The sequence below is a fragment of the Vibrio sp. J1-1 genome, from assembly GCF_021728395.1.
GTDB lineage: Bacteria > Pseudomonadota > Gammaproteobacteria > Enterobacterales > Vibrionaceae > Vibrio.
Genome location: NZ_JAKKCM010000004.1, coordinates 402,186 through 459,856 on the forward strand (window position 1 = coordinate 402,186; position 57,671 = coordinate 459,856).

General features: G+C 44.8%; 49 protein-coding genes (2 of these 49 cut by a window edge). 22 read left to right on the forward strand and 27 right to left on the reverse strand.

Annotated elements, in window-relative coordinates; genetic code table 11:
- Nucleotides 1-577 carry the 5' portion of a porin gene (locus L3V31_RS08980; RefSeq protein WP_237315732.1) on the reverse strand. It extends 422 nt beyond the left edge of the window, so the window shows 577 of its 999 coding nt (coding positions 1-577); its start codon is at nt 575-577; its stop codon lies off the left edge, out of view.
- 514 nt (nt 578-1,091) lie between these two features.
- On the opposite strand from L3V31_RS08980, the gene dinG reads away from it, so the two are divergent.
- From dinG to xthA, 5 genes are all read left to right on the forward strand, one after another.
- Nucleotides 1,092-3,167 carry an ATP-dependent DNA helicase DinG gene (dinG, locus tag L3V31_RS08985; RefSeq protein ID WP_237315733.1) on the forward strand — a complete coding sequence of 692 codons (2,076 nt, stop codon included), beginning with the start codon at nt 1,092-1,094 and terminating at the stop codon, nt 3,165-3,167.
- A gap of 14 nt (nt 3,168-3,181) precedes the next feature.
- On the forward strand, nt 3,182-3,967 hold the full coding sequence (locus tag L3V31_RS08990) for a TSUP family transporter (protein ID WP_237315734.1): 786 nt from the start codon (nt 3,182-3,184) through the stop codon (nt 3,965-3,967).
- The gene (locus tag L3V31_RS08995; protein ID WP_237315735.1) at nt 3,964-4,509 is read left to right on the forward strand and encodes a primosomal replication protein; all 546 of its coding nucleotides are present in this window, start codon (nt 3,964-3,966) and stop codon (nt 4,507-4,509) included. Before L3V31_RS08990 ends, L3V31_RS08995 begins: the two co-directional genes overlap by 4 nt.
- On the forward strand, nt 4,509-4,676 hold the full coding sequence (rsmS, locus tag L3V31_RS09000; RefSeq protein ID WP_237315736.1) for a pleiotropic regulatory protein RsmS: 168 nt from the start codon (nt 4,509-4,511) through the stop codon (nt 4,674-4,676). Before L3V31_RS08995 ends, rsmS begins: the two co-directional genes overlap by 1 nt.
- 115 nt (nt 4,677-4,791) lie before the next feature.
- Nucleotides 4,792-5,598, forward strand: coding sequence for an exodeoxyribonuclease III (gene xthA / locus L3V31_RS09005; RefSeq protein ID WP_237315737.1), 807 nt, complete (start codon nt 4,792-4,794; stop codon nt 5,596-5,598).
- A 67-nt stretch (nt 5,599-5,665) separates the two neighbouring features.
- Here xthA and L3V31_RS09010 read toward each other — a convergent pair whose 3' ends face one another.
- The 5 genes from L3V31_RS09010 to L3V31_RS09030 form a co-directional block, all read right to left on the reverse strand.
- A complete protein-coding gene (locus L3V31_RS09010) occupies nt 5,666-6,343 on the reverse strand; it encodes an ABC transporter permease (protein ID WP_237315738.1) in 678 nt (225 codons plus the stop codon).
- A gap of 3 nt (nt 6,344-6,346) precedes the next feature.
- On the reverse strand, nt 6,347-7,087 hold the full coding sequence (locus L3V31_RS09015; protein WP_237315739.1) for an ABC transporter permease: 741 nt from the start codon (nt 7,085-7,087) through the stop codon (nt 6,347-6,349).
- Nucleotides 7,088-7,168: 81 nt separating this feature from the next.
- On the reverse strand, nt 7,169-7,939 hold the full coding sequence (locus tag L3V31_RS09020; RefSeq protein ID WP_237315740.1) for an ABC transporter substrate-binding protein: 771 nt from the start codon (nt 7,937-7,939) through the stop codon (nt 7,169-7,171).
- A gap of 83 nt (nt 7,940-8,022) precedes the next feature.
- Nucleotides 8,023-8,793: an ABC transporter ATP-binding protein gene (locus L3V31_RS09025; protein ID WP_237315741.1), complete on the reverse strand. Its 771-nt coding sequence runs from the start codon at nt 8,791-8,793 to the stop codon at nt 8,023-8,025.
- A 231-nt stretch (nt 8,794-9,024) separates the two neighbouring features.
- Nucleotides 9,025-10,476 carry a flagellar sheath protein A gene (locus tag L3V31_RS09030; protein WP_237315742.1) on the reverse strand — a complete coding sequence of 484 codons (1,452 nt, stop codon included), beginning with the start codon at nt 10,474-10,476 and terminating at the stop codon, nt 9,025-9,027.
- A gap of 457 nt (nt 10,477-10,933) precedes the next feature.
- Between L3V31_RS09030 and L3V31_RS09035 the strand changes: the two genes are divergently transcribed.
- From L3V31_RS09035 to L3V31_RS09075, 9 genes are all read left to right on the forward strand, one after another.
- Nucleotides 10,934-12,481, forward strand: a complete 1,548-nt coding sequence (locus L3V31_RS09035) for a DUF3360 family protein (protein ID WP_237315743.1) — start codon at nt 10,934-10,936, stop codon at nt 12,479-12,481.
- A 304-nt stretch (nt 12,482-12,785) separates the two neighbouring features.
- The gene (gene pflB, locus L3V31_RS09040; RefSeq protein ID WP_237315744.1) at nt 12,786-15,062 is read left to right on the forward strand and encodes a formate C-acetyltransferase; all 2,277 of its coding nucleotides are present in this window, start codon (nt 12,786-12,788) and stop codon (nt 15,060-15,062) included.
- A gap of 152 nt (nt 15,063-15,214) precedes the next feature.
- Nucleotides 15,215-16,192 (forward strand): lipid A deacylase LpxR family protein, encoded by a 978-nt coding sequence (locus L3V31_RS09045; RefSeq protein WP_237315745.1) that lies wholly within the window; start codon nt 15,215-15,217, stop codon nt 16,190-16,192.
- 143 nt (nt 16,193-16,335) lie between these two features.
- Nucleotides 16,336-17,076: a pyruvate formate lyase 1-activating protein gene (pflA, locus tag L3V31_RS09050; protein WP_237315746.1), complete on the forward strand. Its 741-nt coding sequence runs from the start codon at nt 16,336-16,338 to the stop codon at nt 17,074-17,076.
- A gap of 160 nt (nt 17,077-17,236) precedes the next feature.
- Nucleotides 17,237-17,905, forward strand: coding sequence for an energy-coupling factor ABC transporter permease (locus tag L3V31_RS09055; RefSeq protein ID WP_237315747.1), 669 nt, complete (start codon nt 17,237-17,239; stop codon nt 17,903-17,905).
- Between the two features lie 155 nt (nt 17,906-18,060).
- Nucleotides 18,061-18,561 carry a YfbU family protein gene (locus L3V31_RS09060; RefSeq protein ID WP_237315748.1) on the forward strand — a complete coding sequence of 167 codons (501 nt, stop codon included), beginning with the start codon at nt 18,061-18,063 and terminating at the stop codon, nt 18,559-18,561.
- 488 nt (nt 18,562-19,049) lie between these two features.
- Nucleotides 19,050-20,984, forward strand: a complete 1,935-nt coding sequence (locus L3V31_RS09065; protein WP_237315749.1) for a PrkA family serine protein kinase — start codon at nt 19,050-19,052, stop codon at nt 20,982-20,984.
- A gap of 49 nt (nt 20,985-21,033) precedes the next feature.
- On the forward strand, nt 21,034-22,305 hold the full coding sequence (locus L3V31_RS09070) for a YeaH/YhbH family protein (RefSeq protein ID WP_237315750.1): 1,272 nt from the start codon (nt 21,034-21,036) through the stop codon (nt 22,303-22,305).
- A gap of 11 nt (nt 22,306-22,316) precedes the next feature.
- Nucleotides 22,317-23,876, forward strand: coding sequence for a SpoVR family protein (locus tag L3V31_RS09075; protein ID WP_237315751.1), 1,560 nt, complete (start codon nt 22,317-22,319; stop codon nt 23,874-23,876).
- 86 nt (nt 23,877-23,962) lie between these two features.
- Here L3V31_RS09075 and kdsB read toward each other — a convergent pair whose 3' ends face one another.
- Genes kdsB through L3V31_RS09100 form a run of 5 tightly spaced genes read right to left on the reverse strand, consistent with a single transcriptional unit; the run spans nt 23,963 to nt 29,930 of the window.
- Nucleotides 23,963-24,721 carry a 3-deoxy-manno-octulosonate cytidylyltransferase gene (gene kdsB / locus L3V31_RS09080; RefSeq protein WP_237315752.1) on the reverse strand — a complete coding sequence of 253 codons (759 nt, stop codon included), beginning with the start codon at nt 24,719-24,721 and terminating at the stop codon, nt 23,963-23,965.
- Nucleotides 24,721-24,900 carry a Trm112 family protein gene (locus L3V31_RS09085; RefSeq protein WP_014231290.1) on the reverse strand — a complete coding sequence of 60 codons (180 nt, stop codon included), beginning with the start codon at nt 24,898-24,900 and terminating at the stop codon, nt 24,721-24,723. The genes kdsB and L3V31_RS09085 overlap by 1 nt, the downstream gene beginning before the upstream one ends.
- Nucleotides 24,881-25,888, reverse strand: a complete 1,008-nt coding sequence (gene lpxK, locus L3V31_RS09090; RefSeq protein WP_237315753.1) for a tetraacyldisaccharide 4'-kinase — start codon at nt 25,886-25,888, stop codon at nt 24,881-24,883. The genes L3V31_RS09085 and lpxK overlap by 20 nt, the downstream gene beginning before the upstream one ends.
- 3 nt (nt 25,889-25,891) lie before the next feature.
- Complete coding sequence (msbA, locus tag L3V31_RS09095; RefSeq protein WP_237315754.1) at nt 25,892-27,640, reverse strand: lipid A ABC transporter ATP-binding protein/permease MsbA; 1,749 nt, start codon at nt 27,638-27,640, stop codon at nt 25,892-25,894.
- A 43-nt stretch (nt 27,641-27,683) separates the two neighbouring features.
- Nucleotides 27,684-29,930 (reverse strand): DNA internalization-related competence protein ComEC/Rec2, encoded by a 2,247-nt coding sequence (locus L3V31_RS09100; protein WP_237315755.1) that lies wholly within the window; start codon nt 29,928-29,930, stop codon nt 27,684-27,686.
- Nucleotides 29,931-29,938: 8 nt separating this feature from the next.
- On the opposite strand from L3V31_RS09100, the gene L3V31_RS09105 reads away from it, so the two are divergent.
- Nucleotides 29,939-30,448, forward strand: a complete 510-nt coding sequence (locus tag L3V31_RS09105) for a DUF2062 domain-containing protein (RefSeq protein ID WP_237315756.1) — start codon at nt 29,939-29,941, stop codon at nt 30,446-30,448.
- A 152-nt stretch (nt 30,449-30,600) separates the two neighbouring features.
- Here the strand turns inward: L3V31_RS09105 and lolE are convergent, their stop codons facing one another.
- The 3 genes from lolE to lolC are packed head-to-tail and all read right to left on the reverse strand — an operon-like array spanning nt 30,601 to nt 33,756.
- A complete protein-coding gene (gene lolE, locus L3V31_RS09110; protein ID WP_237315757.1) occupies nt 30,601-31,845 on the reverse strand; it encodes a lipoprotein-releasing ABC transporter permease subunit LolE in 1,245 nt (414 codons plus the stop codon).
- A gap of 2 nt (nt 31,846-31,847) precedes the next feature.
- Nucleotides 31,848-32,555: a lipoprotein-releasing ABC transporter ATP-binding protein LolD gene (gene lolD / locus L3V31_RS09115; protein WP_237315758.1), complete on the reverse strand. Its 708-nt coding sequence runs from the start codon at nt 32,553-32,555 to the stop codon at nt 31,848-31,850.
- Nucleotides 32,548-33,756 carry a lipoprotein-releasing ABC transporter permease subunit LolC gene (gene lolC, locus L3V31_RS09120; protein ID WP_237315759.1) on the reverse strand — a complete coding sequence of 403 codons (1,209 nt, stop codon included), beginning with the start codon at nt 33,754-33,756 and terminating at the stop codon, nt 32,548-32,550. The genes lolD and lolC overlap by 8 nt, the downstream gene beginning before the upstream one ends.
- 243 nt (nt 33,757-33,999) lie before the next feature.
- On the opposite strand from lolC, the gene L3V31_RS09125 reads away from it, so the two are divergent.
- From L3V31_RS09125 to L3V31_RS09140, 4 genes are all read left to right on the forward strand, one after another.
- The gene (locus L3V31_RS09125; protein ID WP_237315760.1) at nt 34,000-34,569 is read left to right on the forward strand and encodes a PilZ domain-containing protein; all 570 of its coding nucleotides are present in this window, start codon (nt 34,000-34,002) and stop codon (nt 34,567-34,569) included.
- 5 nt (nt 34,570-34,574) lie between these two features.
- The gene (mfd, locus tag L3V31_RS09130; RefSeq protein WP_237315761.1) at nt 34,575-38,036 is read left to right on the forward strand and encodes a transcription-repair coupling factor; all 3,462 of its coding nucleotides are present in this window, start codon (nt 34,575-34,577) and stop codon (nt 38,034-38,036) included.
- 7 nt (nt 38,037-38,043) lie between these two features.
- The gene (locus tag L3V31_RS09135) at nt 38,044-38,814 is read left to right on the forward strand and encodes a peptidoglycan binding protein CsiV (protein ID WP_237315762.1); all 771 of its coding nucleotides are present in this window, start codon (nt 38,044-38,046) and stop codon (nt 38,812-38,814) included.
- An 84-nt stretch (nt 38,815-38,898) separates the two neighbouring features.
- Complete coding sequence (locus tag L3V31_RS09140; RefSeq protein ID WP_237315763.1) at nt 38,899-39,447, forward strand: GNAT family protein; 549 nt, start codon at nt 38,899-38,901, stop codon at nt 39,445-39,447.
- 94 nt (nt 39,448-39,541) lie between these two features.
- On the opposite strand, the gene L3V31_RS09145 is transcribed toward L3V31_RS09140, so the two are convergent.
- The 7 genes from L3V31_RS09145 to hinT form a co-directional block, all read right to left on the reverse strand.
- Complete coding sequence (locus tag L3V31_RS09145) at nt 39,542-40,831, reverse strand: NAD(P)/FAD-dependent oxidoreductase (protein ID WP_237315764.1); 1,290 nt, start codon at nt 40,829-40,831, stop codon at nt 39,542-39,544.
- 558 nt (nt 40,832-41,389) lie between these two features.
- Complete coding sequence (gene ycfP, locus L3V31_RS09150) at nt 41,390-41,929, reverse strand: alpha/beta hydrolase YcfP (RefSeq protein WP_237315765.1); 540 nt, start codon at nt 41,927-41,929, stop codon at nt 41,390-41,392.
- A gap of 75 nt (nt 41,930-42,004) precedes the next feature.
- Nucleotides 42,005-42,886, reverse strand: coding sequence for a thiamine kinase (gene thiK / locus L3V31_RS09155; RefSeq protein ID WP_237315766.1), 882 nt, complete (start codon nt 42,884-42,886; stop codon nt 42,005-42,007).
- A gap of 24 nt (nt 42,887-42,910) precedes the next feature.
- The gene (gene lpoB / locus L3V31_RS09160) at nt 42,911-43,501 is read right to left on the reverse strand and encodes a penicillin-binding protein activator LpoB (RefSeq protein WP_237315767.1); all 591 of its coding nucleotides are present in this window, start codon (nt 43,499-43,501) and stop codon (nt 42,911-42,913) included.
- Between the two features lie 52 nt (nt 43,502-43,553).
- On the reverse strand, nt 43,554-43,946 hold the full coding sequence (locus tag L3V31_RS09165) for a YcfL family protein (RefSeq protein WP_237315768.1): 393 nt from the start codon (nt 43,944-43,946) through the stop codon (nt 43,554-43,556).
- Complete coding sequence (locus L3V31_RS09170) at nt 43,946-45,343, reverse strand: hypothetical protein (RefSeq protein WP_237315769.1); 1,398 nt, start codon at nt 45,341-45,343, stop codon at nt 43,946-43,948. Before L3V31_RS09170 ends, L3V31_RS09165 begins: the two co-directional genes overlap by 1 nt.
- 72 nt (nt 45,344-45,415) lie before the next feature.
- A complete protein-coding gene (hinT, locus tag L3V31_RS09175) occupies nt 45,416-45,766 on the reverse strand; it encodes a purine nucleoside phosphoramidase (RefSeq protein ID WP_020332840.1) in 351 nt (116 codons plus the stop codon).
- A gap of 319 nt (nt 45,767-46,085) precedes the next feature.
- On the opposite strand from hinT, the gene L3V31_RS09180 reads away from it, so the two are divergent.
- Together L3V31_RS09180 and L3V31_RS09185 are read left to right on the forward strand one after the other, a co-directional pair.
- Complete coding sequence (locus L3V31_RS09180) at nt 46,086-48,077, forward strand: methyl-accepting chemotaxis protein (RefSeq protein ID WP_237315770.1); 1,992 nt, start codon at nt 46,086-46,088, stop codon at nt 48,075-48,077.
- A 154-nt stretch (nt 48,078-48,231) separates the two neighbouring features.
- Nucleotides 48,232-49,392, forward strand: coding sequence for a DUF1887 family protein (locus L3V31_RS09185; protein WP_237315771.1), 1,161 nt, complete (start codon nt 48,232-48,234; stop codon nt 49,390-49,392).
- 115 nt (nt 49,393-49,507) lie between these two features.
- Here L3V31_RS09185 and udp read toward each other — a convergent pair whose 3' ends face one another.
- From udp to L3V31_RS09205, 4 genes are all read right to left on the reverse strand, one after another.
- On the reverse strand, nt 49,508-50,266 hold the full coding sequence (gene udp / locus L3V31_RS09190; RefSeq protein WP_014231269.1) for a uridine phosphorylase: 759 nt from the start codon (nt 50,264-50,266) through the stop codon (nt 49,508-49,510).
- 310 nt (nt 50,267-50,576) lie between these two features.
- On the reverse strand, nt 50,577-52,880 hold the full coding sequence (locus L3V31_RS09195) for a zinc/cadmium/mercury/lead-transporting ATPase (protein WP_237315772.1): 2,304 nt from the start codon (nt 52,878-52,880) through the stop codon (nt 50,577-50,579).
- Nucleotides 52,881-53,056: 176 nt separating this feature from the next.
- Nucleotides 53,057-53,476, reverse strand: coding sequence for a CBS domain-containing protein (locus L3V31_RS09200; RefSeq protein ID WP_237315773.1), 420 nt, complete (start codon nt 53,474-53,476; stop codon nt 53,057-53,059).
- Between the two features lie 344 nt (nt 53,477-53,820).
- On the reverse strand, nt 53,821-55,440 hold the full coding sequence (locus L3V31_RS09205; RefSeq protein ID WP_237315774.1) for an NAD(P)/FAD-dependent oxidoreductase: 1,620 nt from the start codon (nt 55,438-55,440) through the stop codon (nt 53,821-53,823).
- A 208-nt stretch (nt 55,441-55,648) separates the two neighbouring features.
- Between L3V31_RS09205 and fdxA the strand changes: the two genes are divergently transcribed.
- The gene (fdxA, locus tag L3V31_RS09210) at nt 55,649-55,972 is read left to right on the forward strand and encodes a ferredoxin FdxA (RefSeq protein WP_065299365.1); all 324 of its coding nucleotides are present in this window, start codon (nt 55,649-55,651) and stop codon (nt 55,970-55,972) included.
- 74 nt (nt 55,973-56,046) lie between these two features.
- Here the strand turns inward: fdxA and L3V31_RS09215 are convergent, their stop codons facing one another.
- Nucleotides 56,047-56,781 (reverse strand): RNA methyltransferase, encoded by a 735-nt coding sequence (locus tag L3V31_RS09215; protein WP_237315775.1) that lies wholly within the window; start codon nt 56,779-56,781, stop codon nt 56,047-56,049.
- Between the two features lie 329 nt (nt 56,782-57,110).
- Nucleotides 57,111-57,671, reverse strand: the 3' portion of a protein-coding gene (locus tag L3V31_RS09220) for a type 1 glutamine amidotransferase (RefSeq protein ID WP_237315776.1). 180 nt of this gene lie beyond the right edge of the window; the window shows 561 of its 741 coding nt (coding positions 181-741); the start codon falls outside the window, past its right edge; the stop codon is at nt 57,111-57,113.

Sequence of the window (57,671 nt, forward strand, 5' to 3'; positions counted from 1 at the left end):
AAGCTGCATCTTCATCTTCATCTGAAGATAGGTAAGAGTCAGCAATTAGCTTAAGACCACCAGTTGTGTACTTCATTGAAACTGCGTGACCAGCAGACTCAAGAGAGCTAACGAAGTCATCCATGTAACCGAAGCCTTCGTTAGTGTTATCGATTGTGATTGCGTCTAGAGAATCACCGAAGTCACCGATTTCACCTGCAGCGATACCAAAGTTTTCACCTACGCTGAAGCCGAAGTAAAGGTCATCAGTTTTCATTGACTGATCGTCATCCAACTTGCCTTCCCAGCCGTTAAAACCGTTACCGTTTTCGATTTCGAAAGAACCGAATGCAGTTACACTGTCGTTTAGCTTGTGTGTTGCATCGATCTGGATTTTAGCCCATAGGTCTACGTCAACATCAGCGTCATTATCCGTAGATACACCAGCTACAGTTGTTGTTGTTTCAGCGGCACTTAGGTAAGTATCGATTTCACCTTTTACGTTGAACGCTGTAGTGCCATCGTCGTAGATGTTGCCTGCAGCAAGTGCAGAAGTAGATACAGTTGCAACTGCTAATGCTAAAAGAGTCTTTTTCATAATTAATCCACTGCCTTTTCTTAGTTTGGGATATCCTTTCCGAATTCCCTTTTTTATTTTTTTGAGCGCTAGCGTTAACTGGTTGTTACGCAATGCTTTCCCAAAATCTGAGCCTAGAGTGCAAAAGATTGTTCTGCCTGTCAAATTTTATAAACTCAATTGTAAAAAAACAAAAAAGACCATACATTTCAATAACTTGATATTTTATATATATTTTTTTCGATTAACATCTAAACAATAAACTTGATTTTTTAGTGTTTTCCCAGCGTTCAACAACAAATACAAACACAATGCATTGCTTATTTTTTAAACCAAGATTCAGCATATAAATCTATTTTTATTGTTATTTTAGGTTTTCATATAAGAGGAGGAGTGAACTTAATTTCATTTAAATAAGGTTCAATCTTTTTTTGTGAAGGAGATCCATATTCGACACAAAAGCATTCCATTTTGTGAACTACTTTACAGCTAGTGATGTGTGCTACTATTCGCCTCCAACGCATTTGAGGCCCGTATGCTGACCAGTAACATTCAAAAATCGATTCGCACTAGCTATCAAAACCTGCAAGCTCAGCTTGATAACTTTGTTCCCAGAAGAGCTCAAAACTATCTCGTTGCTGAAATAGCAAAAACACTTTATGGCCAATATCATAAATCTAACCGCATGCTGGTCGCAGAAGCAGGAACTGGTATAGGTAAGTCACTCTCCTACCTAATGGCAGCCATTCCAGTCGCCGTTCACAACAATCGCAAAGTGGTGATATCTACTGCCACTGTTGCCCTACAAGAGCAGCTTATTAACAAGGATTTACCTTTATATCGCCGTTTAACGGATAAAGAGTTTTCTTTTATTCTGGCTAAAGGTAGACAACGCTACTGCTGCGCAGAAAAACTTGCTACAGCAAGCGGGGTCGATGGCGGCCAGTTGGCAATGTTTGAAAGCAAACCTAAGAAGAAAGACATTGATCTGTTGGAGACGATGTATCGCTCACTTGCTCAAGGAAAATGGGATGGCGACCGCGACTCTTGGCCAAAACCTATCGATGACCAGCTGTGGCAACTTATTATCAGTGACAAGCACAGTTGCAACAACAGCTTGCCAGGACATCGTGGGTGTCCTTTTCAAAAGGCCCGCTCAGAGTTGGATAAAAACGACGTCATCATTGCAAATCATTCATTAGTTATGGCTGATGCCGACTTAGGTGGTGGCGTGATTTTACCTGAGCCAGAAAACACGATTTATGTGTTCGACGAAGCGCATCACTTACCACATGTAGCCCGAGATCATGCATCTGCATCAGCGAGTTTGAAAGGTGCTGCAGCGTGGTTAGAAAAGCTCAATCAATCCATCAGTAAATTTTCATCATTAGCCGATGAAAAACGTGTTGCCCGCTTCCGTAACGATCTTCAGGAGTCGGTACAAACTTTGATACCTGAGCTTAGCCAGCTGGCAAAACAGTTTGCCCCTGCCCACTTTGACCAGGACATTTATCGCTTTGAACACGGAGAGTTACCGACCTGGTTGGAGAATCAATCAAAAGACCTAAAGCAAGCGAGTAAAAAAGCCAATCAAAGTGTAGCTAAAATCGCCGATCTTATTGCTGAGCGCGTAAAAGATGGGGAACTTTCGACCAGATTAGCCGAACCTGCTCTTGCGGAACTGGGGTTTTATATCCAGCGCTTGGAAAACCTCGCCCAAGTCTGGCACCTGATGGCTGAACCTACACGTGAAAAGGGCGCGCCTCTGGCGAGATGGTTACAAAAACACCCAGATCGCGAAGGAGACTTCATCGTCAGCGTCTCCCCGCTGGAAATCGGCTGGCAGCTTGATCAACAAATATGGAGCCGCTGTATTGGTGCAGTATTGGTATCGGCAACGATTAGAGCACTAAACTCGTTTCACTACTTTTGTCATCAAGCCGGCATTGATGGTAAACCAGAATCTGGGACTCAGTTTTTAGCCCTGGCTTCTCCATTTGATTATCAGAACCAGGCTGAGTTACTGATCCCTGCGATGAAGTATGAACCGCCTGCGCCGCAATTTACTGAATATCTCATCGAGATTTTGCCTAAATATTTAGAAGACAATAAAGCAAACCTAGTATTATTCTCTTCTTATTGGCAAATGAACCAAGTCGCTGAAGCATTGTCTACAGACTTTGTTAAACGAGGTTGGGCGTTGCAAGTACAAGGTGAAAGCTCTCGGCAAGAAATTCTAAAAAAACATAAAAAGCTAATAGAAACAAATAAAACCAGCGTTATATTTGGTACGGGAAGTTTTTCGGAAGGACTTGATTTACCCGGAGAGCTGCTTGAGAACTTAATCATTACCAAAATACCATTTGGTGTCCCGACTTCTCCTGTAGAACAGGCTCACTCCGAATACATCGAAAAGAAAGGCGGAAATCCATTTATGCAGATCACCGTGCCAGACGCCAGTAAAAAGCTGATCCAAGGCGTTGGTCGGTTACTGCGAAAAGAAAGGGATTCTGGTAGGGTAACTATTCTAGATAGACGCCTTGTAACAAAACGATATGGGCAAGCCCTAATCGATTCGCTGCCGCCATTTAAACGTAAAATAGAATATTAGAAGAAAAACCATTTATGGAAATGATTGAGCCAGGCATGTTGCTGGTGTTGGCGCTTGTCGCTTTTGTTGCTGGATTCATCGATGCCGTTGCTGGTGGCGGTGGTATGCTAACGGTCCCAACTTTATTATCTTTAGGGCTGCCTCCCCATATCGCTTTGGGGACAAACAAACTCGCCGCGACCTTTGCTTCTTCGACCGCAGCTTTCACCTACTACAAAAAGCGTTTATTCCGCCCAAGAAGCTGGGGAAGAGCCTTCATTGCGACTCTAATAGGTGCCACACTTGGTACGCTATTTGTCGACGCCATCAGTACTGAGTGGTTAGAAAAAGTATTGCCTCTTATCATTTTGGCAGCAGCGCTTTATACCGTTTTTCATAAAACGCCGAAAGCAACGCTTCAAAGTCCGATACCAGAGCCTTGTCCACGGCTGCATAAAAAGCAATACGCGCAAGGCTTTTCACTTGGCTTCTACGATGGGCTAGCAGGTCCAGGCACAGGTGCATTCTGGACGGTAAGCTCCATGGCACTCTATCGACTGAACATTTTACTCGCTTCTGGCCTTGCAAAAGCGATGAACTTTACCAGTAACTTTACTTCTCTCATTACTTTTGCGGTATTGGGACATATCAATTGGGTGCTAGGCTTAACGATGGGACTATGCTTAATGGCAGGTGCTTTTGTCGGCGCTCATTCCGCGATTCACTTTGGCGCTAAATTCATTCGCCCGGTATTCGTTACTGTCGTAAGTATACTTGCTATCAAATTGGCTTATGACGCCTGGTTCGTAGGTTTAACATGAACATCGATCAACTTTCAGCACATTTAGAGCAGATGGCAAAACAAGCTGCCATGCTTGATCGTCAAAGAGGCGAGCATCATGTCTCGCTTTTTGACGAACGTCTGTTTAGCTGTCGTTCTCGATTACTCACACCATGTGTCAAAGAAGCCAAGTCGACGCTGAGTGCTATTGTTCGAGAGCAAAACGAAGGGAAGTTGACCGCCCTGCGCGCTGAATACCTTACCGAACGTTTGGTCGCACAGATTTCTGCCATCCAGCGGGAAATCTCAACCACCAAAATCCGTAAAAACGAAATTAAACACAGCAGTCATTTTCGAAAGCCAATCAATGTGCTCTATCAAGAGCTTGCTCAGCATCAAGAGTGGGCACGTCGTCTGCGAGAAATGGTACTTGAAAAAGAAAGAGCCGTAGCAACCACTCCGAGTTTTATGCGCGCAGAAGCGCAGAAGGCCTTACTCGCGACAGAACAACGGCTGGAACGCTGCGAAGCCGCCTTAGTTAAGCTCGAAAACCAAATCACTCACAGGGAAAAACATCAGTAATGTCTGACCAACCAACCTCTTCTCTTGACGATGCTCCTGACGATGTAAAACTGGCCGTCGATCTTATTTACCTATTCGAATCAAACGGCATTGATCCTGAACTCGCGCTAAGAGCGTTGAAAATCGTACAAACAGATTTAGAGAACAAACTAAAAGAAAAACAGTAATTTTTCTTCCGACTTCGTTTTCAATCCTGTTTATGCAATATTTTGAGAATTATTTTCATCACGTTTTAGCAATGCTACCATGACTCAAAAATAAGCCCTTTGAGAAGGATAAAAAATGAAAGTAATCAGCTTTAACATCAATGGACTCCGTGCGAGACTGCACCAACTCCAGGCGCTCATAGATAAACACCAGCCAGATGTTATCGGGCTTCAAGAAATCAAAGTCCACGATGAAGTGTTTCCATTAGCAGATGTCGAAGCCATGGGTTACAAAGTGTATTTTCATGGTCAAAAGGCTCACTACGGTGTCGCGATGCTCTGTAAGCAAACACCTATCAGTGTTCAGAAAGGTTTTCCAACCGATAACGAAGAACATCAAAAGCGTATGATCATGGCGACTTTTGAAGATGAAAATGGTGAAAAGGTCACAGTACTCAATGGCTACTTCCCTCAAGGGGATAACATCAGTCACGAAACCAAGTTCCCTTATAAGCGCCAGTTCTATAAAGATCTGATGACCTACTTGAATGATCATCATAGTAACGATGAACAATTGATCGTCATGGGTGACATTAACATTAGCCCGATTGATGACGACATTGGTATTGGCGAACCAAACCGTAAACGCTGGCTAAAAACGGGCAAATGTTCGTTCCAACCAGAAGAGCGAGAATGGTTGAAAATTTTATTAGACTGGGGCTTTGAAGATACCTTCCGGAAACTTTACCCAGAAGTTAATGATCGCTTTTCGTGGTTTGACTATCGTTCTCGCGGTTTTGATGATAACCGTGGCCTACGGATTGATGTGATCTTAGCGACGCCTTCGCTGGCGCAGAAATGTATCGAATCAGGTATCGACTATGAACTACGTGGCATTGAAAAGCCATCTGACCACGCCCCTATCTGGTCAACGTTCAAGTAAGCCACTCTAACCTAAATAAAAAAGAGCGCATTAATGCGCTCTTTTTTATTTGATACTGCTATTGGTTTTAGCTTAGCGGTCGAGAATATGCCAATAAACGTTTCTCCGCATGTTTAAAGAACCACAGAATGATAAACGTCAGTGTCATATAGAATAAACCTGCTGTTAAGAATGACTCAAAAGGAGCGTAGTAACGTGAGTTAACCAAACGTGCGGCACCGGTTAGATCCATGATAGTCACAATGCCCGCTACCGCGCTACCGTGCAGCATGAAGATAACCTCATTGGAATATACTGGTAATGCTCTTCGTAATGCACTCGGCAAAATGATACGGCGGTAAGTCTTAAATTTACTCATCCCATACGCTTTAGCCGCTTCTACTTCACCCTTTGGTAGTCCATTGATTGCACCTCGAATAATCTCCGTAGTGTAAGCTGAAGTATTCAATACAAAAGCAACTAGGGCACAAAACCAAGCATTTTCCCAAAGGGTATCTTTTACCGGGAAGAATTGGTCCATACCGTAATAAATAAGATAAAGCTGTACCAGTAATGGTGTCCCACGGAAAAAGTAAATAAACGCCCATGAAGGCATGCTTAAAGCATAGTTTTTACTGTTTCTTGCAATAGCCATTGGGATGGACACACACAAACCAATGATAAGCGAAATACCTACCAGCCATGCTGTCGTCCAAAGCCCACTCAGGTAAATCGGTAAACTTTCAATAATCAGTGAAAAGTCCATAACTTACCTCGCATGAATACTGAACTTGCGTTCAACAAGTTTAAGCAAACCTGTAGAAACACTGGTAAAGAATAGAAAGATGATGGCGACAGCCATGTAGAACGTAAATGGCATTTTTGTCGAGCCAGCAGCCAAAGAGCTCACTCTCACCATATCATCCAGACCAATGATTGAAACCAGTGCTGTTGTTTTAAGCAGAACTAACCAGTTGTTACCGAAGCCTGGTAGAGCATGGCGAATCATCTGAGGTAAAAGGATTCTTCTGAACGATAAAACAGCATTCATACCATAAGCTTTCGCGGCCTCTAGTTCACCTCTGTCTACGGCCATAATCGCACCACGAAACGTTTCCGCCATATACGCGCCAAAGATAAAGCCGATGGTCAATACACCAGCAATAAATGGGCTCACGTCGATGTAATCTGGCAGGTATGACGTCCACTCATGGTTAGGGTCACTTGATGCAAACCACTCATTTAATGTTTCATTGATAGAGTAAAGGCTGTTATTCAACAGTATTTGTCCACCAAAGAAAATCAGCATCATCAGAACCAGGTCTGGGATACCACGAATAATGGTGGTGTAGAGGGTGGCAATAGCTCTTGCCCATTTATAAGGTGATAACTTAGCTAAAGCGCCAAGCATGCCCAATATCACTGCAAGTAGCAGAGAAAGCAGTGCAACTTCAATTGTTACTAAAGCTCCTGTAAAAATGGAAGCTTCGTATCCTTGTAAATCCAGCATAGGTGAGTTCCTAATCCCTAAACTCAAAAAATCGACCGTTGACTACTTCTAGGAACAGGCCAACGGTCGCTTAATTACGACTTATTCGCCGTACACATCGTATTTAAAGTATTTACCAGCAAGCTCTTGGTAAACACCTTTATCACGCAGTGACAGAATCGCGGCATCTAGTTTTTGCGTTAAATCTTTGTCTTGCTTACGAACAGCGATACCAAAGCCTTCACCAAACCATTTAGGATCAGTTAAAGATGGGCCAACAAACTCGTACGCGTCGCCACCAGCCTTATTAAGAACGCCTTCTTCTAGAGCAGAAGCATCACCTAGAACTGCAGCAACACGACCGTTAGCAAGATCGAGATAAGCCTCGTCAAATGAGCCGTAACGTACGATATCAACTTTGTCACCGTAGTTGTCTGTCAGGTATTTATCGTGCGTAGTTGCACGCTGTACCGCGATTTTCTTACCGTCTAGATTGTCAAAATCTAGATTAGCACCTTTCTTCGCGATAAATTTGTTTGGGATAAGTGCGTATTTACCGGTGAAGTCAACTTTCTTCTTACGCTCTTCTGTAATCGACATTGCAGCAATGATTGCATCGTATTTGCGCGCGAGAAGAGAAGGAATAATGCCGTCCCAGTCTTGAGCAACGATTTGACACTTCACTTGCATTTCTTCACAAAGTGCATTTGCCATATCTACGTCAAAGCCTTTTAAAGATCCGTCAGTTTCAGTCCAGCTAAATGGAGGATATGCACCTTCAACACCAAAGCGAACGGTTTTCCATTCTTTCGCTTGAACAGCGCCAGATACAGCCGTTGCAGCAAGTGTTGCTGCTAATAACCACTTTTTCATTTCCGTACTCCTGTGATTTCCATTTTATTTAGTTTTGTTTGTTGTGTTTACATAGGAGGCAAAAAGCTGCCTCCCAAAGACCTCTAATAAATCGATGAGATAAACTGCTGTAAGCGCGGTGAGTCTGGATTGGTAAATAGCTTGGCAGGATCACCCTGCTCTTCAACCAATCCTTGGTGAAGGAACATTACGTGGTTCGATACATCACGAGCAAACGCCATTTCGTGCGTCACCACCAACATCGTTCGACCTTCTTCTGCCAAATCTCTCATTACCCCTAACACTTCCCCAACTAACTCTGGGTCAAGCGCAGATGTTGGCTCATCAAACAACATTACTTCTGGATCAACGGCTAATGCGCGAGCAATGGCGGCACGTTGTTGCTGACCACCAGACAAGTGTCCTGGGTAATAATCCTTACGCTCGTACAGGCCTACTTTCTTAAGCAGTACCTCTGCGTTTTCAATAGCTTGAGCTTTAGGCACACCCAGTACGTGCACGGGTGCTTCAATGACATTTTCTAGAACGGTAAGATGAGACCACAGGTTAAAACCTTGGAATACCATCGCAAGGCGAGAGCGAATTCTCTGAACTTGCTTTTCATTTGCAGGTACAGATTCTCCAGCTCGGTTATTCTTCATTTGAATCAGCTCACCGTTAACCCAAATCTCACCAGCGGTTGGTGTCTCTAATAAGTTAACACATCTGAGAAAAGTACTCTTACCGGAACCGGAAGAGCCAATGATAGAGATAACATCCCCTTTGTGTGCGGACAGAGAAATTCCCTTAAGTACTTCATTTTGTCCAAATGTTTTGTGCAGGTCTTTTATATCTAGCGCTGGTACATCAGTCATGCGCTCTACTCCCTGTGTTTTTTCACTGCTGTAAGGGGCTCCGCCCTATCTATTTCGGAACAAACTAGCACCCCGGCCTGAAAGTTGCAACAAATTATTAACCTAAATAAATCGAATAGTTAGATAGGATAATCATGTTAATATGCAATATTTAGCACCATATGCTTTATTTTGTGAATATTATATATAAAAAAGCCCCTGCAGTGAGGGGCTAATAATATTATAAAAGTGTTAGTTAGTTCTCTCTAACAACAGTGTTTTTGTCTGAGCAAGACGGTTACTAATCGCTCTTACTTCTTGTTCATGCTTCACGATACCCAGCACATCTTCTGTCGTGTCTTTACCCTCACCATTCGCATATGCAGATAGGAAATCTGCCACTTTCACAGCACTGCTGTCTTCTGTGAAAATATAGCTTTGCGTGATTGAAGAGCTGTCTGAAATCACAAGGCTACTTTCGATATCAGACGGCACACTTGAATAATCAAGCTCAGGTACGATAACCCTATCATTGATCTGTGAGTAAACCGAGTGACGCACAACGTATGGTGTTGAGCCATCCCATGCACCTTGCTGGTAGCTTACCCGTTGAAGACCATTTTCATTACCCAAACCAATACTGTCACTCAAATAAACAGTACGGTTAGAAACACCTGGTTTGGTGTCTTGTGTATTGCTTACGGCAAAAAGTGATGCATCATCAACATCAATGGTCCAATCGTCGGCTACTGCATCCGTGTATTGCGCATTCCACCCAGAAGTCACAATGGTCCCATCTACACTGAATGTCCAAACATCGCCATTTAGTATATCGGGGTGATAAAACTCGCTAGTTCTCGACACTTCAGCTAAACGATATGAGAAGTTCTTATAAATAGTGTCAATATCAATGGTTGCGAAATCAATACCAGAACGGCTCACTGACGGTGTAGATGACGAACCTGCAAATAGCATTCGGCCATCAGTCCAGTCCTCAAAGCCATATTGATAAAGTGCTGAACGGGTTGCGGTTCGATACTGCGAAATCATCGTTTTTTCAGTGCTAACGGCAGACAATGTTTCACCTTTCGTGAAGCGTGATTCGTTTGCCGTGACGGTTTCATACTGAGAATCGAAGTAGAATGTTGAATATGGGTTACCAGCCGCGTCTTCTGCAACTTTGTAGTCCAGCCCCGTCTTACTTATCGTTTTATCGTTCCCACCCGTTAAACACGTCGTGTTGCTCACATTAGCTTGCGCGGACAGGTAAACATTGCGTAATGACGAATCAGACTCTAATAACTGTTTTGAAAACGTCAGTGCGTTAAGAATAGTGCCATTCGCTTCTTGAATCGTCACGCTGCCCTCATCTGGAATATCTTGCAGAGTAATCGTCAACTGATCATTGCTTGCCGTCACTAAATCTCCGACACGTTCTCCTGATGCGTCCGAATAGTAAGCGGTTAGTTGATTGTCAATCACACCACCTATTGCATGATAATTGAGTACTTGTTCTACGCCACTGGTGGTGAATCTGTCGTAAATCGTACAAGAGCCATTATTGCTTAACGCTTGAGTTTCAGGAGTCACAAAAGTGAACTTATAAAGCGTTTTTGGTGTGCCACCACCGCCACCGCCGCCTCCACAACCGACCATTAATCCCGAAATGATTGCCACTAACGGCACTATTTTAAGCTGTTTCATGTTTTCTTCCTAAACTGAGCGGCAATGATTAGCCAAAAAAGTTGTCTTTCCCGGTTTAAGCAAGATTAAAGCCAGCTTTATATGCACTTGATCAATAACTACATTTTACGTGCCACTAGTGTTATATCGTCTCGGTAATTTCTAGTTTTATGCAACTTGTGTAATGAAATTACGTCTTAATTGGCCCTATCATGCGCGGAACCGACACATTGTGTAGTTTTATTTCACATCAATTATTTAAAGTGATCTAAATCAATCACCCAAAATGGCTATCTTGTTAGACTCCAGCCACCATATGAGGAAAATTTTGTGCCTCAACACAACAAGTTATTAGCTATGCTTAGGCGCAAGGATAACGTGCAACAAATCTAATAATAGCTAGCATAGAGCGCACCGCTTAACGCGGAACAGCGCAACTTAGTTAAGAATTCATAACTTTAAAATATATGAGGAATCCATGTCAGACGCAGTGAATAAAGTGCACTCTGATTCAGATATCGAGACCAAAAGCTACCAAGAGCTTCATCGTCCATCATCTGAGTTCGACAGCCGTTCAGACTATCTAGACCACGAACTGCAAATCATGAAGCCACGTCGTTTTGGCTTAAACTTGCCGGGCCGTGATTTCCGTTTCGAGCTTGAAGATTTTGTTCCTGCTATTGCGGGTACGATCGGCATTATCGCGATGTATTCTGCGGTAATGATGTCTTGGGCCGAAGGTTTAACCCAAGCGTGGGACCATGTGCATTTGACAAAAGAGTTCGCGATCGAAGTCGCTCGTGTCGAAATGCTTATCCCTGCTCTTCTTTTCTGTATTTTAGCTTCTGGTGTCTTTAACCCTAAAGCAAACCTCGCCGGTAACCATGGTCCAATGATTCCATTGATTGGTACTATCGCTCTGGCAGGTGCTCACCCTCTTGCTCTTGCGATTCTTATCGGTATTTTTGGCCTTCTACTCTCATTTTTTAAAGGCGGCTCAAAACTCGTCAACCTCACTTCTGAAGGTACCGCTGGTGGTTTGCTTATTTTCTTAGGCTTAACGGGTACGATTAGCCAAATCAACTCTATCCAATCTTGGGCGACTGGGCTGGAATCTGCAGATATTGCCGCTGGCAGCATGGGTTACGTTGGTTTTATCGTTCTTGGCATTACGGTTGCGATCTATGCTTACCTAGCGAAAATCAACAAACGTTGGTTGGCAATTCCAGTGTGTGCATTCACTGGTCTTGCGATTGCGCTTGTTCTCGGTGCTGGCTTTGACATTGTATTCGAAACGAAAACAGGTCTGCCAAACCTTAACCCAGTTTACTGGTGGGGTAGCACAGAAGAAGGTTGGATGCTTGGTTTACCAAATGCAGAGCACTTCATCGCATCATTACCATTCGCGATTCTTGCTGTTGCGATGTGGTCACCAGACTTCCTTGGCCACCGTATCTTCCAAGAAATGAACTACCCACGTAAAACAGAGAAAGTACTGATGGACGTGGATGACACCATGACGATGTGTTCTTTCCGTCAAATGGTTGGTACTGCTGTAGGTGGTGGTAACATCACTTCATCTTGGGGTACTTACATGATCCCGGCAGCCATTGCTAAACGCCCAATTCCGGCAGGTGCAATTCTACTCGGCTCTCTATGTATTATTGTCGCAATTCTTGGTTTCCCAATGGATGTTGCAGTATGGCCACCAGTAATGCGCGTTGCTCTCCTAGTAGGTGTATCTCTTCCTCTTCTTGAAGCGGGTATGCAAATGGTTCGTGATACGAAAGATTCACAAGCAGCGGGCATCTGTATCTTTGCATCTATCGTCGCCAACCCAGTTCTGGCTTGGGCATTAACCATGTTCTTAGATAACAATGGCCTGATTGGTGATAAAGAACGTGCATCACGCTTGTCATTCATGGACAAAATTATTATTCCAGTCACAGTCTTCATTATCTGTCTAGTTGCTATGCTGGCAGTTGGTATGCTAGAAGATCAATATGGATTAAAAGCTTGGCTATAATGCTAAACGCTTAAAAAATGTTTGGGTAGCGCTTGTCGCTACCCCCTTTTTATCCAAAAAGTTGAGCATTTATTGATTTAGTTTAAGGTTTACAAAAAAATTTTAGTTTAACCTGCAATTGTTGTTTCAAAAGGTAGGCGTTTTAAGTAGTGACAATATTTATAGTTTTGTAACCCAAAGTTGCGACTTTAAGACTATAAATATTGTTATTCATAAGAGTGTACTGTTCCTCTATTTTATTGGGGATAGCTGGCTCAACGGCGAAGCAGTACGTATTTTTTTCTACTAAAAAGGTAGGTATGTCATGGCAGAGCAATTTGCTAAAGCTTGGGAAGGTTTTGCTGCAGGTGATTGGCAAAACGAAGTAAACGTTCGTGATTTCATTCAAAAGAACTACACTCCGTACGAAGGCGACGAATCTTTCCTAGTTTCTGAAGGTACTGAAGCGACTAACAAGCTTTGGGCTAAAGTAATGGAAGGTATCAAACAAGAGAACGCGACTCACGCTCCTGTTGATTTTGATACATCTGTTATCTCTACCATCACTGCTCACGATGCAGGCTACATCGAAAAAGATCTTGAAACTATCGTTGGTCTTCAAACTGACGCTCCTCTTAAGCGTGCAATCATCCCTAACGGTGGTATCCGTATGGTTGAAGGTTCTTGCAAAGCTTACGATCGTGAGTTAGACCCACAAGTTAAAAAAATCTACACAGAATACCGCAAAACTCACAACGCTGGCGTTTTCGACATCTACACTCCTGACATCCTTGCATGTCGTAAGTCTGGTGTACTAACTGGTCTTCCTGACGCATACGGCCGTGGCCGTATCATCGGTGACTACCGTCGTGTTGCACTATACGGTATCGACTTCCTAATGAAGGACAAACTGGCTCAGTTCACGTCTCTACAAGAGCGTTTCGAGAACGGCGAAGACCTTCACATGACTATGCAGCTTCGTGAAGAAATTGCTGAGCAACACCGCGCTCTTGGTCAAATCAAACAAATGGCTGCGAAATACGGTTTCGATATTTCTCGTCCTGCTGAAACTGCACAAGAAGCTATCCAATGGACTTACTTCGGCTACCTAGCGGCGGTTAAGTCTCAAAACGGTGCAGCAATGTCTCTAGGCCGTACTTCTACGTTCCTAGACGTATACATCGAGCGTGATATCGCTGCTGGTAAGATCACTGAAGATCAAGCTCAAGAAATGATCGACCACTTCGTAATGAAACTACGTATGGTTCGTTTCCTTCGTACTCCTGAATACGATGAGCTATTCTCTGGCGACCCAATCTGGGCAACAGAATCAATGGGTGGTATGGGTCTTGACGGTCGTACGCTAGTAACGCGTTCTAACTTCCGTTTCCTAAACAGCCTATACACTATGGGCCCTTCTCCAGAGCCAAACATCACTGTTCTTTGGTCTGAAGCGCTTCCTGATGGTTTCAAACGTTTCTGTGCAAAAGTATCTATCGATACTTCTTCTATCCAGTACGAAAACGACGACCTAATGCGTCCAGACATGGATTCAGACGATTACGCTATCGCTTGTTGTGTGTCTCCAATGGTTGTTGGTAAGCAAATGCAGTTCTTCGGTGCTCGTGCGAACCTTGCTAAAACCATGCTTTACACCATCAACGGCGGTATCGATGAGAAGCTGAAAATCCAAGTTGGTCCTAAGATGGACAAGATCGAAGGTGAGTACCTAGATTACAACGAGTTGTGGGAAAAAATGGACCACTTCATGGATTGGTTAGCTAAGCAATACGTGACTGCACTAAACAGCATCCACTTCATGCACGACAAGTACAGCTACGAAGCGTCTCTAATGGCTCTGCATGACCGTGACGTTAAACGCACTATGGCTTGTGGTATCGCTGGTCTATCTGTTGCAGCTGACTCACTATCAGCAATCAAGTTCGCAAAAGTTAAACCAATTCGTGACGAAGATGGTCTAGCAATCGACTTTGAAATCGAAGGCGATTACCCTAAATTCGGTAACAACGACCCTCGCGTAGATGACATCGCGTGTGAACTTGTTTCTGTATTTATGAACAAAATCCGTGAGCTTAAGACTTACCGTGATGCAGTTCCTACTCAGTCAATCCTTACTATCACTTCAAACGTGGTATACGGTAAGAAGACGGGTAACACGCCTGATGGTCGTCGTGCTGGTACTCCGTTTGCTCCAGGTGCGAACCCAATGCACGGTCGTGATGAGAAAGGTGCGGTAGCATCATTGACTTCAGTAGCGAAACTACCGTTTGCTGATGCTCAAGATGGTATTTCTTACACCTTCTCTATCGTGCCAAACGCACTAGGTAAAGAAGAAGGCAGCCAACGCGCTAACCTTGCTGGTCTGATGGACGGTTACTTCCACCACGAAGCTGGTATCGAAGGTGGCCAACACCTAAACGTAAACGTTCTTAACCGTGAAACACTAGAAGACGCAGTTAAACACCCAGAGAAGTACCCTCAGCTAACTATCCGTGTATCTGGATACGCTGTACGTTTCAACTCTCTGACTACAGAACAGCAAGCTGACGTTATCGCTCGTACATTCACTGAGTCACTATAAGACTGTCGCGAAATAACGTTTTAGTAATACAACAAGAGCCGGTGCTGTAAAGCATCGGCTTTTTTTCATTTTCGGCGCTAATCTTGGTGCTTTGCACAGGATTTTGCTGCCAAACTTACGTATGATGCAAAGAAAATGAGTAAAAGCATTATATGAAATTTTATAAACTTATCGCATTTGCCCTGCTATCACCTGCTGTTTTCGCATCCACCAAATCCACTGTCTCATTTGCTCTCGATAATGACGGTATCTTTGGTGTTGACCAAGATTATACCAACGGTATATTCCTCTCTTACGCGACCGGGCAACTAAGAAAAGAAAGTGAATGGAACTGGCTGAGTCTAAGTCACTCTTCATTCACGAGTGTCGATAAAATAGAACTGGTGTTTGGCCATAAAATGTGGACACCGAGCGATATAAAAGTCGATTATCCTCTGGCAAATGACCGCCCATACGCTGGTTATCTGCATACAGAACTCAACTACCTCTCACTAACTGCAGATAAAGCAGTGCGATATAACTTTACCATCGGCACCACTGGTGAAAGCTCACTGTCAGAAAAAGCACAATCACTGGTTCACAGCATTACGGGTTCCCCAGATCCACAAGGCTGGGATTACCAAATCGATGACTATCTAGCAGCCAGCGTTGGCTATCGCGCGTTCAATAAATTAATGCGCAGTGAAGGGAAAACCACTCAGTGGGAAATCACTAATGTAAATGATATTAATGCCGGTAATTTTCGCAGTGACATATCTCAGGGTGTGATGTTCCGTTGGGGAACAAACTTAGGGACTAACATAGGTGCGGCCAACATCAGCGTGGAAAGTCCATTTTCGGCAAGCATGCTGTCCAATCACTCCACCAGCTGGTTCTTGTTTAGCGGATTTGAAGGTCGTTACCGTTTCAATGACATCACTATCGAAGGCGATCGTTCCGGTATCCCGGGAACGTCAGAGCCGTACGACGTGACACTGGAACACTGGCAAGCAAGCGCCGTCGCAGGAGCTACTTGGTATAACCAAAACTATGGCGCAAGCATAACGTTTACGATTAAAACTCCAGAGTATGAAGAGTCTCAAACCGATATTTATGGTACGGGATCGCTTTCTGTCTTTGCCTTCTTTTAAATAAATAACTCAAATGGTCAATAAACAACTCATTGACCATTTGATTACCCGTAATCCCGCACCTTCTCTTCCTAGAAGACTGTTTTAACCCTGCTTTTTGTAATAAAATAACAGCATTCTTATATTAGTCATGAGAGCAAAAGATGTCAGCAACTGGTCGTATTCACTCGTTTGAGTCATGTGGTACCGTAGACGGACCTGGTATTCGTTTTATCGTCTTCTTGCAAGGTTGCTTGATGCGTTGTAAGTATTGTCATAACCGCGATACTTGGGATACCCATGGAGGTAAAGAGGTTACCGTAGAAGAAATCATTGCGGAGGCGAAATCTTACCGTCACTTCATGAATGCGTCTGGCGGTGGTATCACTTGTTCAGGCGGCGAGGCGATGCTTCAACCCGAGTTTGTTCGTGACTTTTTCCGAGCGGCGAAAGCGGAAGGTATTCATACCTGCCTTGATACCAATGGCTATGTTCGTAAGCACACAGATGTGATTGACGAAGTTCTCGATTCCACTGATCTCGTGATGCTAGACATCAAGCATATGAAAGATGAAGTTCATCAGGACTTAATCGGCGTGTCGAATCGACGCACCTTAGACTTTGCTCGCTACCTACAGAAAATTGGCCAGACGACATGGATTCGCTACGTTGTGGTTCCTGGTTACACAGATGATCCAGAAGCAGCACACATGCTTGGTGAGTTTATCAAAGATATGGACAACATCGAAAAAGTGGAACTGCTTCCTTATCACAAACTTGGTGCGCACAAGTGGGAAGCGTTGGGTTTTGAGTACCCACTTGAAGGTGTGAATCCGCCACCTAAAGAGACGATGGATGAAATCCAGTCGATACTTTCTCAGTACCACTCAAATGTAAAATACTAAGACTGAACTATTTTCTTCCACCAAAAATACCAGCTTTTCGCTGGTATTTTTTTATTTCGTGGCATCGAATACCTTATTTCAATCACTCGTATGTGTAAAATAGCGCCCAACTCAATTGTTTAACGTAGAAACAACAAAACGTCGCTGCAGGGAAGTAATCATGGACTGGTTTAACTTAGGCTCATTCGTTGTCATCATTTGGGTAATCATTGTCTTTTGCTTACCTGATTGGAAAAAGGTAGTTTGGCCTAAGATTGAGCAAGACAAGTCATTTCAGCACATTGTTTTCGCCACTCTTTTTTTACTAAGCATATTGTGGTCCGCGCAAGCGGGCGTGAAGGATGGGCTGAAAATACACTTTCTCGCTTTAACGACCTTAACCATGATGTATGGGTGGCGAATGGCGTTTTTAATCAGTATTCCTGCAATGGTTGCCAATCATTGGATACAAGGCGTTTCGCTCGTCTTGTTACCAAGCTCTCTGGTACTTTCTGCCCTGCTTCCCATTCTGATCAGTTATTTTGTATTCCTACTCAGTTACCATTATTTACCGCGTAACATATTTGTCTTCATTTTCGTCGCGGGATTCTTCAACGGGGCGATAACGGGTAGTTTGCATCTGCTGATCAATTCTTTCTATCACTTATCTGTCGGTCACTACGATTGGGAAACGATTCAACACAACTACTTTATTTTTGTCCCACTCCTAGCCTTTCCCGAGGGTTTACTGAATGGTATGTCTCTGGCGGTGCTGACTGTATTCAAACCGGAATGGTTGAGGGTATTTTCCGATAGAGATTACATATACAACCACTATCACAAAAAATAGCGTTACTTTGAAATATATGGAGCTGAAAGCTAGATGAATTGAGAAATTCTTGCCATTTTTTCATATTAAATATGTGTTGAGATCATGTTTCACTCCTGTCTGAGGCGTTAACCTAAGCACATTAAAAATGTATTAGATTATTTAGTGAGGTCATCATGGAAATGTCAAACGCTCAACGTTTGATTCTGTCAAACCAGTACAACCTAATGTCTCAACTCGATCCGAGTAATGCAGCAAAATACAAACGCTTACAAACAATCGTCGAGCGTGGGTATGAACTACAAATGTGCGAGTTAAACAAAGACTTTGGCCGTATTACTGAAGCAGAATGTCGCGAAATCATCGACATCATGGAAATGTATCATGCGATGCAAGAGTCTAACAACTTGCTCGACAGTGATGAGAAAAGCAAAGTCGACCAACGTCGTCTACAGTTCTTAGGATTCGATATCGCTTCGGAAGCTCAGCAAGTACATTACGTACGCTTTTTAGTTGACTCTGAAGGCCTTTACCCACAATTTGACAAAGCCGATCACCATTTCAATAGCCAAATGCCAATGCTAGAGAAATACCGTCGTATGCTGCAAACATGGCGTAACTGTCCTCGTCAATACCATCTATGTGCGAACGAGCTGGCACAAATCTTCAGTGCCTAGTTATACAAACCATTGAATAGGAGAGCCGCTGCTCTCCTTTTTATTTGCCCTACCGAAAATTATTTTTTACACATCAGAGCTATTTCCCCAATCGCTATCCAAGGTAAACGGTGAATCACTAACATTGGCCACCTGATGCCAAACATTTGATTTATCAATACTGAATACACCACACAATCCTGCCATTTATGCAAGAGTGATAAATATGCCACTTTTACAATAAATTCATAATTGTTAAGCAAAATTGCAAATCCCCGACTAGGCTTAAATAGAGAAAGGCTGTGATTGAATGATTCAAATCCACCGCTCACCGTTGTGATGATAAATCTGTACTTAAAGCAAAGTCTTTGGTGTCGCATTAACTTACGTCCTGTACAAACCAAATCAGATGTCAGTACGTATACATTCAGACAACCAAGAGCATGACAACAGGTGGGTAAGCCTTCATCAACGTTCGTCGGTAGACTGACTATTAAAGGGGAAACGACATGAGTATTTTCGACCACTATCAATCCAGATATGAAGCTTCAAAAGATGAAGAGATGTCGTTACAGGAGTTTCTGGCCCTGTGCAAGGATGACAAAAGCGCATACGCTAATGCAGCAGAACGACTACTGATGGCCATCGGTGAGCCAGAATTAATCGATACAGCCAAAGATCCAAGGCTAAGCCGGATCTTCTCAAACCGCGTCATATCGCGTTATTCAACATTTAAAGATTTCTATGGCATGGAAGATGCGATAGAACAGATCGTTTCATACCTAAAACATGCTGCACAAGGTTTGGAAGAACGCAAACAGATTCTTTACTTACTTGGTCCGGTTGGTGGTGGTAAATCATCACTTGCAGAAAAACTGAAAGCGCTGATGGAACAAATGCCAATTTATGTGCTTACTGCCAACGGTCATCGTAGTCCGGTCAATGACCATCCTTTCTGCCTCTTTAGAGCTTCCGAAGATGGCGAAATTCTGAAAAAAGAATACGGTATTGAACAGCGTTACCTCCGCTCAATTATGTCTCCTTGGGCAGCCAAACGTCTGCATGAGTTTGGTGGTGACATTACCAAATTTAAAGTCGTGAAAGTCCGCCCTTCTATCCTCGACCAAATCGGGGTAGCGAAAACTGAGCCAGGTGATGAAAACAACCAAGATATTTCATCACTAGTTGGTAAAGTGGACATTCGTAAACTTGAACACTTCTCTCAAGATGATCCAGATGCATACAGTTACTCTGGCGCACTCTGTAAAGCGAACCAAGGCTTGATGGAGTTTGTAGAGATGTTCAAAGCACCGATTAAAGTACTTCACCCGCTACTAACGGCAACTCAGGAAGGTAACTTTAACGGTACGGAAGGCCTCTCTGCGATTCCATTCGATGGCATGATCTTGGCGCACTCGAACGAATCAGAATGGCAAACTTTCCGTAACAACAAAAACAATGAAGCGTTCCTTGACCGTGTTTACATCGTGAAAGTACCGTATTGTCTGCGCGTTTCTGAAGAAGTTAAAATTTATCAAAAACTACTTGAGCACAGTGAACTGTCACAAGCACCATGTTCACCGAGTACACTAGAAACGTTGGCACAATTCAGCATTCTTTCACGGTTGAAAGAGCCAGAAAACTCTTCCATCTTCTCTAAAATGCGTGTTTACGACGGTGAAACCTTGAAAGACACCGATCCGAAGGCGAAAAGCTACCAGGAATATCGTGACTACGCAGGTGTTGATGAAGGCATGAGCGGTCTATCCACTCGTTTTGCGTTTAAGATCTTATCGCGCGTATTTAACTTTGACCAAACCGAAGTAGCCGCGAACCCGGTTCACCTGTTCTACGTCATTGAGCAACAAGTTGAACGTGAACAGTTCCCAACGGAAACGGCAGAAAAATACTTGGAGTTTTTGAAAGGATACCTCGTTCCTCGCTACGTCGAGTTTATTGGTAAAGAAATTCAGACTGCGTACCTAGAGTCATACTCTGAGTATGGTCAGAACATCTTTGACCGCTACGTTACTTATGCAGACTTCTGGATTCAGGATCAAGAGTACCGAGACCCAGAAACTGGCCAGCTATTTGACCGCGCTTCACTCAACTTAGAGCTAGAGAAGATCGAGAAAACAGCAGGTATTTCTAACCCTAAAGATTTCCGAAACGAAATCGTAAACTTTGTGCTTCGTGCGAAAGCCACTAACAATGGTCAGAACCCAGTTTGGACCAGCTACGAAAAATTGCGCACAGTTATCGAGAAGAAAATGTTCTCTAACACTGAAGAACTTCTTCCGGTTATCTCATTTAATGCGAAAACCTCTTCTGAAGATCAGAGGAAGCATGACGACTTTGTCGCTCGCATGATGGAAAAAGGCTATACCGAGAAACAGGTTAGGCTACTTTCTGAGTGGTACCTACGAGTACGTAAGTCATCCTAACCAAGTATTGAGTTAGGTCGCTTGTGTGAAACATGAAGAGGGCTATTTCATGGCGCAATTTATAGACCGAAGGCTCAATGGCAAGAACAAGAGCGCTGTTAACAGACAGCGCTTCTTGAAGCGCCATAGAGAGCAAATCAAAGAGTCGGTGGCAGACGCAGTGAATCGACGCTCGATCACGAATACGGAAACGGGCGAAGACGTATCTATACCGCACAAAGACATTACCGAGCCGATTTTTCATCAAGGTCAAGGTGGGCTACGTGAGCGTGTCCACCCAGGTAACGATCAGTTTATTACTGGTGACAAAATCGAGCGTCCAAAATCAGGAGGCCAAGGCAGTGGCTCTGGCGAGGGCAACGCAAGTCCTGACGGCGAAGGCCAGGATGAATTTGTATTCCAAATTTCGAAAGACGAATATCTAGATATTCTTTTTGAAGATCTAGAACTACCAAATTTAGAGAAAAACCAAATCGCGAAAATTACCGAGTGGAAAACACACCGTGCTGGCTTCAAAACCGCGGGTATCCCCTCCAACATCGCAGTTGTACGTTCACTCCAACAATCACTGGCCCGAAGAACGGCCATGACAGCAGGTAAAAAACGTCTTCTCAAAGAGCTTGAAGAAGAGCTTGCACGTATCAAAAATATGGAACCAGCTCAACCATTTGAAGAAAGCCGTTTGAAGAAGGAAATAATCGAACTCCGTAAGAAAATCGACAGCGTCCCATTTATTGATACGTTTGACTTACGTTTCAAAAACTACGAGAAACGCCCGGTTCCGTCCAGCCAAGCGGTCATGTTCTGCTTGATGGATGTGTCAGGCTCAATGGATCAAGCAACCAAAGATATCGCTAAACGATTCTATGTACTCCTTTATCTATTTTTAACTCGTACCTATGAAAATGTGGAAGTGGTGTTTGTTCGCCACCACACGCAGGCAAAAGAAGTGGATGAGCATGAGTTTTTCTACTCTCAGGAAACCGGTGGCACCATCGTATCCAGTGCTCTTAAACTCATGGATGAGATAATCAAAGCTCGTTACCCTACTGGACAGTGGAACATTTATGCTGCCCAAGCATCCGATGGCGATAACTGGGCTGATGACTCACCTCGATGCCGTGACTTGTTAGTGAATAAGTTACTGCCTAACTGTCAGTACTACTCATATATTGAGATCACACGTCGTTCTCACCAAACTTTGTGGCATGAGTATGAAAAACTCACTGAAGAATTTCCTAACTTTGCGATGAAAAACATACGCTCAGTGGAGGATATCTTCCCTGTCTTCCGTGAACTATTCCACAAAGAAACGGCGTAAGGAGGCTAGCGATGAGTACCGCAACGAAAAACCTCTCCGGAGAAGCTCCAAAAAAGCGCAGAGGCAAAATGCTGCCTGATGGTCCCGATTGGACCTTTGATATGCTGGAGCAATACCATAAAGAGATAAAACGTGTCGCTGAGCACTATCGCCTCGACACTTACCCAAACCAAATTGAGGTCATCACGTCAGAACAAATGATGGATGCATACTCAAGTATTGGTATGCCTATAAATTATAACCATTGGTCGTTCGGTAAGAAGTTCATTCAAACGGAGCAAAACTACAAACACGGCCAAATGGGTTTAGCTTATGAAATAGTCATTAATTCCAACCCTTGTATCGCATACCTAATGGAAGAGAACACGGTTACTATGCAGGCACTAGTTATGGCCCACGCCTGCTATGGCCATAACTCTTTCTTTAAAGGTAACTATCTGTTCCAGACATGGACAGACGCAAGTTCTATCATTGACTACTTGTTATTCGCAAAAAAATACCTAGCAGAGTGTGAAGAACGCTATGGTGTTCTGGAAGTCGAAAAACTTCTCGATTCTTGTCATGCGCTGATGAACTTCGGTGTTGACCGTTACAAACGACCAGAAAAAATCTCAATTACGGAAGAAAAAGCGCGCCAAGAAGAACGTGAGGCGTACCTGCAATCGCAAATTAATGATCTGTGGCGTACGGTACCAAGCGCGAAAACCAAAGAAGAGGACATCGTAGAGCACTTTCCAAGTGAACCACAGGAAAACTTACTGTATTTCTTTGAAAAACACGCACCATTACTTGAGCCATGGCAGCGTGAAGTTATCCGTATTGTGCGTAAGATAAGCCAATACTTCTACCCGCAAAAACAAACACAGGTTATGAACGAAGGTTGGGCAACATTCTGGCATTACACCATTCTTAATCATCTTTACGATGAAGGTTTAGTGTCTGATAAATTCATCCTAGAGTTCTTACACAGTCACACCAGTGTAGTAGCACAGCCCTCGTATAACAGCCCTTACTTTAGTGGCATTAATCCTTATGCGCTTGGATTTGCCATGTTCCGTGATATAAAACGCATTTGTGAAGAGCCAACCGATGAAGATAAAGAGTGGTTCCCTGATTTAGCGGGTACCGATTGGTTGGATGCGGTGCACTTTGCCATGCATAACTTCAAAGATGAGAGCTTTATCAGCCAGTACCTGTCACCTAAGCTGATACGTGACTTTAAGCTGTTCGCCATCAAAGATGACGACCATAAAAACTTCATAGAAATATCGGCAATTCATGATGAGAGCGGTTATCAAAGCATAAGAGAAAAACTCGCTGCGCAATATAACCTATCCAACCTTGAACCGAACATTCAGGTGTTTAATGTTGATGTCCGTGGTGACCGTTCACTAACGCTTCAATACGTTCCTCACAACCGCATCCCGCTAGATGACAGTTATGAAGAAGTATTGAAGCACGTGTACCGCATATGGGGCTTCGACGTTGTACTTCAAGAAGTTAAAGACACGGGTCATAGAGAAACGCTGGCGACGTGTCCCAAGCGTAACCAATTTGACACCAATATCTAATACCAATTCCATTAACCCCTAAGCAATAACCCCAAAGCAAAAGGCTCCAAAATTGGAGCCTTTTTATTTCATTGCGACGGTAAAAATCACTTAGCTTCTTTAGCAACTATCGCTCGAACAGCTTCCAGATCTTCTGGCGTATCAACCCCTGCTGCAGGCGCTTCTTTAGCGACAGCGACATGAATTTTTTCGCCATACCAAAGTACACGAAGCTGCTCAAGACATTCAATTTGCTCTAATGCGCTTGGCGCCCAGTTGATGTAGGTGTTAATAAAGCCTGCTCGGTACGCGTAAATACCAATATGGCGCATCAACGGATTCACAATGAGTTTATCTTGCTTAGCAAAATTATCACGATCCCATGGAATTGATGCCCGGCTAAAGTACATGGCGTAGCCACGTGAGTCTGCGACTACTTTTACCGCATTTGGGTTAAAGACTTCATCTTCCGAGTCAATTTCAACTGCCAACGTTGCCATTGGCGCATCACAAGCAGCCAAGTTATCAGCGACCTGGCGAATGATCGATGGTGGAATTAATGGCTCATCACCTTGTACATTAACAATGATATGCTCAGCCGGAATCGCCATTTTTTCAACCACTTCCGCCAAACGCTCAGTGCCTGACTCATGGTTTGGCGAAGTCATGCAGACTTTTCCGCCGAACTGCTCTACCGCTGCAGAAACACGTTCATCATCGGTCGCGATGATGACATCTTCTGCACCAGCTTGCATGGCTTGTTCGTAAACCCACTGCACCATTGGTTTACCACCAATATCAGCCAACGGTTTACCCGGTAAGCGACTAGAGGAATAACGAGCAGGAATAACGACAGTAAAAGACATTAACGCCCCTCGTCCATGCTCATGGTTCTTGCTTCCGGTTCAAGCAGAACAGGAATGCCCTCTTTAATTGGATAAGCAAGGCGATCCACTTTGCAGATCAACTCTTGATTATCTTTATCGTACGTCAGCTTACCTTTGCAAACAGGGCAAGCTACAATCTCAAGCAGACGATGATCCATAAGTCGCTTTAACCTCTTTTATTCTATTTAAAATTCGCTCTGCATCGCTTGTTTCAAACTGAGCAGATACAGGCAGATACCACCAATTATCTTGCGCGTATTCACGACACTTAACGGCATCTTTCTCTGTCATGATCACATTCGCTCCTTGCTGAGCCAATGCCTCTAATTCTTGCTGGTCAAAGTCTTGATGATCTGCAAACCCTTTGGTGACTTTGACGTCAGCATTCAATATGTTCAGTGTATTAAAAAATCGTGGTGGATGCCCAATACCTGCGAACGCAACCAGCTCCTTTAACTCTGAGACTTCAACTGGCTGTTTCGTCTTAAGGTTAATCGCCTTCTCCGGCGCCAGTGACATCGCAATTTCACCTTGGTCGGCCTGACCGCCATTCGTAATCACAAAATCGACTTCTTTCAGCCTTTCAACACCTTCTCGCAAAGGGCCTAAAGGTATTAGGCTTTCATTGCCAAAGCGTCGATTACCGTCAACGATCACCAACTCAATGTCTCTCGCTAATGCGTAATGTTGGAGACCATCATCAGTAATCACGATATCGACACCAGTCGCCAACAGCGCTTTAACCGCATTTGCTCGTACCGGATCGACGGCAACAGGAGCCCCAGTGCGATTATAAATAAGTTTAGGCTCATCACCGCAATGTTTCGCTGGAGTGTCGGCATCTAAAACGAGCGGATAGTGTGGGGCTTTCGCACCATAACCACGCGATACAACACCCGGCTTAAGGCCTAGCTTTTGTAATTGCTCCACTAGCCATACCACAACCGGCGTTTTGCCATTCCCACCAGCCGTGATATTACCAACCACAATAACTGGTACTGGGGCTTGATAAGCTTGCTTGTTACCCTTCAGGTACTGTTTACGCTTCGACTGACTGATTGCACCAAACAACAAACTCAGTGGCCACAACAGCGGCCACAAGAGGTATTTGAGTGGGTGGTTTTCAAACCAGATTTTTTCAATCACAGCTTAACCGCCAAACTGGATTCGGTGCAATTGAGCATACGCGCCGTCTTTTAAAATCAGATCAGCATGAGTACCACGCTCGACAATCGCGCCATCATCAACGACTAGGATTTCATCGGCTTTTTCAATCGTCGATAGTCGGTGAGCAATCACCAACACTGTTTTATCTTTTTGCAGCTCATCTAATGCAGCCTGAATCGCGCGCTCCGACTCGGTATCCAATGCCGAAGTCGCCTCATCCAAAATCAATACAGGTGCATCACGTAGCAGCGCGCGTGCAATAGCAATACGCTGACGCTGACCACCTGAAAGACTCGCGCCATTTTCGCCGATCATAGTATCGAGGCCGTTGTCCATTTTGCGGACAAACTCCATCGCATGTGCGAGCTCAGCCGCTCTCTCAATATCACTGCGCTGAAAATTATCTTCGGTCGCATAGGCGATGTTATTCGCAATCGTATCGTTGAATAAGTGAACATTCTGAGAAACCAAAGCGAATTGCTCACGCAGGTTTTTTAGTTCGTATTCGCGGATGTCGTGACCGTCCAGTTCAATCGCACCACTGTCCACATCGTAAAAACGATTGAACAAGTTTGCGATGGTACTCTTACCAGAGCCCGAACGACCGACCAGAGCGACGGTCTTGCCCCGAGGAATATCAAAGCTAACATGTTCAAGTGCTGGCTTCTCTGAACCTTCGTAGGTGAAGGTGATGTCTTTTACAGAAATATCACCATTCGCACGCTCGACCTTATGCTTACCCTCATTCTTCTCAGGTTCAAGATCGATAAGAGCAAACAAAGTTTGGCTCGCTGCCATTCCTCGTTGGAACTGAGAGGTCACGTTAGTCAACGCTTTAAGTGGGCGCATCAGGCCAAACATCGCCGAAAATACCACGGTAAACGTACCCGGAGTCAGTTGCTCTTTAATTGAGTCAATGCTTGCCAGAAACAGAACCGCGACAATAGCGACAGATGCAATCATCTGGATGATTGGGTTAGCAGCAGCCTGAGCTGTCACCAATTTCATGCTTTGCTGACGCATCTGGTTGCTCACTTTTTCGAATCGTTGACGTTCGATATCCTGACCACCGTAGCTCAATACCACTTTGTGTCCCTTCAGCATTTGTTCTGCTGAAGCTGTCACATTACCCATCATGGTTTGCATATTTTTAGAAATTTTTCTAAAGCGCTTAGATACAACGCCAATTCCCCATGCAACAACAGGCGCAACCGCAAAAAGAACCAGTGAAAGCTGCCAACTGTTGTAAAACATCAACGTCAACAGACCAATAATACTTGCCCCTTCCCGAACAATGCTAACTAAAGCACGGCTCGTTGCAGCTGAGACTTGCTCTGAATCGTAAGTAATACGAGACAACAGGTTGCCCGTCTTTTCTTTATCAAAGTAAGACACTGGCATATGCATAAAGTGGTTAAATACCAGGCGTCGTATTTGCATGACGACGTTGCCAGAAACCCAACTCAAGCAATAATCGGAAACAAACCCACTAGTGCCACGAATAAACATCATGACGAAAATTATCAACGGAAGAGTACGCAGGAAGTCAGACTCTGCGCTACCAAAACCTTCATCAAGTAAAGGTTTTAGTAAGGAGATCATATAGGTTTCTGAGACAGCATTAATGACTAATGCAATGATAGCAACGATAAGACCAGCTTTATAAAGGCGAATAAATTGCCACAGACGCTTAAACGTCTGCCAGGTCGTTTCATCAGTATTTATCGACATAGAAGTGCTTTATTTTCTTACATTAAGACTCTCATTCTAACCCCTAACGCAGCATCTGCCTATACCAAGGCTCAAATGTATCACTACGTTTGGTCGTAAAATCCCACTTATCTTTCGTTACTCGGATTGTAACTTGTCCTCTCTCACCGGTATCAAGCCACAAAGTCCCGGCTTTGAGGTACGAGGTCACTACCTTCTCGGCAGGCATTCCCCACTGATTATTTTCCGCCAGTGATGCTATCGCTAATCTCGGAGAGACTGCATGAATAAAAAGGGGGTTAGAGGAACTTTTGCTACCGTGATGAGGAACGAGCATCACGTCACTAGGTAACTTTTCTGGTTCTCGAAGAAGTATCCACTCACTGATGGACTCAATATCGCCCGTGAACAGCATGGAAAAACCAGAATTGTGGTCTGTGAGTCTAAAAACACACGAGTGAGGGTTGTATGCTCGCGTGACAATTTTGGGTGGCCAAAGCACTTCGATATCGAGTTGCTGCCACTGCCAATTATCACCGCTCACACAAGATTGATAACCATCAAAACCTTGGCTGCTGCGTTTATTGGTCGGATTGAGTTGCGTTTCAATCACGTGCCGTCCTCCTGCATGGTCATTATCCCAGTGACTAAGAACCAACGTATCAACCTCCCCAAATCCCCTACGATGTAGCACGGGTATAATTACCTGCTCCGCCACACTGCCCTCCGGCCAGGATTTCCCAGTGTCATAAAGCAGAGTTTTACCATCTTTTTCAATAAGAACAGCCAGCCCATGGCCAACATCGAGAACATCGACTCTCCAACTCGTACTTTTGCGCCCATTCAACCCGGTAACGATGATGGTCATAACGCATAGCACGAGCCAACCCTGCTTTAACAATAACCGCTTCAAAACCAAGCAACCACACAAAAGGAACAACATCCACGTCAGTTCTATCGACAGTGGCTGCCACGTACCTATGGCATACTGAAGAGACTCACTTAAAGGCCACAAAGAAAAATCCATCAATTGCCACACTAGTGGCGAGAATGCGGGTAGAAATAAAGAAATAGATAACGCGATAAACATTAAAGGAACGACGACAAACCCAAACCATGGGATAAAGGCAAGGTTATAAGCGATGGCCAATAGGCTGAAACCAGAAAAGAAATAACCACTGATAGGTATGACAAATAAACTCAAGGCAAGCTGAGTAACAAACAAGACTCGCCATTTTCCTAGCCAGCTACCGTGCTTAAACCGAACAAAATTAATGACTAAGAGCACCATACCTACAGAGAGATAAGACAGCCAGAAGCTCATACTAAAAGATGCGAAAGGCTGAATAAGCAACTGAAACGCAACCGCCAGTAGTAACACTCGCCAAGTGCTCCAGTGAACCAAAAAATAGTTTAGAACAATATAGATGACACAAACCGACGCGGCGCGAGTGGTGGGCAATGAAAAATCAGCGAGCCAGGCATAACACAACGCGACTATTAACCCTGTGATTGAAGGCACCGCTTGATAACGCGGGATAACGGAGCGAACACTTACACCGAGCAAAAACCCAAAGCTAAAAGCCATTCCGATGTGCAGCCCTGAGATAGAGACCAAATGCAATAATCCGCTGTCTCTCAGTCCTTTCCAATCATCTCCAGAAAGCCAACTTCTATCAGCAAATACCAGTGCACTGATTAGCGGAAAGTGCTCTAGATGGGAGATATCACCCTTTACCTGATTGATTATCGTTTGACGTACAGAGATTCTGTTACGAATAATCCAGTGAGCGTCGCTGGTCACAATGACTCTGGCTAAAATACCTTTCCCCATTGCCTGCTTTTCAGCGTCGAAACCAGCTTCATTACGTAGCCCAATAATGGGCTTTATCTGAGCCGTGGTCGTAAACTCACTGTTAACGGGGATAGGAAAGGAGGTGATAAAACGGACTTTAGGTTTAAGAAAAGGTAACAGACTTTGATCACCAACTTGTTTTATCGTCACGAGACCTTCATATCCATGACTTATTTGATTAAAAGAGCTGTCAACTTTACCAATTATGGTACTATTCTCCCCTACATTAAAAAGGGCTTGTCGCTGATACTCCAATACATTGCCGTGGATGATGACTACCATTAAGCCCAAAATTACGCCTATGCTAATTGAGCCACGACGTAATTTAATTATTGAACCAGTGGTAATTATTCCCAGCAGCAACCAGCGCCAATCCGGCATTGTCGGCCACCATACCGACGAGACAACGCTTGCGACAAATAACGCCAAGGTGCAACTTTTTTCTGAGAGAGTCATGCAGTCCTATGCCTAGAAAGCTGATAAAACGCTTCATGCCAGATCACGAGTTGATCAAACGTCAAAAAGCATTAAAAGTCTTCGGCAATGTCCTATATAACCCGAACCTTTGGTGTCTCAACCGTCGCTCTGCGTCTGGCGCGTTTGCCGTTGGCCTTTTTATGGCGTTTGTACCGCTTCCTAGCCAAATGATAATGGCGGCAGGTTTAGCCATTTTAATGGGTGTCAACTTACCGCTTTCTGTTGCTCTGGTTTGGATTAGTAACCCAATTACTATGCCGGTTTTGTTCTACTTCGCATACAAGATTGGCGCGTGGGCCATGCATGTTCCTCCACAACCCTTTCACTTTGAGTTATCTTGGGAATTTATCATGCAGCAAATGAATACCATCGGACCACCATTCTTGCTCGGATGTATGATAAGTGGCGTAGTCTCAGCTATCATCGGCTATTTTGGTATTCGCGGAGTATGGCGCTACTCAGTAGCTCGTAGCTGGAATAAACGTAAAATAAGATAAGTCGTCGGCGTAAAAAATTCAGCACTCCGATTAGCTGATGAGGGTCAGATATCGCTCAACCTGAAAAGCAATGTCACGCGAGTATGACAACCTGATAGTAAATACACAAAAGGACCGAATTCGGTCCTTTTTGTTTTTTGCCTACTTTATATTTACTTAGCACTCAAAACCGCAGCTGGATTTAACTTGGCAGCACGAGAAGCTGGGTACCAAGTCGCTAGTAAGCTGAGGACAATCGCCGTAATCGATACCAAAGCAACATCCGGCCAATGCAGTTGTGATGGTAAGAAATCAACAAAATAAATGTCACCCGATAAGAAGTGATGTCCAATCAAGTGCTCTAGTCCAGTGATAAGCGGCGTCAGGTTTAACGCAACTAAAACACCAATAACGCTGCCTACCAAACTGCCCAATACGCCAGAGAATACGCCTTGCCAAACAAATATTCGCTTAATCAGACTGTCTTTTGCGCCCATGGTTCTAAGAATGGCAATTTCTGCCGCTCGGTCTTTAACCGCCATCATTAAGGTCGAGACGATGTTGAAACAGGCCACGCCTATCACCAGCACCATCACCAGATACATGATAGTCCGTACTAACTGGATATCACGGTAAAGAAACCCAAACTGCTGCCGCCAGCTTCTCAGATACACGTACACATCGATAAGGCCACCCACATCGCGCACAATTTCCGGTGCATTGAGGACATCGTTTGTTTTCAGAGAAACACCAGTAACACCATCCCCTAATCGCGCATATTGCTGCGCATCCGCTAATGGCACTAACGCAAGAGAGTGATCAATCTGACCATTCAAGGTTAAGAAACCGATAACCTGTACACGCACACGCTTTGGTGCTTGAACCTTAGTCCCCGTGCCAGTTTGCGGAATCATCAAAGTCACATAGTCACCAACTTCGACATTCAGCTCAGTCGCGACACCCCGGCCTAAAATTACCTGCTGCTGACCCGCGTAGAAATTCTGCCACGCTTGCGGGTCGATAAAGTCAGACATGTTGGAAACGGCTTGTTCAAATGAAGGTTCCACCCCGCGAACTTCAACCGCTTTGAGTTTACTGCCCTTCTCTGTTAACCCAGTGAAACGAACATAGGGCGCAGCTGCAACCACATTTTTATGCTTCAGCGCTTGGTTAATGGTTTTGGTGTAGTTCTGTAACGGGCCATCGACCCCCTCTAACTCACCATGTGGAATCACCGACAAAACACGCGACTGTAACTCCCGCTCAAAACCATTCATAGCAGAAAGGCCAATAATGATGACCGCAACGCCAACCGCAATACCAATGGTCGAAGAGAGAGAGATAAATGACACCATCTTATTGCGTTTTTTCGCGCGACTAAAACGACCACCGATCATCAATGCTAAAGATGAAAACAAAATTATCCCTCCGCCAAAGACGCTTGAGCCGTCAAACGATTCACCAGCAAGCCATCTTGCATGTGCATTTGACGATCCATCTTTGCAGCCAGTTCTTTATCGTGTGTCACGACCAGAAAGGCAATGTTCGATTCTTGGTTTAGCTCACGCATCAAATCATAGATAGCAAGCGCCGTGTTATGATCCAGGTTACCAGTCGGCTCATCGGCCAGCACCAAGTCAGGCTTGTTGACCAATGCTCGCGCAATCGCTACACGTTGACGCTCACCACCAGATAACTCTGAAGGTCGGTGCTCAATACGATGACCTAACCCCACTTTCTCTAGTAGCGCCTGCGCTGCGGCTTTCGCTTCCGGGGCTTTGGTTCCGCCAATCAAGAGCGGCATCGCCACGTTTTCCAACGCAGTGAAGTCTGCTAACAGGTGATGGAACTGGTACACAAAACCGAGGTGCTTATTACGCAATGCAGCTTGCTTATTTGAACCCAGTGCCGACAGGTTTTGGCCTAAGAAGTCCACCTCGCCGTGCGTCGCATCATCAAGCGCACCGAGAATATGTAGCAAAGTGCTTTTCCCAGAACCTGATGAACCGACAATAGAAACCAGCTCACCTTTCTCAATATCAAAGCTAACACCTTTAAGCACTTCCGTATCTAGTGAACCTTCTCGGTATACTTTACGAATATCACGACATTCTAATAGCTTATTCATAGCGAAGTGCCTCAGCAGGTTTAACAGAAGATGCTCGGTAAGAAGGGTAAACAGTCGCGGCCAGGCTCAGAGCAATTGCCAATACCACCACTAACAGAATCTGAAACGAGTCAATTAAAATTGGCAGATGCCCGCCAAAAGAGAACAACGCGACACCAGCCGCCTCAAGAATCGCATTTAAGTTGAGTGATAACGTCACGCCAGCCAAACCACCCACAATAGCGCCAATCACACCACTGCTTGCACCTTGGACCATAAAGATAGCCATCACTTGCGTTTGCGTCATACCTTGAGTTTTAAGAATGGCAACTTCGGATTGTTTTTCCATCACCACCATGATCAGCGCTGAGATAATATTAAACGCTGCAACACCAACGATCAGCCCCAGCATTAAGCCCATCATGTTCTTTTCCATTTTCACCGCCTGGAAAAGTTCACCACGTTGTGCACGCCAGTCACTCCACTGCCATCCCTTAGGCATTGGCTTATCAGCGAAATCCGTTACCATAAAAGGGTCTGAGAAAAAGACGCGCCAGCCAGAAACCGTATCCCGCGGTAAACGCATCAACTTGGCTGCATCTGTCATATTGACGATCATAAGCTGCCCGTCAACATCGGAACCGGTATTAAAAATGCCAGCAACCGTAAAGTTACGCTGGCTGGGAATACGGCCAATCGGTGTAAATTGCGTCGCGTTTGTCACCATCAAGCGAACTTTGTCGCCGATAGAAACTTTCAGAGAACGGGCAAGACTATGCCCCAAAAATACTTGGTACTCTCCAGCGTCTAGAGAAGACAGTCGACCTGCGATTAAGTGATTAGCAATTGGATCGCCCTTTTTAGGCTCAATCCCAATCAAATACCCCGCTGTCAGTTGTGCGGAGCTTTGAATGACGGCTTCACCACGAACGACAGGTTCAGGCTTCGCGACTTTAGAAATATTTTGGATAAACTCTGGTGCCGTTTCAGTCAATGGTGTATTGCCATCGCTTTGAGAAATCACTGCATGAGGAAGCACACCAAGAATACGTTCTTTAAGCTGCGCTTCGAAACCATTCATTACCGACAGAACGGTCACCAACGCCATCACACCGATAGTGATGCCTGCGGTCGACATATAGGAAACAAATCGGCTAAACCTATCTCCAGAGCGCCCCCGAAGATATCTAAAACCAATAAATAATGAGATAGGATGATACATATAAGACAAACCAACCGGCTGTTTTGATATACTTTGACGGCTATCTTACCTTACTCTTCTGGTGAAAAAGACAAGATAATCGCTAAATTTGTCAACGACATGCAATAAGTCCGCATTTAAAGCAAAAAGTTCAAGCCAAAAAACCAGTAAACTTGATAAGTTCATTCAGTTAGCGATAATCAGTGCCTTACTCTCTGTTTTGCAAATCAATCAGAGAGCGCTCGCAGGCCAAAGGACAACGATATGACAGAGCAAGAATATTTCACCGTTCACCACAGCATCACCATCAACGTGGAAGCGTTAGGTACCGATTTTGCTTTGCCAGATGAAGAAACCTTTGTTGCCGAAATTCCGGCACCTTTCATTGTCGCTTGTGAGTTCAGCCAATTAGACATGTTGGCTGACAACGCTCGCTCGGAACTAAAAAATAAAGACCTAAAGCACGTTATCAGCTTACTCGACACACAAAATACCAAGCTAAACCTTTTACTAAGCTTTATGCTGTCACAGCAAGATGATGAGTCTGTCAGATATCAAACCACGCAATTTGGTGCGAGCCAGCTAAGCTACCATGCCAATAGTGCATTAGACACCGATCAGCTAGTGCGTGTGAAACTGTTCCTCGATAATCCGGCCGCAGCAATATACTGCTACGCTAAAGTCGTAGAGTGTGCTTCGTCAGAACAAGGCTTTCTCATCACTCTGAAATACAAAATGCTCAGAGACGCCGATCAAGACTTACTGATCAAAGCCGCCTTATACCAACAACAAAAACTTTTACGTCAGCGCTCACTGGAGCGAGATAAAAAATAACTTCTATGACAAAAGCAACGATACTTTCCGTCACCAACCCATCTGAACGTGGCGATAAAAAACAGTTAGGTAATTTACCTGGCGCCGCTCTGCCGCTTGCAATTGCGGAACTCGCAAAACAACATACAAGCCATTCGCTACTTGTTGTGCCCGATCCTCAAATCGCCTTAAAACTGCAAGCTGAAATAGAACAATTCACCGATCAGCCTGTCAGCCTTTTCCCTGACTGGGAAACTCTGCCATACGATAACTTTTCTCCGCATCAGGAAATCATTTCTGATCGGATTGCGCGCTTGTATCAGTTGCCGACCCAACAAAACGGCATCACCATTGTGCCAGTCAGTACTGTATTGCAACGTCAATCTCCGCGTGATTTCTTGTTACAGCACTCCTTGATGGTAAAAACTGGCGATCAGTTCTCACTCGAAAAGCTGCGTGTTCAGTTAGAAAACTCTGGCTATCGTCACGTAGACCAGGTTTTTGGCCCTGGTGAGTATGCAAGCCGTGGTTCCATTCTTGATCTCTTCCCTATGGGTTGTGATGACCCGTACCGTATCGATTTCTTCGACGATGAGATTGACACCATCCGTACGTTCGATCCAGAGAACCAACGCTCAATAGAAGACATCAAACAAATTCAGTTGCTTCCCGCCCATGAGTTCCCGACCACAAAAGAAGCGATTGAAGAGTTTCGTACCCGCTGGCGTACTCAATTTGAAGCGCGTCGTGAGCCTGAATCGATTTACATGCAGGTTACCAAAGGAACGTGGCCGGCAGGGATTGAATATTGGCAGCCCCTGTTCTTTGACCATACAGAAACCCTGTTTGACTACTTGCCGGAAGACTCGCAACTGATCACTTATGGTGACATTGAAGCCGCCGTAGAAACTTTCTTAACTGACGTCGAGTACCGTTACGATCAGAAGAAAATCGATCCATTACGCCCACTGCTCGCACCGCACGACCTGTGGCTGAAGAAGGATGAACTCTTCACCCACTTTAAACAGCTTCCGCAAGCACAGCTGCATCTGGACAAAATCGTCAAGCGTGCTGGTCGTCAGAATCTGGCGGTACAGTCATTAGCAGAACTGGGCGTTCAACAGCAGAACAAAGAACCGCTTTCGCGTCTGCGTCAGTTCAGTGAACAGTTCACTGGCAAAATCATCTTCTCTGTCGAATCAGAAGGTCGACGTGAAGCACTCACAGAGCTTTTACAAGGCATTAAAGTTCGCCCTGTCGTTCACCAATCGTTCTACCAGGCTCTCGATTCTAAAGATCGATTTAGCTTGATTCTTGGTGCGACTGAGCATGGTTTTATCCATGATGAGCAGAACTTCGCGCTTATCTGCGAAAGTGACCTGCTTGGTGACCGCGTCATACAACGTCGTCGTAAAGATAAAAAAGCCGTCAACAGCGACACCGTTATTCGTCACCTTGCTGAACTAAAACCGGGTCAGCCAGTCGTTCACATAGACCACGGTATCGGTCGTTATATCGGCCTGCAAACGCTTGAAGCAGGCGGTATGAAGACCGAATACGTAACACTTGAGTATCAAAATGAAGCCAAGTTGTACGTGCCAGTGTCATCACTGAACCTGATTGGTCGTTACTCTGGTGGCGCAGAAGAGAGTGCGCCTCTACATAAACTTGGCGGAGAAGCATGGGTTAAAGCCCGCCGTAAAGCCGCAGAGAAAGTGCGTGACGTAGCGGCAGAGTTGCTGGATGTTTACGCCAAACGTGAACTAAAACCGGGCTTTAAGTTCGAACTGGATCGAGGTCAGTACGCCACATTCAAAGCAACGTTCCCATTCGAAGAAACCGATGACCAGGCAATGGCTATCAATGCCGTTATGTCTGACATGTGCCAACCAAAAGCGATGGATCGCTTGGTATGTGGTGACGTTGGTTTTGGTAAAACCGAAGTGGCGATGCGAGCAGCATTTGTTGCGACAGACAACAGCAAGCAAGTCGCAGTACTGGTACCAACTACCCTACTTGCCCAGCAACACTTTGAGAACTTCCGTGACCGGTTTGCCAACTTACCGATCCGAGTAGAAGTGTTATCTCGCTTTAAATCGGCTAAAGAACAGAAAGTGATTTTGCAAGACGTAGCGGAAGGGAAAGTCGATATCGTCGTGGGAACGCACAAACTGCTTTCTAACGATATTCGTTTTAAAGATCTTGGTCTGCTAATTGTCGACGAAGAACACCGTTTTGGCGTGCGTCAAAAAGAGAAAGTGAAAGCAATGCGTGCGGATGTCGACATTCTGACCCTCACCGCAACGCCGATCCCTCGAACGCTCAATATGGCAATGAGTGGAATGCGCGATCTGTCCATCATCGCTACTCCACCTGCTCGTCGTTTAGCAATCAAAACCTTTGTCCGACAGCGTGAAGAGCCTGTTGTACGTGAAGCAGTACTGCGTGAAATCATGCGTGGTGGTCAGGTTTACTTCCTGCATAATCAGGTCGAAACCATCGAAAAGACCGCCGAAGACCTGCAAAAACTGATTCCAGAAGCGCGTATCACTGTGGCACATGGGCAAATGCGTGAGCGCGAGCTAGAACGCATCATGAACGACTTCTATCACCAGCGCTTTAATGTACTGGTGTGTACCACGATCATTGAAACAGGCATCGATGTCCCAACCGCGAATACCATCATCATGGATCGCGCAGATAATCTTGGTTTGGCTCAGCTGCATCAGCTACGGGGCCGTGTTGGTCGTTCTCACCACCAAGCCTATGCTTATTTACTAACACCGCATCCAAAAGCGATGACCAAAGATGCCATCAAGCGTCTTGACGCCATTGCCTCTCTCGAAGATCTTGGCGCTGGCTTTACGCTCGCAACACATGATTTAGAAATTCGAGGAGCCGGTGAACTTCTAGGTGATGAACAAAGTGGGCAAATTCAATCAGTTGGCTTTACACTGTATATGGAGATGCTCGAACAAGCGGTTGAAGCCTTGAAAGAAGGGAAAGAGCCATCACTGGATGAATTGCTGCGCGAGCAGACCGAAGTGGAAATGCGCATTCCTGCACTCTTGCCGGATGATTACATCCCCGATGTAAATACACGTCTTTCAATGTATAAGCGTATCGCGAGCGTCACCAACGCCGATGAGTTGTCAGAATTGAAAGTGGAATTGATTGACCGCTTTGGTCTTTTGCCTGACGCAACAAAAAATCTGTTGGCTGTCTCAGAACTGAAATTTGCCGCAGGTAGTCTGAAAGCGAAAAAGGTTGAAGCCCATGATAAAGGCGGATTTGTAGAGTTTTACCCTGATGCTGACATAAATCCAGCGTATTTAGTTAAACTCCTGCAATCACAGCCTCAAAAATTTGCGATGGAAGGTCCAACTAAGTTCAAGTTTAGCGTACCATTAACTGACCGACGCAAGCGAGTTCAGTTTGTTAAAGACTTACTGAATGATTTTAAACAGAATTTATTACCAACGAGCTAATAGTCGAATGAGAATACTGATCCCGTTATTACTTCTTTGTGTCTCAATGCCCTCTTGGGCACAACGTCAATTTGATATTGAAGTGATCATTTTCAAGCGCACCGTCGACGCGGAAAACACAAGCGAGTCTTGGCCAGACCAACTGCCGAAAATCGACATGACTAATGTCGGTAGTTTAGATAGTGACGCTTATCGCTCATCTAAAGGTGTGTCCTTACTGCCTAGCTCTTCTTTTCACCTGAACCCGCAAGAGGCTGCGCTGAACAGTCACGCCGGATTTAGAGTGTTAAAGCATGTAGCTTGGCGACAAGGTGATCAGGGACAAGGTAGTGCACCGACCTTCCGCATTGTGGCGGGGCGCGATTTTTCTGGCTCGTATTATTCCGATGGCAGCCCTATCGATGGTAGCCAAACCACCTTCGCAAGCGATGGTTACAGTGAGTCAAACGTAAATGGCCCGTTGTACGAGTTAGATGGAAAAATTCAGATTTACGTTCAACATTACTTGTTTGCAGAAACAACTATGGACTTGCGTGAACCAAGTGTCAGACAAGTTCGTTTTGAGCCGAAGCCGGTTGAGCAGCTTGCCGATGAAATGGGTGAAGCTGACGGAAATGTTCAGGTTGGTAACTTAGCAGACGTATCGCCAACCGTGACGGAAGAGAAGTTCCTTAAGACTTACCGACTTGATCAAAAACGCCGCATGCGAAGCAGCGAAACACATTACCTGGACAGCCCTTTAATGGGAATGATCATCCAGGTACGCCGTGTAAACTAAACCATAAAGATAATAAAAGCGCAGCTCAGGCTGCGCTTTTATTTTATAACTAAAAAACTACCAGAAAGGGAGTCATATCAATTCATGAGCCCCGATTTTGAAATCATCACGCCGCGTCTAGCTTTACGTCTTATTCCTGCCGATGATGCAAACGCTCTGCATGCTCTGCTTGCGGAATCGCCTTCACTGCATACTTGGCTAGACTGGTGTGGTGAAAACGTGTCACTCAAATATGCACAGGATTTTTTGCTTTCCACCCGCTTAAACTGGGTGAAAACAGAAGCCTTTGGTTTTGGTGTTTATGATCGCGAGAGCAATGCCCTTCTTGGCATGGTTGCCATTAATGAGCTCTACCATACCTTTAACATGGCGAGTATCGGCTATTGGATTGCCGACCGTTATCAGCGACATGGGTACGCACAAGAAGCAGTTTGCGCATTAGCCGAATTCTGCTTCGCCAAACTTAGTCTGACGCGAATCGAGATCGTTTGTGATCCGGATAATACTGCCAGTCAGGCACTGATCGAATCCGTTGGTGCACACCAAGAGGCGATTGCGAGAAACCGCTATATTTTTGACGGCAAGCCAAAAGATGGCATTGTTTATTCGTTGCTACCAGAAGATCTAAAGTAACGTTTAGGACGGATCAGCAGAAAAACAAAAAGCCACCGACATACGGTGGCTTCTCTTTTTAAACTCGTTCTACTTACGCTAAGCGAAGTTTACTCTAATGCAACTTCAAGTTAGGACGTAATACACGGTTGATACGACCAACCAGCATCATCAAACCCGTTTTGAATAGGCCGTGAAGCGCAATTTGGTGCATGCGGTAAAGTGAAATATACACCACACGAGCGATACGCCCCTCAACCATCATTGAACCTTTGGTCAAGTTGCCCATCAAGCTGCCTACTGTCGAGAACTGGCTAAGTGAAACCAAAGAGCCATGATCTTTATACACATAGTCTTTTAGTTCGCGGCCATTAATCATCGCGACAATGTTGCTGAATGCTCGGCTTGCCATTTGGTGCGCAGCTTGCGCTCGTGGCGGAACAAACGAGCCGTCTTCCTGAGTACACTGAGCGAGGTCACCAATTACGAAGATGTTATCGTCACGCGTGGTTTGTAGCGTATTTTTCACCACTAACTGGTTGATTCGGTTCGTCTCCAGACCAGCGATATCTTTGATGAAATCAGGCGCTTTAATACCTGCCGCCCAAACCATGATTTTAGCGGAGATCTTCTCACCGTCTTTGGTCGTCAAGCCGTCTTTCTCAGCTTTTGTCACCATAGTCGCGGTACGCACATTTACGCCAAGTTTCGTCAATTCTTGATGTGCTGCAGTAGAGATTCGAGAAGGAAGCGCAGGTAGAATACGTGGGCCAGCTTCAATAAGGTTTACATTAAGCTTGCTCGAGTCTAAGTCACCAAAGCCGTATGCACGAAGCTCTTTAATCGCATTATGTAGCTCAGCTGACAGCTCTACGCCTGTTGCACCTGCACCAACAATCGCGATATCAACGGTACCGTTACCATTTTTCGCGTGGAGCTTAAGAAACTCATTGTTCATTTCGCTGCGGAATCGATGAGCTTGTTCCGGGCTGTCCAGGAAAATACAGTTTTCACGAACACCAGGAGTATTGAAGTCGTTTGAAGTAGAGCCTATTGCCATCACCAGAATGTCATATTCCAGCTCACGGCTTGGCATTAGCAGTTCACCATGCTCGTCTTTAAGCTCACTCAACGTGATGACTTTACGCTCACGGTCAATGCCTTGAAGGCTACCCATTTGGAAGTCGAAACTATGATTTTTCGCATGAGCACGGTAGCTCAATGCATCGACACCCTCGTCTAATGATCCGGTTGCTACTTCGTGTAGCAATGGTTTCCACAAGTGGCTCGCTTTACGGTCTACCAGCGTAATTTGCGCACGGTTCTTTCGACCAAGTGTACGGCCAAGCTTAGTTGCCAATTCCAGGCCACCAGCACCGCCGCCTACAACGATAATGCGTGTCACAATGATTTTCCTCTACAAAAATGAATAAATGGGTTCAGCTCGATGCTTCACGATCAGTCACGCTGATGAGATGCATCCAACCGATGAATTCTTGGTTCTTAGAGGTGTCTCAAGCTTTTGGGATTAAAATAGATGCTTTTCTTTTTCTTCATTTTTATCAATTAGTTATCGTGCATCTTTTGCTGTGTCTGATAGCTAAAGCTCAGACGAAAATGGGCAAGGTTTTTACCTGCTCTCAATAATTTTTTTGATATTTGTCAAACAATTTTAATCCCGCTCATTATATAGAGCCATGTTTTGAAGGCAACCAAAATACTTGCTCTGAACACGGTTTGTCTACTTTATCGACCAGTCTACAACACCATCCTCGTGCCACATAGAACCTCAGCGGTAAAACAATAGGCAGAACACAATAATTGTTTAAAACAAAGACAAATTTGGCTAAGTCGTAGGTCCAAATGGCAGAGCGACAGAAAATCATCAATTAGGAGGGTTTGATAAAAAATAACACTCCGCGGAGTGCCATTTTTGTTTAGCAACTGGATGAGGTAAACCAGATCAGGTATTTTTAAATTCTTTCACGGCTTGCAAATGATGAGAGATTTTCTTGAACTTGTGTGTTTGAGAATCATCCCAAATGATTGGGTAATGCTTTTCTAGCTCAGCGGCGGTTTCTTTGTTATCTCTCACTTCGTCTTCTTTAGACAAAATAACCAGGCAATGTCCCTGATTTTTCGCTCGGAACTGATCGACACATTTAGTGGCAATATCTTCGTACTCTTCAGGACGATCAATACGCCCTGCCATGTTCTTCTCAGGATGCAGGTTCGGGTTGAAGATCACCTGCTTGATACCACATAGAAAACCAATTCGCTCTGACCAATAGCCACCGAGACCAACACCACAAATCAATGGATTTGGATCATCGGATTGATCAATAACTTTCGACACCTCTTTTAGCAAATGCTGCATATCGTGTTTAGGATGAAGCGTACTGTAATTAATAAAACGAACGTCATCGTCGATAAATTGTAATTGAAGAACTTTTTCGTGGTTACCCGGGCTAGTACTATCAAAGCCGTGCAAGTAAATAATCATCTGTACCTCTCCCTGTATATATCTGGTACTTTTCTTAAAACTAACACTATTTCCTTACTCTTAAAGGGGAATATGTCACGAGTTATCAAAACAGTGATCGTCAATACACAATAATCCTTTAAACTCGTTGGCACTGCTTAAGTATTGTTCATCTCCCCACAATTGATAAGCCAGTAAGTACCAAAGCATCGCCATCACCAATGTTCTTGGTTGCCAAGCTTTCACGCCCTCCAACCAGACTGAGGCATCTTCAATATTACGAATTCGGCAATAGCGTTCGACCCCATCGTCGATAGACACATCGGCAATCTGCAGTATCAGAGCCAAATCTAATCGCGGATCCGCGAGCCCGGCATACTCCCAGTCGATAGCTTTGACTCCCTCATCGCCCCGAACCAAGTTGTAGCAACCTAAATCAAAGTGACACAGTGCCAGCGGCAGTTGCTTTATGCTCGGTTCAGCGCGCCACTTTTGATACAAAGCCTCAAACTCTGTCCCTATATAGCTACCGCCTAATTCTAGCCAATAATGATCGATTCGGGAGAGATAAGAGAACGGAACAACCGGTACAACCTTGGATGGAAAGGTGTGAATAGTCGCCGCTAGAGAAAGTAACTCGTCCAAATCAATACCAATATGAGTGAGTGTTTCTCCTTCGACCCACTCAACGAGAAGACCTTGTTCATGGATGAATACTGGCTTGGGACCAATTCCAAGAGACGCAATGGCACTTAGAACCTGATATTCATTGTGACGAGAAATCAGAAAAGCCTGACACACTTTACTCAAAGGCCGCCAGACGTAAGCAAGCCCGTCAGCCGTTTCTATGCGCCAACATCGGTTTGTCAGCCCTCCTGTGAGTGTTTGAACTTTCACAGGAGGTTCAATGAAGAAGCCATCAAGCGCATTAAGCGTCGGATCCAGCTGTTTAGCCTGCGGCCATGAGAACAGTGCCATTGATGACTTCTCCATTACTATCGGTTAGAGACCGAATAAGCTCTTCGATTGCGCTTTACGGATTTCTGTTTCATCCGCCCATTCGATCAAGCCTGTTTCCAGATCCATTAGTCGCATGGTCATTTTGTAGTAAACGTCTTTGTCACTTCCTGCGCTCTTCACAATGCTGGAAAGGTTGCCGTAAAGCATGTATTGCGCACCAACCATTTTACCAAACTGGATGGCAGTACTTTGATTGACTAACTCATCAGTATTCTGGAAGTTTAGCTGCTGACGAACAGACTCGACACGATCCATATCGACAAAACGGAACTTACCTGAATTCAGCATCTTAGTTGAAATCGTGTCTGTAATAGACTCAGTATCAATATGCTCACTGGTCTTATTTTTAATTCGCTCAACAAACACAATAGGACGCTGATCACGAGTAATTGCAGCTACAGAGCCAGACATCATCATGCTATCGACCATTTCAGCGGCAATGGTTTGCAGGTCGGTAGAACCAAAATCAATGGTGGTGGTTTCTGTCTCTTGCGCATCACCGTAAGAGACCTTGTTAGCACACCCCCCCAAAATGACGGCAAGACCTAAAAGAGCAATAATACTTTTTTTCATGAGAGTTCCTTCGTTTATTCAATACCTACGCACTCAAGGCGCAAGCTAAAATTTAATTATCTTGTGCTTCTCTAATTTGTACTCGGAATCGAGTGCCATTTGGATTCACGGTCACTTCAGAAAGTGTCACTGACTCAAATCCACGCACGTTCGCTTTTCGCCATGGCCCCGGTTTAGTATTCACTTCCAAGCCGTTATTGTCATACCAGTAAAAGCGGTAGAGGATATGTTGGTCAGCTTGATAGTTACTATTAAGCTGAACTACACCTCTTGGTCGGTCGTCGACATAAGTAGTCGTAATGTTTTCTACCAGTAATCGACTTCCCAACACATTGTCGTTAAAAAAGATTTGCTGCGTCTGACCATCAATTCGGATACCTGCAGTGTTGTCTGCACACCCAGCCAAACCTACAATCAACGCTAAGCCAATAAACCAAGATCTCATTACAATCTCCCCAGTTGTTTATGCCACACAGTCGAATGTGCCCCCTGACGTGAGACCCAAACTAATGTCGTTTGCTGCGCTGGCACGTCAAATTGATAGACATGATCACCCAAGTTTAAACGTTGTGTTCCTGGTTTCACGATTTGAGAAGCGGTTTTTACTCGCGCAGGCAGCGTTTGCCAGCTTCGAGTATCCGGCTGTTCGGTTAATGTGTTCCAGACGTTAAACAAAAGGTTACCAACATCATCGCCTTTCGCGGCCGCTTCTTTACGAATGCGATCTTTTGCCCAAACTCGGATAGCCTGACGAATAACAATCGTCATCAAACGTTCGTTAAGATCGTTTTGCGCCATTGCATTGATATCTGCCAAAGCACTGGAATTAAGTTTAGTGTCATTTAGGCTCAAATCACTAAACCTCTGCGACCCTCGGTTGGGATAATAAGGCAATGCTAGCGAATAGATCGCCCATTGTTTTCGGCTATCGTAAATGGGAAGATCAATGCGCCAACCTTGCAGAGCTTCAACCACACCTTGCTCGTCAAAAATGATGACACGACCTTGTGTCTTACTCAGACCAGAAGGCGCTTTACCATAGCGTTTTTCCAGTAAGCGAAGATCTTCACTCATGCCTAAATTCTTTGCGGCATACAGTGTGCTTTCAATTACTTGTTTATTGTCTGGCATTACCGCCAGAGCTCGACGGTAATCCACATAGGCACTATTTAGGTCTCGCGACGCCTCATACAACAAGCCCGAAAGGTAAAACAGATATCCGTTTTGTACCGCACTGAGTTTTTGCCCCGCATCGGGATAATTTGCCAGTACGCTGCCCAAATTAGCCGACATGCCTTGATTTTTCAGGTCCTTTTCTGCAGATAGCAACGCTTCCGCACGAGCTTTTCTGGCTGCTTCCTGTACTTGGTTAGCACGACGGACTTCAACTAACGCACCTTCCAGGTCATTTTTCTGTAGATAATTGAGTCCCAGATATAAGTGCAGAAAGCCAAGCTCATAGTCAGCAGGTTGATAATCTTTGAGGTTATCATTGACGGCTAAAGCACCTACGCTCGTAGTAGTCTCAGACAGTGAGAGTGTGGCACGCTCTTGTTGGGCACGGACAGCACTATCGCTTTTTTCCAACGCATTGAGGCTGGTTGGATAGTCTTGGGCGAGAAATGAGAGTCTGCCTTTTTCGAAATTGCCAAGTATCTCACCACCAACATCACTCGACTGAAGTTGCTTCGCTTTCGCATATTCTCCAGCAACCACTGCCTGATACATGTCTTGGCTTTGATCACTGTAGTGGCTAAATAAATTACCCGCAGACAAATTAGCACAGCCGGTCGCCATAAGAGCCCAACTGACTAGCCCTAATAGCTTCACACCTAATTTCACATTTATCTCCACAAATGTGTGCTCAGAAAGAGTATAAATTGGGTGGCGTATTCACCACCCAATAAAGGCAGATTAGCTCACGACCATTGGGCCTAAAGGGCGACCGCCTAACAGATGCATGTGAATGTGATAAACTTCCTGACCACCATGTGGGTTACAGTTCACGATCAAACGATAACCGTCTTCAGCAATGCCTTCATCTTTTGCAAGCTTTCTCGCGACGGTAAATAGTCGTCCCATCATCGCTTCATCTTCAGCTTCGACATCATTCACTGTCGGAATCAATTTATTGGGGATGATTAGGATATGGCTCGGCGCGCGCGGGTTAATATCACGGAAAGCCGTCACTAAATCATCTTGGTAAAGGACATCTGCTGGGATCTCCTTACGAATAATTTTACTAAAGATTGTCTCTTCCGGCATGGGTACTCCATTTTATAAAGTTGTGTAACGTCGTTAGTATGCGCCAACCCTAAGCAGAGCTCAATAAAAACAGTGTTCACTTAACACTATTCATTAAGGTGTTTAAAACAAAGCCTTTTTTTGTAGCCTGCGTCATAAAATGCGCGCCGCATAGTCAATACAATCTGGTTAATTTTGTTACATTTTTAAGACAACTATAAATTATCTCCAAATCACTTACAGATACTGACCAGATATGGACTAAGCCACAACGAAGCCAGCATTTTGACGTCATTTGGAAACCTTTTTGTCTATTTTTTTTGGGAGAGGAAGCTCACGTATGCGAGGTTCAGTAATTAAACGGATGTATGCTGGTTTTGCACTTATCATCATCCTATTCGCCGTCACAATTGTCATTATGATGGGAGGGATGAACGACATTCATGGAAAGTTTCAAACCGTGTCTGAATCATCTTTACCGTTGGTTTCGCTATCTAACCAAACCAGTGTTGAGATGCTTTCAGCGGATAAATCTTTCAAAGACTTCCTGACGACTGAGAACAAACAACGCATGGACGAAATACGTCAGGAATTCGCCAAATCTCAACAACGTTTCGAAGCCACCTTGACTAACTTACAAACCGCGAGTCAAATCTACCCTTCTCTGACAGAGCCATTTGCTGAGCTAAAAACATTAGAACAAAGCTACTTTGCAGAGGCCATTGAAGCCATGGACAACTACGAAGCCATGTTCGCAGCTCAAGCAGCGGTTCAGAAATCCTCTCGACGCTTCCAAAAATTGAATACTGAGCTATCTCTCGGGCTGAAAGAATACGTTGACGATCAATCCAGTATCTCAGTGAAAGTCCTAGCGAAAAGCTATTTCATCAAGCTCAAAGACGCTGAAGTGATCACCTCAGATGCCTTAGCCAGCTCAGATTCTGAGTTTGTCACGAAAGCCGTCACTAAAAACCGCAAAGCGGTAACGCACTTAAACTATGCATTCCGTGGGCTGGCGGCCCAATTGCCAGAACTCGAAAAAGCCTTTGGTGATTCCGTAGAACAGTTCACTCGTGATGTGGGTAAACGTGGTGGGGTTCTGGATCAACACAATAGCTACCTCACCTCCCGATCAGCGTTGTATGCCAACATAGCCAACCTTACAAGTAAAGTAGACGCAACCATGGCTATTCTTGAGCAGTTTACGACAACCGCGACGGATAGGTTAAATGAGTCCCTTGCTGACGCGGGTGAGATCTACTCGGCAGGTGTCACAAAAGCCATGCTCATTGGTGTTGTTGTGGTGCTGTTTGCTGCTGCTATCGGCTATCACATTTCTCACAGTGTACGTGAACCACTCACCAAGATCCTAAACGTGCTTGAGAGCCTTACTGAAGGAGATATGACGCAACGCATAGATGTTCGTTACAAAAATGAGTTCAGTCGGGTAAGCGGCCACATTAATTCGCTAGCTGATAACCTACACAACATCCTGGTTAAGTTAAATGATGCGTCTGAAAACTTAGCGTCTACGGCCGCCACTAACGAGCAAACCTCTTCCCTCGCTCAGAGACAATTGAATTCTCAACGTGAACAGACCGCCAATGTCGCGACAGCAATGACTGAAATGTCACATTCCGTTCAGGAGGTGGCACAAAATGCCCAAAGCTCGCTGGAAATGGTACAACGCGTTGAGTCAGCTTCAGAAGAAGGTCGCAACATCATGAGCGGTAATATAAGCACCATTAATCAACTGGAGACGCGTTTACATGAATCTGTCAGTGCCGTTTCTGAATTGCAGAAGATGAGCGCACAAATTGGCTCAATTCTGGATGTGATTCGTAATATTGCCGAGCAAACCAACCTACTAGCACTAAATGCAGCCATCGAAGCCGCTCGCGCTGGCGATCAAGGTCGAGGCTTTGCCGTCGTCGCGGATGAGGTACGTGTTCTTGCCTCCAGAACGACCGAATCAACGACAGAAATTGAATCGATGATAAGCAACCTTCAGTCGAGCTCCCAATCCGCCAACCACGTCATTCAAAGCTGTATGAACGATATGGAAGAGTCTGTGGAACAAGCTTCGAAAGCCAATAGTTCGATGGAAGAAATTCAGGCACTTATCATCGAGATTAGCCAAATGAGCACCCATATTTCGCAAGCAGCAGCGGAGCAAAGTAAAACGTCGGCTGACATCGCTTGCAATATTGAAGACATCAACAATATTGCAGATGAAAGCTATCAAGCCATGTCTAACATCGCGCAAACCAGTGAGTCACTGACCCATCTGGCACATCAACAAAACGCGCTGGTGCACCGCTTTACGCTATAGCCATAGTTAAAGGAACTGGTTCAACCAACTGTGTAAGGGCGACTTTTTATGATGTCGCCCTTGTTTTTTATCCGCCGTGTCTACATATCGTTAGTATGGTCGACTCACCCTCTTGCATATCTATTTTCGAGCGGCCGCATAAAAAGGAAAATCTATGGCTGTTCATGTTGGTATTATTGACCAAGACCCAGTGAGATTGATTACCCCTCTGTTGGATAATCGCACAATAAGTTCGCATATTGTCTTCATCGGCGACTCAAGCCAAAAAGAAATGTACAACCGACTGAGTTCCGTATTAACGCAGCGAGAGATTACCTCCGAATTCTTTGAGCTCCCTTCCGCAGTCAATACCACGTTAATTAAACAATCGATTCAGAAATTAGCGAAGGATCTTCATGATCGCGGCGAAGAAGTAAAACTCAATGCCAGCTGTGGCCTTCGACATCGTTTACTGTCTGTTTATGAAGTGTTCCGCACTTATCACTGGCCAATTTTTGTGGTTGAGCCAAACAGCGACAAATTATGCTGGCTTTACCCTGATGGCCAGGAAGACACTCAGGTAGAAGACCATATTAAGATTACCGATTATCTAACGATTTTCGGTGCGCGAGGCGAGTTTCAGTATCTTGATCTTCCGCCTCTGCTTGATAAAAAGCTATACGAGTTGGGTGAACGTTGGGCATCAAACGCCCTTGAGCTTGGCCCTGGATTAGCCACTCTCAACTACCTTGCAACGACATGTCGTAAAGAGCAGAAGTTGGATGTAGAGCTATCCGAAAAGCAACAAGGCTATCGCGAGCTTAACATGTTGCTCAGTGATCTTGTCGAAGCGCAAATTGCTACTTACGAAAACGGTATTCTGACGTTCGCGAATGAAGATGCTCGTCGCTTCTCTAACGGAGAGTGGCTAGAAACCTTGGTAAACAGTACCATTAAGCAGATTCAAGACACTATGCCAACGATTCAAGACCGATCATTAAACGTACAGGTCTATCGTAAGCTTGGAGAAAGTGAAGTTCGTAATGAACTTGATGTGGCGACAGTGGTAAACAACAAGCTTCACATCATTGAGTGTAAAACAAAGGGTATGCGTGATGACGGCGATGATACGCTGTATAAACTGGAATCACTTCGCGACCTTTTGGGCGGCTTGCAAGCGAGAGCCATGCTAGTCAGTTTCCGTCCGCTGCGTCATAACGACATTACTCGTGCCGAAGATCTGGGATTAGCTTTGATTGGTCCTGATGAACTAAAAGATCTGAAAACGCACCTTACTGCGTGGTTTAAAGCTGCGGGTGGCTCGGACGAGGTTTAATCAACAAAAAGCAGCGAGAACGCTGCTTTTTTTGTCATTGTTGGTACATCCATAAGCAAAAAGCCAGAGGTTTCCCTCTGGCTTTTTCAGTTCTCTTCCGTCAATAAAAGACGAATTAAAGCATTTTGCGCGCAGCTTCTACGACAACTTTGATAGAGCGAGCTTCTGTCTCTTTCAGAGTAGAATGATCCGGGATCTCTTTCTGTGTACGGTTGATAATAACACCTGCAACACAACCCGCTTTCAGTCCAGAACTTGCACACATGGTTAGTAGTGTCGCTGACTCCATTTCAAAGTTCAGAACGCCCATGTCTTGCCACTCTTTCATTGAACCTTGGAAACGCTTAACAACACGGCCAGTGAAGGTATCGTAACGCTCTTGACCCGGGTAGAAAGTATCACTTGACGCTGTTACGCCCATATGGACAGTCGCACCAGATTCTTCCACAGCAGCTTTCATCGCTGTTGCAACATCAAAATCAGCAACCGCAGGGAACTCCATTGGCGCGAAGTGCAGGCTCGCACCATCTAGACGAACAGAACCAGTCGTCACAATCATGTCACCAACGTTTACGTTTGGTTGGATAGCGCCAGTGGTACCAACGCGTAGGAAAGTACGCACGCCAAGCTGAGCTAACTCTTCAACCGCAATAGAAGTCGAAGGGCCACCGATACCAGTTGAACAAACCACAACAGGCTTACCGTCCAACTCTGCACGGTATAGCGTGTATTCACGTTGGCTTGCAAGAAATACTGGGTTCTCCATTTGCTCTGCGATTTTTTGAACGCGGGCAGGATCACCAGGAATAATGGCTAGAGTCGCACCATTAAGATCAGCTTCAGTAACACCGAGATGGAATACAGCTTGAGACATAAGTCGCTCCTTATTGTGGCTTATTTTTTGGCAATAAGCTCATTAATCTGTGGTTGGGTACAGAAGAACTGTAACGAACCTTAAGCGGATATATAGTGACATTAATCACACCATCAAAATGCAATATAACCACACTTTCACAAAAAATAGATTCAAGTCACACTTTTAGTGAAATTTGAATCGAGTTGCATAAAAGATAGACAACTAACACAACTCAGCTATCAAGCTGAGCAATATCGAGTGCATGAAAATAAAAAACCCGAGACACTGTTATGTCTCGGGTTAAATATAGTGCAACTTTGTTTCAATACTACATGAGCTTCGACTTAAAACGTAGCAACCTCAAGGCATTCAGTGTCACCAGTGCCGTCGCCCCACTATCTGCCAATACTGCCATCCAAAGTCCGGTAATACCAAACAGGCTGGTCACGAGAAAAATACCTTTAAGACCAAGTGCTAACGCAACATTCTGGCGAATATTATTCATTGTTGCACGTGACAATTCGATCATAGCTGGCAGTTCGGACAGGCGATTATGAGTCAGGGCCGCATCTGCCGTTTCAAGAGCCACATCCGTCCCGCCTCCCATGGCAATACCAATACTGGATGCCTTCATCGCTGGCGCATCGTTGATCCCATCTCCCAACATCGCAACGGTATGCTGCTTAGAAAGCATTTCAACATAATGCACTTTATCGACAGGCAACAAACTGGCTTGGTAATCTAACCCTATTTGGTTTGCAATCGCTTCCGCGCTGCGAGGGTTATCACCAGTTAACATTACAGAGCTGATGCCTAACCCTTTAAGGGCAGAGACGGTAAGTTGCGCATCCTCACGTAACGTATCCTGCCAAGCAATCAAACCCACTATTTCTCGCTCAAAGCGCACGATAACTACCGTTTTCCCCGACGCTTCCAAATCAACTAACTGCTCTTGTATCTCTTGGGAAAGCTGGAATTCCGCTTTTGAAGGGGCAATGGCCTGAATTAATTTACCTTCTACCATCCCTGTTATGCCAGAGCCAACTTGTGCTGTCTTTTCGCTTGCTTCTGGTATTGTGATACCCAATTCCTTAACCTTGTTAACCAACGATACTGCTAATGGATGACTTGACCCCACTTCAATCGACGCGGTAAGGCTCATTAACTGTTCTTTGGTCACTCCATATGCCAACACATCGGTAACTTTAGGCTTACCCTCGGTCAGGGTTCCGGTTTTATCAAAAGCCACCGACTCTACTTTGCCAAGCAATTCTAATGCAGCACCGCCTTTGATTAATGCACCACGACGAGCCGCCGCCGCTAAACCCGAGGTAATGGCTGCAGGTGTCGAGATAACCAATGCACAAGGGCAAGCAATCAGCAGTAGCGCTAATCCACGGTAAATCCATGTATCCCAAGGCTGTGCAAACAACAGTGGCGGAGCAACAACGACAACCAACGACACTAGCATCATTAACGGCGTATACCATCGGCTGAACTTATCCAAGAAACGCTCCAACGGAGCTTTTCGTGATTCGGCTTCTTCAATCAAATGTAATATTCGGTCGATCGCATTATCACCTTGTCGAGAAGTGACTTGTACCTGCACTACCTTATCGACAACCACAGCACCCGCCATGATTTTGCCGCCATCTTCGTATTCAACCGGTACGGACTCCCCGGTCAACGCGCTTTCATCGAAACTGGCCAGCGAATTCATCAGTACACCGTCAGCCGGTAATCGACCTCCAGGTGCCACTTCAATCACGTCACCAGGCTGAAGTTGGGAAGCTGGAACTTCTTTGCGCACACCCTCTTCAATCAAAATCGTGTTTTCAGGAACCAAATCCATCAGTGCCTGAATACCACTTCGAGCACGCGATGATGCGTATGCTTCTAACTTTTCACCAATAAGGAAAAGCAATAGCACCATCGCTGCTTCTGCGGTTTCACCTAAATATAACGCGCCTAAGGCTGCAACGCTCATTAGGGTTTCAATAGCAAATGGCGTTCCTCCTTTTGCTAATTTCACCGCTTTGCGAGCAATTGGAAATAGTCCGAGCAGGCAGGTGAGAGTAAATATCCATGAGCTAACTTGAGGACTCACATTGGCAACAACAGCAGCGACCAACATTGCTCCAGAGATAGACAAAATTTGCAAATTATCTGAAATGACCCCGCGCCAGCCTTTGATTTGATTTTTCTTGTTTGGGTTATCTAGCGACGCAAGCGGAAAGCCTGTCTGACGTGCGGTTTGTTCAATAAGAGATGTGAGAGAGTGGTTATCAAAATCCACGATCAGTTTCTCGGTAGAAAACAACACTTTTGCTTTGCTGACACCATCTAAACTGGTAATGGCTTTTTCAAGCTTTAAGGCACAGGACGGACAGTCCATGTCAGAAACCAGCCAACTATTGCGGATAGAAGTATTGGATAGTTTCTCGGGGGCTTCTTCTTCAGGTGAATCTGAACTACAACCGCCACCACTGCAGCAGGAGCTATCAGTTGCATCAACACTAGCTTGCGTAATATTAGCTGATGGTGTGGTTGGCTCACAGCAGGAGTCACTCGCCCCTAGCTGCACCGCCGGTTTATTTTTGCCTGATTGGCAACCTTGATGTTTTGTACACATAAGTTGGTTCCTTACTGGTGAAAAACTCTTCATCTAACAATAAGGATAAGCCTTGGAGTAAGCTCCAAGGTCAAGTTGAATCTACTAAAAGTCTTTTATACCCAAAGACTAAAAGCATTCCAAATTAAAAACAAAAAGACGCCAGTGCGCCTTTCTGGATTACTACAATAAGATGACTATACCGGATGCATGAAGCACTCGTTTAGTGTCATACCTAACGCTCTCAAAACATCGCTTCTGGTAATAATGCCAACCAGCTTGCCTTTATCATCAACGACTGGATAAACCTTCGGCTTACCGACTTTCATCATATCCGCCAACTCAATGATCGACATTTCTGGCGAAACAGACAGCACGTCCTGATGCATACATTCTTGAACCGTATGCGTATCCTGGCAGTGGTAGCTGGCTTTAACCAACTTATCCAACAAATCCTGTTCTGATAAGAATCCCACCACCTTTTTATTCTCATCAATAACGGGACCACCAAGAGTGACACTTTTTAACACCTTGTTCAAAGCAGCCGTAAGTGACATGTCTTTGGTGAAAGTCACTGCTTGCAACGTCATGTAATCTTTTACTTTTAATGAACGCATTCTTATCTCCTTAGAACCATATTCTTGCGGCCTTAAGATAAGTGTCGTCTAATTTTTTGATTTTACTAAATGGAAAGTGTCAATTTTGCTCATAGGGCTAGTCTATTGATCTTTATCCGAATTAATAGAACGACTAAACCAATAAAAACTCAGTGGTATATTTATGTTATTCCCCCTCCCCTTAGCCATTATTTTCCATACCATTAACTAAGCGGAATGAGCATAAATACGCTGCTTTGATGAAATTTGTAGAGCAAGCAAAACGAGGCAAATAGTGCAGAAAATCGCATAAAAAAAGCCAATCAAGAACTGACTGGCTTTAGTGTTTTATAAAGTTGGTTAAATTAAGCGCTTTCCATCGCTGCAACAATATCGCGTGCCACGGCTTCCGCAACTTTGATACCGTCGATACCAGCAGATAAGATACCTCCCGCGTATCCAGCGCCTTCACCCGCTGGGTAGAAGCCCTTCAAGTTGATACTTTGGAAGTCTTTACCACGTTTAATGCACACTGGTGAAGAGGTACGCGTTTCCACACCCGTTAGTAAACCATCGTCGGAAGCAAACCCTTTGATCTTACGATCGAAGGCAGGAATGGCTTCTCGAATCGCTTCTACCGCGAACGGCGGCAACGCTTTTGATAAGTCAGTCAGCTTGATCCCTGGCGTGAACGATGGTTCAACATCACCGAGTTCACTTGGATCGCGACCTTTAAGGAAATCACCTATCTTTTGAGCTGGCGCATCGTATGTCTCGCCACCTAGCTTATAAGCGCCAGATTCTAGCTCACGCTGCAAACGGATACCGGCAAGTGGATCACCTGGGTAATCCACCTCTGGCGAGATGCCCACGACAATCGCACTGTTTGCGTTACGCTCTGACCGAGAGTATTGGCTCATACCGTTGGTTACTACGCGGCCTTCTTCTGACGTAGCCGCAACTACAGTACCGCCCGGACACATACAGAAACTGTATACCGTGCGCCCGTTCTTACAGTGGTGCACCAGTTTGTAATCCGCAGCACCAAGAATAGGGTGACCAGCACTTGGGCCAAAACGCGCTTCATCAATCATTGATTGCTTGTGTTCAATACGGAAACCGACCGAGAATGGTTTTGCTTCCATGTAGACGCCACGATCATGCAACATTTCAAATGTGTCACGAGCACTATGTCCAACAGCCAGCACAATGTGGCGAGACTTAATCTCTTCACCATTAGACAAAGTGACGCCCGTAATCTGACCCTCTTCCAAATGAAGATCATCAACACGTGTGCTAAAGCGAATCTCACCACCCAGTTCGATGATTTTCGCGCGCATTTTCTCGATCATCGTAACCAGCTTAAAGGTACCGATGTGTGGCTTACTTACGTACAGAATTTCTTCAGGTGCACCCGCATCGACAAATTCAGTGATCACTTTACGACCATAGAAGTTTGGATCTTTTACCTGACTGTAAAGTTTACCGTCTGAGAACGTACCTGCGCCGCCCTCACCAAACTGCACGTTTGATTCAGTGTTTAGAGCACGCTTACGCCAAAAACCAAACGTATCTTTAGTACGCTCACGAACTTCTTTACCACGCTCAACAATGATTGGGTTAAAACCCATTTGAGCCAAAACCAGACCAGCAAACAGACCACAAGGACCAAAGCCGATAACCACAGGGCGCTCTTTCAAGTTTTCAGGCGCTTTCGCGACAAACTTGTACTCCATATCTGGAGTTTGGCGAACATGTGGGTCTTTCTTAAACTTCTCTAGCAGCGCCGCTTCATCACCTTCAACAATGATATCTAGCGTGTAGATAAGCTGAATATTCGTTTTCTTACGAGCATCGTAGCCGCGTCTAAAGACGTTAAAAGAGATAACTTTCTCAGCAGGAATGCCAAGCTTTTTAGTGATCGCGTCTAATAGCGCGCCTTCCTCATGATCAAGAGGAAGTCTAATTTCATTAATACGAATCATATCGATGTCTCGGGTAGTTGGTGTCTTAGCCAAAACCATGCAAAATGCACGGCAAGCTCACAATGGCGCGCATTTTACGAGAAATTGAATTGTCTGTCATACTAAATCAAAGTGAGAGGACCTATTTAACCTATGGAATGTTGAATTTTACCTCGGGACGAGTATTATCCCCTTTCTTTGATTTTGACTAACATAAGAGCTGATTATCATGGCGTTTGTCGTAACCGATAACTGTATCCAATGTAAATACACTGACTGTGTCGCAGTGTGCCCGGCTGATGCCTTTCACGAAGGGCCAAACTTCATGGTAATCAACCCAATAGAGTGTATCGACTGCGGCTTGTGTGTTGACGAGTGTGACGCTCATGCAATTTTTCAGGAAGATGAAGTCCCAGAAGATCAACAAATCTATACCGCATTAAATGCAGAGCTTGCTGAGATTTGGCCAGTACAAACAGAGGTAAAACCAGCAATGGAAGAAGCCGAGAAGTGGAACGGCGTGCCAAACAAGCTAGATATGTTGGAAAAATAACCGCATTGAAAACGAAAAAAGCGTAATAACCGAAGTTATTACGCTTTTTTTGTCTCTCTATTTCGCTTAATCAATCAGCTATGTTGACGACGCATATTGTCCAAAATGATGCCAGTCGCCATGGCTACGTTCAGCGATTCGGCACCACCAAACGCTGGAATGGTGATCTTATCAGTCACGAACGTCGACGCTTCTTCACGCACACCGTGTGATTCACTGCCCATCAACAAAATGCCTTCGGCAGAGAAATCCGTTTTATGCACGCTCTCCCCTTCCAGAAACGCACCGTAGACTGGCAAGTTCGCTTGTTCTAAGTAGCTTGGCAGGTCGACAAGGCTAACCTGAACTCGGCCAAAGCTGCCCATCGTCGCACTAATGGTTTTAGGATTGTAAGGATCCGCGCAGTCCGAACTCGCGACAATGTGCTTAATACCGTACCAATCCGCTACGCGAATGATGGTACCTAAGTTACCCGGATCAGACACACCATCCAACGCAATCATCAAGCCTTTCGCCTCAGGTACTTTTGTACTTGGGATTTCCACGACCGCAATTGCCGCGTTGTTGCTTACCAAGGTGCTTGCTTTGGTCAAATCATCTAATGATGCTTCTATGCAGTCAAAATGCCCAAGCTCTTGACGGTGCTGTTCAAGAAACTCCGCCGTCGCAAATATCTGTTTAACCGTTAACGAACTCGTCGCTAACTCCAATACGTTCTTTTCACCCTGAACCAGAAATAAGCCATGCGCTTTACGTTGCTTCTTTTGACCCAAAGCACGAAGCAGTTTTAATTGGTTTTTTGAAATCATGAAAATATCCCGGGAGAAAATGGTTAAGTACCGTATAAAACGGGGGGATTATAGAGTAAAGACGTGCATAGCTAAAGAGAGCTTGAAGTAAGAAGTAAAAAATCGCTTACGGTGACGTCTAGGACTGGGACTTTCGCGTTTCCGGTTACGTAGCAAAAAGACTTACTCGCCAATTTTACTCTTAGAAGACTTTTGCTCTTAGAAGATAGATAGCGAGTTTAAGCGGTTTCTGTATGGAAGGTCTTTTTTGTCATGTGTAACCGACGACATTCGAATCATTAACAATGCTGAAATAGAATGTCGCGGTCACAATGGTGAAGCATTTTTTATTACCCGACTTTTTGCATTCCCTCAGAGCATATCCTTTGCTGATCACGAGTGAAAAAAGCATCCATCCAATGCAAAAAAAGAGCGGAATCGTTAGGCTTCTTCAACTGCACAAAGGCATCCTCGTACTGATGCTGAGGAAGCAAATGTTGACGCTTCCTTACCAACTCTTCCGTAAACTCGGAACTGAACTCAGGATGACCTTGTACGGTTAAAATATGATTGTCTTTCACTAGCATGAAATTAGGGCAAAAGTCATTGCCGGCGATAACTCTCATATCTTTGGGTACAACCACCACTTGATCTTGGTGGCTCACCAGCATACGTGCACTGTCAATGGCAAGGTTCATCCATTTTTTAAGCGCTACCACTTTTACCTCGTAACTGCCCAAGCCCCAACCTTTGCGAGATTTTTCGACCACGCCACCAAGTGCTCTGGCAATTAACTGATGCCCAAAACAAATCCCGACTAATGGTTTTCTTCTCGCTTCACAGCAACGGATCCAACTGGCTAAATCGAGAATCCATGGCAAATCATCATAAGCGTTGTGTACGCTCCCAGT

Coding starts and splice junctions, on each gene's coding strand:
- lolC (WP_237315759.1), bottom strand. CDS start 33,756: ATGTATCATCCTATCTCATTATTTATTGGTTTTAGATATCTTCGGGGG.
- kdsB (WP_237315752.1), bottom strand. CDS start 24,721: ATGTCTTTTACTGTCGTTATTCCTGCTCGTTATTCCTCTAGTCGCTTA.
- ycfP (WP_237315765.1), bottom strand. CDS start 41,929: ATGATTATTTACTTGCACGGCTTTGATAGTACTAGCCCGGGTAACCAC.
- L3V31_RS09165 (WP_237315768.1), bottom strand. CDS start 43,946: ATGAGATCTTGGTTTATTGGCTTAGCGTTGATTGTAGGTTTGGCTGGG.
- L3V31_RS09195 (WP_237315772.1), bottom strand. CDS start 52,880: ATGTGTACAAAACATCAAGGTTGCCAATCAGGCAAAAATAAACCGGCG.
- thiK (WP_237315766.1), bottom strand. CDS start 42,886: ATGGCACTGTTCTCATGGCCGCAGGCTAAACAGCTGGATCCGACGCTT.
- L3V31_RS09015 (WP_237315739.1), bottom strand. CDS start 7,087: ATGCTGGATTTACAAGGATACGAAGCTTCCATTTTTACAGGAGCTTTA.
- L3V31_RS09215 (WP_237315775.1), bottom strand. CDS start 56,781: ATGATTTCAAAAAACCAATTAAAACTGCTTCGTGCTTTGGGTCAAAAG.
- L3V31_RS09125 (WP_237315760.1), top strand. CDS start 34,000: ATGACAGAGCAAGAATATTTCACCGTTCACCACAGCATCACCATCAAC.
- L3V31_RS09105 (WP_237315756.1), top strand. CDS start 29,939: ATGCCTAGAAAGCTGATAAAACGCTTCATGCCAGATCACGAGTTGATC.
- L3V31_RS09075 (WP_237315751.1), top strand. CDS start 22,317: ATGAGTACCGCAACGAAAAACCTCTCCGGAGAAGCTCCAAAAAAGCGC.
- msbA (WP_237315754.1), bottom strand. CDS start 27,640: ATGTCGATAAATACTGATGAAACGACCTGGCAGACGTTTAAGCGTCTG.
- L3V31_RS09200 (WP_237315773.1), bottom strand. CDS start 53,476: ATGCGTTCATTAAAAGTAAAAGATTACATGACGTTGCAAGCAGTGACT.
- lpoB (WP_237315767.1), bottom strand. CDS start 43,501: ATGAAAAAAAGTATTATTGCTCTTTTAGGTCTTGCCGTCATTTTGGGG.
- L3V31_RS09060 (WP_237315748.1), top strand. CDS start 18,061: ATGGAAATGTCAAACGCTCAACGTTTGATTCTGTCAAACCAGTACAAC.
- L3V31_RS09205 (WP_237315774.1), bottom strand. CDS start 55,440: ATGATTCGTATTAATGAAATTAGACTTCCTCTTGATCATGAGGAAGGC.
- L3V31_RS09065 (WP_237315749.1), top strand. CDS start 19,050: ATGAGTATTTTCGACCACTATCAATCCAGATATGAAGCTTCAAAAGAT.
- lolD (WP_237315758.1), bottom strand. CDS start 32,555: ATGAATAAGCTATTAGAATGTCGTGATATTCGTAAAGTATACCGAGAA.
- hinT (WP_020332840.1), bottom strand. CDS start 45,766: ATGCCGGAAGAGACAATCTTTAGTAAAATTATTCGTAAGGAGATCCCA.
- L3V31_RS09185 (WP_237315771.1), top strand. CDS start 48,232: ATGGCTGTTCATGTTGGTATTATTGACCAAGACCCAGTGAGATTGATT.
- L3V31_RS09070 (WP_237315750.1), top strand. CDS start 21,034: ATGGCGCAATTTATAGACCGAAGGCTCAATGGCAAGAACAAGAGCGCT.
- fdxA (WP_065299365.1), top strand. CDS start 55,649: ATGGCGTTTGTCGTAACCGATAACTGTATCCAATGTAAATACACTGAC.
- L3V31_RS09010 (WP_237315738.1), bottom strand. CDS start 6,343: ATGGACTTTTCACTGATTATTGAAAGTTTACCGATTTACCTGAGTGGG.
- L3V31_RS09135 (WP_237315762.1), top strand. CDS start 38,044: ATGAGAATACTGATCCCGTTATTACTTCTTTGTGTCTCAATGCCCTCT.
- pflA (WP_237315746.1), top strand. CDS start 16,336: ATGTCAGCAACTGGTCGTATTCACTCGTTTGAGTCATGTGGTACCGTA.
- L3V31_RS09085 (WP_014231290.1), bottom strand. CDS start 24,900: ATGGATCATCGTCTGCTTGAGATTGTAGCTTGCCCTGTTTGCAAAGGT.
- udp (WP_014231269.1), bottom strand. CDS start 50,266: ATGTCTCAAGCTGTATTCCATCTCGGTGTTACTGAAGCTGATCTTAAT.
- L3V31_RS09025 (WP_237315741.1), bottom strand. CDS start 8,793: ATGACTGATGTACCAGCGCTAGATATAAAAGACCTGCACAAAACATTT.
- dinG (WP_237315733.1), top strand. CDS start 1,092: ATGCTGACCAGTAACATTCAAAAATCGATTCGCACTAGCTATCAAAAC.
- L3V31_RS09140 (WP_237315763.1), top strand. CDS start 38,899: ATGAGCCCCGATTTTGAAATCATCACGCCGCGTCTAGCTTTACGTCTT.
- L3V31_RS09045 (WP_237315745.1), top strand. CDS start 15,215: ATGAAATTTTATAAACTTATCGCATTTGCCCTGCTATCACCTGCTGTT.
- mfd (WP_237315761.1), top strand. CDS start 34,575: ATGACAAAAGCAACGATACTTTCCGTCACCAACCCATCTGAACGTGGC.
- L3V31_RS09035 (WP_237315743.1), top strand. CDS start 10,934: ATGTCAGACGCAGTGAATAAAGTGCACTCTGATTCAGATATCGAGACC.
- L3V31_RS08995 (WP_237315735.1), top strand. CDS start 3,964: ATGAACATCGATCAACTTTCAGCACATTTAGAGCAGATGGCAAAACAA.
- L3V31_RS09030 (WP_237315742.1), bottom strand. CDS start 10,476: ATGAAACAGCTTAAAATAGTGCCGTTAGTGGCAATCATTTCGGGATTA.
- L3V31_RS09055 (WP_237315747.1), top strand. CDS start 17,237: ATGGACTGGTTTAACTTAGGCTCATTCGTTGTCATCATTTGGGTAATC.
- L3V31_RS09100 (WP_237315755.1), bottom strand. CDS start 29,930: ATGACTCTCTCAGAAAAAAGTTGCACCTTGGCGTTATTTGTCGCAAGC.
- xthA (WP_237315737.1), top strand. CDS start 4,792: ATGAAAGTAATCAGCTTTAACATCAATGGACTCCGTGCGAGACTGCAC.
- rsmS (WP_237315736.1), top strand. CDS start 4,509: ATGTCTGACCAACCAACCTCTTCTCTTGACGATGCTCCTGACGATGTA.
- L3V31_RS08990 (WP_237315734.1), top strand. CDS start 3,182: ATGGAAATGATTGAGCCAGGCATGTTGCTGGTGTTGGCGCTTGTCGCT.
- L3V31_RS09180 (WP_237315770.1), top strand. CDS start 46,086: ATGCGAGGTTCAGTAATTAAACGGATGTATGCTGGTTTTGCACTTATC.
- L3V31_RS09020 (WP_237315740.1), bottom strand. CDS start 7,939: ATGAAAAAGTGGTTATTAGCAGCAACACTTGCTGCAACGGCTGTATCT.
- pflB (WP_237315744.1), top strand. CDS start 12,786: ATGGCAGAGCAATTTGCTAAAGCTTGGGAAGGTTTTGCTGCAGGTGAT.